We start from the raw sequence: 56,056 nt of genomic DNA on the forward strand, positions 1-56,056 counted from the left end.
GGCAGAGAGGTCACACCCGTTCCCATACCGAACACGGAAGTTAAGCTCTCTAGCGCCGATGGTAGTTGGGACCTTGTCCCTGTGAGAGTAGGACGTCGCCAAGCAACTAAACACGAGTCAAATGACTCGTGTTTTTTCGTGTTTTCTTTTATAATCCATAGTAATTAAAAAAATATGCTTAAATAATTACTATTTTGATTAAATGCAGGGGAATGTGGCTAGGATAGTGAATAAGCAAAAGAGTTGCAAATTTTATTAATACGTATATAATTAAAGTCAAAGATAGTCAAAGTCAATAAAGGTGGCGGATAAATGAGAAATATATCTGATATCATTGAGCAATATCTAAAGCAAGTTATTGACTTAAGTAATAATAATGTGATTGAAATCAAAAGAAATGAGATTGCGGATCGATTCGAGTGCGTACCATCTCAAATCAATTATGTAATCAATACCCGTTTTACATTAGAAAGAGGATTTGTAGTAGAAAGTAAACGTGGTGGAGGAGGTTACATTCGCATTATAAAAGTCAAACTGCATGATGATATAGACATTATTGATCAAATGCTTCATATGATTGATCATAGCGTTGCACAAGGGAATGCAGAGAGTATGATTATACGTTTATTAGAAGAGGGAATCATAACAGGCCGTGAAGCAAAATTAATGTTAAGTGTACTAGATCGTTCTGTATTATCAATGGATATTCCTTCTCGAGATGAACTTAGGGCTCGAATATTATGCGCAATGTTAAGAACACTGAAATATAAATAAATACAGCTTTTGTAAAAGAATGATAATTAAGATAGGGCAGTTAAATATTGTAGAAGTTTTGAAAAAGAGCATGTACTTTTATCTGAGTGGATTAAGGAAAGAGGACAATCTAGTAATGTATGAAAAGTATCATGAGGTAGATCGTTCCTGTTGTAAAGGTGGGGATATTGATGACTTGTCAAAACTGTAATATAAGACCAGCAACTTTACATTATACAAAAGTAATCAACGAGAAGAAGGCGGAAGTTCATCTTTGTGAGCAATGTGCGGAGCAAAGTGGCTATACGTCTTTCTTTCAATCATCACAGTCTAACTTTTCATTTCATGATGTATTTGCTGGTTTATTACACGGTGAATCAACAATGTTTGGAGAAGGAAAAAACGGGTTTTCAAATACAAATACAGTAAGATGTCCAGATTGTAAGATGACATATGAACATTTTACAAAAGTGGGACGCTTTGGTTGTGCTTCTTGTTACGATACATTTAAAGGACACTTAAACCCATTGTTAAAGCGACTTCATGGTGGACATACAGAACATTGTGGAAAAATTCCGGAACGAATGGAAGGAAATATCCACTTAAAGAAAGAATTAGATGAACTAAAACTTATTCTGAAACAATATGTACAGAATGAGGAGTTTGAGAAAGCTGCTGAGGTAAGAGATGAGATTCGAGGGCTTGAAACTCAGCTTAGTGAGCATAGAGAGGGGGAGTAGTTCTATGTCACTGGACAAAATTATGAATGAAGCGATTAGTCCATGGATGAAGGGGGATGGCCCTGATTCTGATATTGTTTTAAGTAGTCGAATTCGTTTGGCTCGTAATTTTAAGCAATATCAATTTTCTACTATGCAAAACGAAGAGGAAGCTCAAAAGGTTCAAGAATTATTTAAAAAGAAATTTATAAATAAAGCGGTAGAGCCCTTTGGGAAGTTTGGACTATTAAAAATGAATGAACTAACTCCTCTTCAAAGGCGAGTTTTAGTCGAAAAGCATTTAATTAGTCCAAATCTAGCAGGGACCGAATATGGAGCATGTCTGTTATCAGAAAGCGAACACATTAGTGTGATGCTTAATGAGGAAGACCACATTAGGATTCAGTGCCTATTTCCAGGACTACAGTTATCAAAGGCGCTTCAAAGCGCCAATCAAATAGATAATTGGATTGAGAAAGAGGTTGAATATGCTTTTGATGAATCACTTGGATATATTACGAGTTGTCCTACTAACGTTGGTACAGGATTAAGAGCTTCTGTAATGATTCATTTACCAGGGCTGGTTTTAACAAAAAGAATTAGCCGTATTATACAAGTAATTCAAAAATTAGGTTTAGTAGTAAGAGGAATATACGGTGAAGGTAGCGAAGCGTTAGGTAATATATTTCAAGTATCAAATCAAATGACGTTAGGGAAATCCGAAGAAGATATTATTGCAGATTTAAAGAGTGTCATGCAGCAAATTATACAACAAGAAAAATTGGCCAGAGAATTAATTGTACAAAATTCGAGCATTGAGCTTGAAGATAAGGTTTATCGTTCTTACGGTATACTAGCAAACAGTCGTTTAATTCAATCTGCAGAAGCGGCAACTTGCTTATCGGATGTACGACTCGGTATTGATCTAGGATATATAAAAGGTATATCGAGAAATATTTTGACTGAGCTAATGGTTCTTACGCAACCTGGTATTTTACAACAATATGCAGGAGGACCTTTAGGACCAGAAGAAAGAGATTATCGAAGAGCAACCTTAATCCGTGAGCGATTACGTATTGAAAAAAACTAAGCGCAAGTAGGAGGCGATTTCTATGATGTTTGGAAGATTTACAGAAAGAGCACAGAAAGTATTAGCTTTATCTCAAGAGGAAGCAATTCGCATTGGGCATAATAACATTGGAACAGAACATATTTTACTTGGGCTTGTACGCGAAGGTGAAGGAATTGCAGCAAAAGCGTTAATTGCTCTTGGATTGAGCCCGGAGAAAGTGCAAAAAGAGGTAGAAGCGTTAATTGGACGTGGAACAGAAGCTTCTCAAACTGTACATTATACACCTCGTGCTAAAAAAGTTATTGAATTGTCTATGGATGAAGCGCGTAAGCTAGGACATTCTTACGTTGGAACAGAACATATTTTACTTGGCTTAATCCGTGAAGGTGAAGGTGTAGCGGCACGTGTATTAAATAATTTAGGTGTAAGCCTCAACAAAGCAAGACAACAAGTGTTACAACTTCTTGGAAGTAACGAAGCAAGTTCAGGTCACCAAGGTGGTTCATCGACAAATGCAAATACACCGACACTAGACAGTTTAGCGCGCGACTTAACAGTTGTTGCACGTGAGAATCGTTTGGATCCTGTTATTGGACGTAGTAAAGAAATTCAACGTGTAATTGAAGTGTTAAGCCGTAGAACAAAAAACAATCCAGTGTTAATTGGAGAGCCTGGTGTAGGTAAAACAGCAATTGCTGAAGGGTTAGCACAGCAAATCGTAAATAATGAAGTTCCTGAAACGTTAAGAGATAAGCGTGTTATGACACTAGATATGGGAACAGTGGTAGCTGGGACGAAATATCGTGGTGAGTTTGAAGATCGTTTAAAGAAAGTAATGGATGAAATACGTCAAGCAGGGAATATTATTCTATTTATTGATGAACTTCATACATTAATCGGTGCAGGTGGAGCAGAAGGTGCAATCGATGCATCGAATATTTTAAAACCATCTTTAGCACGCGGAGAATTACAATGTATTGGTGCGACAACTTTAGATGAGTATCGTAAATATATTGAAAAGGATGCAGCTTTAGAGAGACGTTTCCAGCCAATTCATGTTGATGAGCCGAGTCTAGAAGAATCAACTCAAATCTTGAAAGGGTTACGCGATCGTTATGAGGCGCATCACCGTGTGTCTATTACAGATGATGCAATTGATGCAGCTGTAAAACTTTCAGATCGTTATATTACGGATCGTTTCTTACCAGATAAAGCAATTGATTTAATTGATGAAGCTGCTTCAAAAGTTCGCTTGCGTTCTTATACAACACCACCAAACTTAAAAGAGCTTGAAGTGAAGCTTGAGGAAATTCGAAAAGAAAAAGATGCGGCTGTACAAAGTCAAGAGTTTGAAAAGGCTGCTTCCTTACGTGATATGGAACAACGCTTACGTGAGAAATTGGAAGATACAAAACGTCAGTGGAAAGAACAACAAGGAAAAGAAAATTCAGAGGTTACGGTAGAAGATATTGCAAATGTCGTTTCTACATGGACACGTATCCCTGTTTCTAAACTTGCACAAACAGAGACTGATAAATTATTAAACTTAGAATCCATTCTTCATGATCGTGTCATCGGTCAGGATGAAGCTGTAGTGGCTGTAGCGAAAGCTGTTCGTCGTGCAAGAGCAGGATTGAAAGATCCGAAACGTCCAATTGGTTCATTTATTTTCTTAGGGCCAACAGGTGTAGGTAAAACAGAATTAGCAAGAGCATTGGCAGAATCTATGTTCGGTGATGAGGATGCAATGATTCGCATTGATATGTCTGAGTATATGGAGAAACATTCAACTTCTCGCTTAGTTGGTTCTCCTCCAGGATATGTTGGGTATGAAGAAGGCGGACAATTAACAGAGAAGGTTCGTCGTAAGCCTTATTCAGTTGTCCTATTAGATGAAGTAGAGAAGGCACATCCTGATGTATTTAATATTCTACTACAGGTATTGGAAGATGGTCGTTTAACTGATTCTAAAGGACGTACAGTTGATTTCCGTAATACGATTGTTATTATGACGTCTAACGTTGGTGCTGAGGCGTTAAAACGTAACAAACATCTCGGATTTAACGTACAAGATGAAAGCCGTGATTATTCGGATATGAAAGGTAAAGTAATGGATGAGCTGAAAAAGGCATTTCGTCCAGAATTCTTAAACCGTATTGATGAAATTATCGTATTCCATATGCTTGAGAAAAAACATATTCAAGAAATTGTGACTCTTATGGTAAATCAGTTAGTGAATCGCTTAAAAGAACAAGAAATTGAATTGCACTTAACAGAAGGAGCGATTGCAGCTATTGCTGATAAAGGGTTTGATCGTGAATATGGTGCTCGTCCACTACGTAGAGCAATTCAGAAGCATGTAGAAGATAGACTATCGGAAGAACTTTTAAAAGGTGCTATTGAGAAAGGTCAAAAAGTTATCTTTGATGTAGAAGGGGAAACATTTGTCATTCATAGTGCTGAAAAGGTAAAATAAGTATAGACAAACTAAGAGGGCTACGAGATAGCCCTCTTTCTTGTACGAGAAGGTCAAATGTTTATAGATGAAAGCGAAGTGAAATATAAAAAGATATGGCTAAAAAGAAAACAAAATTCACATGTCAAGAGTGTGGTTATCAATCACCAAAATATATGGGTAAATGTCCAGGGTGTGGTCAATGGAATTCGCTTGTTGAAGAGATGGAACCCGTTGTATCATCCAGACGCCTAAATTATGCAAATGCAATTCAAACAGAAGTAACAAAACCAAGACGTCTTACAGAAGTAGAAACAAAGTCTGAGGCACGTATTGAAACAAAATTTCAAGAGTTTAACCGTGTACTAGGTGGCGGAATTGTAGATGGATCTTTAGTACTTATTGGTGGGGACCCTGGGATTGGAAAATCAACGTTATTATTACAGATTTCCTCGCAATTAGCAGATGCTTCATATGATGTATTGTATATATCAGGTGAGGAGTCAGCAAAGCAGATTAAACTTCGTGCAGATCGTTTACATGTAAATGGTAGTAATCTATTTGTTGTATCAGAGACAGATTTACAGCGTATTGCAGCACATATTGAAGAGATGAATCCTGCTTTTGTTGTTATTGATTCTATTCAAACGATACATTTACCTGAGGTGACATCAGCTCCTGGTAGTGTGGCGCAAGTACGTGAATGTACAGCAGAATTAATGAAACTTGCAAAAACAAAGGGGATCCCAATTTTCATCGTAGGACATGTGACAAAAGAAGGTGCAATTGCGGGACCGCGTATGCTAGAACATATGGTCGATGCAGTTCTTTACTTTGAAGGAGATCGACACCATACATATCGTATTTTACGAGCTGTAAAGAATCGTTTTGGTTCTACGAATGAAATGGGTATCTTTGAAATGAAAGAACTTGGCCTTGCAGAAGTCTTAAATCCTTCTGAAATTTTCCTTGAGGAAAGACCAGTTGGAGTTGCAGGTTCAACAGTAGTTGCCTCAATGGAAGGAACAAGACCAGTTTTAGTAGAAATACAGGCATTAATTTCCCCTACTAGTTTTGGAAATCCTCGAAGAATGGCGACAGGAATTGATCATAATCGTGTCTCGCTTATTATGGCGGTACTAGAGAAAAGAACAGGTTTACTATTACAAAATCAAGATGCGTATTTAAAAGTAGCTGGTGGTTTGAAATTAGACGAACCGGCAATTGATTTAGCTGTCGCCTTAAGTATAGCTTCAAGTTTTAGAGATAAATCTACGGCACCAACTGATGCGGTAATAGGAGAAGTTGGATTAACTGGAGAAATAAGAAGAGTATCAAGAATTGAACAACGTGTACAAGAAGCAGCTAAATTAGGATTTCAACGTGCTATCATTCCTAGAAAAAATTTAGGGGGATGGACAATTCCAGAGGGGATTGAGGTTGTAGGTGTTTCTAATTTGGGAGAAGCGCTTCGTTTGACATTAGGAGGCTAGGCTATGGAAGAAAATAAGCAACGTGTCAAAAGTATGATTAACATTTTACAGCTCGTGGCCCCAGGAACACCACTGCGCGAAGGGATAGATAATGTACTTCGCGCACAAACGGGGGGACTAATTGTTCTTGGGTATAATGAGCAGATTAAAAGCATTGTTGATGGTGGTTTTCATATTAATTGCGCATTCTCTCCTGCTAGTTTATATGAATTAGCAAAAATGGATGGAGCACTTATTTTAAATGAAACTGGAAGTAAAATTTTAATTGCAAACGCACAGTTAGTTCCAGATTCATCTATTGATTCTATTGAAACAGGTATGCGTCACCGAACAGCAGAGCGTGTAGCAAAGCAGACGGGCAGCCTTGTTGTGGCCATTTCACAAAGACGTAATGTAATTACGCTATATCAAGGGAACTTACGTTATACATTAAAAGATATAGGTGTCATTTTAACGAAGGCAAATCAAGCAATTCAAACGCTAGAAAAATATAAGGCTGTATGGAATGACGGCATTACGAATTTGGGTATTCTAGAATTTGAAGAGGTCGTTACAATGTCCGAGGTGGTTCACGTTTTACATAGTGTTGAAATGGTGCTGCGTATTAAAAATGAAATATTGAGCTATATTCATGAGTTAGGAACAGAAGGTAGGTTAATTCGTTTACAGCTTACAGAATTACTAGCTGATTTAGAGGCAGAGGCAGCATTGTTAATTAAAGATTATCACCAGGAGAAAACACAAGACCATCATCAAATCTTGAAAAAGTTACAAGATCTTGCAAATACACAACTTTTAGAGGATAGTGATTTAGTTAAATTGCTTGGCTATCCAGGACAAACAAGTTTAGAAGAAAGTGTGACACCTAGAGGGTACCGAATCACAAGCAAGATTTCTCGTGTTCCGCCACTTATTATCGAGAATTTAATTAATCGATTTAAAACATTGCAAGGTGTTTGCCGAGCAACTATTAATGAATTGGATGATGTGGAAGGAATTGGAGAAGTGAGAGCGAAGAAAATACGAGAAGGTCTAAAAAGAATTCAAGAGCATCTCTATATGAGTAGACACAATTAAGAATATTACATTGATTCTATAATATAACGACACTAGAACATTTTTGGTATATGATATGATATATTGGTAAATAAAACTATTTACAAAAAAACACGTCCGCTTTTGCATTCGGCGTTTTGATTAGCGAAACAATGGTTAATAATGAGTAGGAGGTGGTTGGATGTTAAAACGGATTGTACAGCTCTTCTTTTTAGTGATCGGGGGAGCGTTAGGGATTTACTTAATCCCAAAAATTATTAATGTATTAGATATCGGTGCGGTTCCTTTGTTGGAAGGATCGTATGTTCGTGCAATTATTGGTGCAATTATTTTATTTTTAACAACATTTTGGCTTGTAGATTATATTGTTCAACTTATTAAGCATATTGAAGAGGCTCTTGTAAAGGCGCCTGTAGCAGATGTTTTATTTGGTACATTAGGATTAATCTCTGGTCTTATTGTTGCATATTTAATTTTGATACCAATTCGTGAATTTACAATTCCAGTTATTAGTACGGTGTTGCAAGTGTTCTTCACCCTTTTACTTGGATATTTAGGATTCCAAGTAGGATTTAAAAAGAGGAATGAATTGCTAGGATTATTTACATTACCCCAACGCGGAGGTAAGAAGAAAAACAATAGTGAGAATGAAGAGGTAGAGGTCGAAGCAGAAAAATCTACGACTCATTGGAAAATTCTCGATACGAGTGTAATTATTGACGGACGTATTGCAGATATTTGCCAAACAAAGTTTTTAGAAGGAACAATTGTCATTCCGCAATTCGTATTAGAAGAGCTTCAGCATATTGCCGATTCTTCAGATGCTTTAAAGCGTAATCGTGGCCGCAGAGGGCTAGACATTTTAAATCGTATTCAAAAGGAGATGCCAATTCCGGTAGAAATTTATGAAGGCGATTTCGATGATATCCAAGAAGTAGATAGCAAGCTTGTAAAGTTGGCAAAAATCACTGGTGGAACTGTAGTAACAAACGATTTCAATTTAAACAAAGTTTCTGAATTACAAGGGGTTACGGTGTTAAACATTAATGATTTAGCTAATGCGATTAAACCAGTCGTACTCCCTGGTGAAGAATTAAGTGTTTATGTTGTGAAAGATGGTAAAGAACAAAATCAAGGTGTTGCATACTTAGATGATGGTACGATGATTGTAGTAGAAGATGGTAGAGAGTATGTGGGTTCACAACTTGACGTACTTGTTACTAGCGTATTACAAACATCGGCTGGTCGTATGATTTTCGCAAAACGTAAATTGCTAGAAAAAGCATTATAAGTAGAGGATTATTAATATGTATACATTAATTATTCCGGCAGCGGGCCAAGGAAAACGAATGGGTGCTGGTAAAAATAAGTTATTTTTACTTATAGATGAAGTACCAATTATTGTGCACACATTGCGTGCTTTTGAAAAAGATAAAGCGTGCAAAAGTATTATTATGGCAATTAACGAAGAAGAACGCCCGTATTTTGAAGAGTTAATGCAGAAGTACCAGATTGAAAAGCACGTACAATTCATTCAGGGTGGAGCCGAAAGACAAGATAGCGTCTATAACGCACTTCAGTATGCGAGTGGTGTCGAATATGTTCTTGTGCATGACGGGGCGCGCCCGTTCGTAACGAATAAAGTGATTCGCGATGTATTAACTGCAGCAGAAAAATATGGAGCTTCCATTTGTGCAGTGCCAGTAAAAGATACTGTTAAGAAAGTAGAGCAGGGTGTTGTTGTAGAAACGGTAGAGCGATCTCAACTTAACGCTGTACAAACACCACAAGGATTCTCTGTTTCTCTTTTGCTAGAAGCTCATAGAAGCGCAAAGCAAAGTTGTTTTCTTGGCACAGATGATGCAAGTCTTGTAGAACGTGTTGGGAAGCAAGTAGGTGTAGTAGAGGGGAGTTACTATAATATTAAAGTGACGACTCCGGAAGATCTATTAATTGCTGAAAGTTTCCTACGTGTTCAAAAGAAATAACATTGATGACGTGTTAATAAAGAAAAGCTCGGCAACAGCCGGGCTTTTCTTTATAAGGATAGCGATATAATATAGAGTCATAAAGCTCAGTAGTTTAGCTTAAGGAGGAAGTAAGGATGTTTCGAATTGGACAAGGTTTTGATGTACATGAATTTGCGGAAGGGCGCCCGTTGATTATCGGTGGAATTACAATTCCACACGAGAAAGGATTAATCGGCCATTCAGATGCAGATGTATTGTTACATACGATTGCTGATGCATGTTTAGGTGCGATTGCAGCAGGAGATATCGGAAAGCATTTTCCTGATACAGACCCAGCTTTTAAAGATGCAGATTCAGCTGTATTGTTACAAAAAGTTTGGGAATTTGTGCGTGAACAAGGTTACGAGTTAGGAAATTTAGATTGTACAATTATTGCTCAAAAACCAAAAATGGCACCACATATTGAGAGTATGCGTAAGCGCATTAGTGAACTGTTAGAAACGTCTATCGATAACATTAATGTAAAGGCAACAACAACAGAAAAATTAGGATTTACAGGTAGAGAAGAAGGGATTGCTTCTCAAGCGGTTGTTTTATTACAGAAAAAATAATGGTTTTTAATTCGTAAGATGGATAATCACATTTTTTTGGTGTACAATTATAGAATGTGTTGACATTAAGAATGGAAGGTGTACCAATTATGGAAAAGCAAGTGAGAGTGCGCTACGCGCCAAGTCCAACAGGACACTTACATATCGGAAATGCGCGTACGGCATTATTTAATTATTTATTTGCTCGTCATTTAGATGGCAAATTTATTATTCGTATTGAAGATACTGATGTAAAACGTAACGTGGCTGGTGGAGAAGAAAGCCAATTAAAATACTTGAAATGGCTCGGTATGGACTGGGATGAAGGTGTTGATGTTGGTGGTGAATTTGGACCATATCGCCAAACAGAGCGTTTGGATATTTATAAAAAATTATATAAAGATTTATTAGAGCGTGGTCTAGCTTATAAATGTTATATGACAGAAGAAGAGCTAGAAGCAGAGCGTGAAGGACAAATCGCTCGCGGTGAAACACCTCGTTACGCAGGTAACCACCGTGAATTAACTGAAGAACAAGTGAAAGAATTTGAAGCTGAGGGACGTATTCCAAGTATTCGTTTCCGTGTACCAGCTGATCGTGACTACACATTCAAAGATATTGTAAAAGATGAAGTTGCGTTCCATTCAAATGATTTCGGTGATTTTGTTATTGTGAAAAAGGATGGAATTCCAACTTATAACTTTGCAGTAGCAGTAGATGATCATCTAATGGAAATTACACATGTACTTCGTGGTGATGATCATATTTCAAATACACCGAAACAAATGATGATTTATGAAGCTTTCGGCTGGGATATTCCACAATTCGGTCATATGACTCTAATTGTTAATGAAAGTCGTAAAAAGTTAAGTAAGCGTGATGAATCTATTATTCAATTTATTGAGCAATATAAAGAGCTTGGGTATCTTCCAGAAGCAATCTTTAACTTTATTGCACTACTAGGTTGGTCTCCGGTAGGAGAAGAAGAAATCTTCTCTAAAGATGAGTTTATCAAAATGTTCGATGCAGCTCGTTTATCAAAATCACCTGCATTATTTGATTCTCAAAAACTAAAATGGATGAACAACCAGTATATGAAAAAGCAAGATTTAGATACGGTTGTAGAGTTAAGCTTACCGCATTTAGTGAAAGCTGGACGTGTGGGAGAAACTTTAAGCGAACAAGACCAAGCTTGGATTCGTGATGTAATTGCTTTATACCATGAACAAATGAGTTTTGGAGCTGAAATTGTAGAGCTTTCTGAAATGTTCTTTAAAGATCATGTTGATTATGAAGAAGAAGGACAAGAAGTATTAAATGGTGAACAAGTACCTGAAGTACTTCGTGCATTTGCTGGTCAAATAGAAGCTCTAGAAGCAATGGAGCCAGCAGCAATTAAGGCAGCGATTAAAGCAGTTCAAAAGGAAACAGGACATAAAGGTAAAAATTTATTTATGCCAATCCGTGTTGCAACTACAGGACAAACGCATGGTCCAGAGCTTCCGAATGCTATTGCACTTCTTGGAAAAGAAAAAGTTTTAAATCGTCTTCAAAAAGTAATTGGTTAACATTTTCTAGGTTTAGAAATATAATAAGTATACCTAAAACCTAATAAGGAAAAGCGACGAGAAGGAGAAGTAGAAAATCAGGCTTTTTACAGAGAGAACCACCTTTAGGCTGGGAGTGGTTTATAAGCGGATTTTTGAAATGCCCCTTCGAGTCTTCTGCTGAACAGCGAATTGCTTCGTGGGATGTCTTAGGCCGCAAAGTAAGCAGAAGCGGTTTACACCGTTATCATGAATGAGTTTGAGGCTTTTTTAAGCCTAAACAGAGTGGAACCGCGCTTAAAAGGCGTCTCTGTCAATATGACAGAGACGCCTTTTTTTTATACCGTGTAAATAGGTATGAATATAGAATTTATCTCCTTATATAAAGAATTAGGGGAGAAGTGATGAGTTAGGGGAGTTAGTTCGCTCGACAAAAAAGCAGCCCATAAAGGGGAGGGAACACCGATGTTTAAGAGGCTTCGGGAAGATATTGAAGTCGTTTTTGAACAGGATCCAGCGGCAAGAGGTTATTTCGAAGTCATTTTAACTTACTCTGGATTACATGCAGTTTGGGCCCATCGAATTGCACATGCTTTTTATAAAAGAAATTTTTTCTTTCTTGCACGTTTTGTTTCACAAGTGAGCCGCTTTTTTACTGGCATTGAGATCCATCCAGGAGCAACAATTGGTCGACGTTTTTTCATAGATCATGGAATGGGAGTTGTAATCGGAGAAACTTGTGAAATTGGTGATAATGTAACGATTTATCAAGGGGTTACATTAGGTGGTACAGGAAAAGAAAAAGGAAAGAGGCATCCAACAATTCAGGATAATGTATTAATTGCGACGGGTGCTAAAGTTCTTGGTTCTATTACTGTGGGAGAGAATTCTAAAATCGGAGCAGGGTCTGTCGTATTAAAAGAAGTTCCTGCACATTCTACAGTTGTAGGTATACCTGGCCGTGTCGTTATTCAAAATGGAGTAAAGATTGGTCAAGAATTAAATCACTCTGACCTTCCGGATCCGATTTTTGATAAATTAAAGGCTATGGAAGTAGAACTTGATAAATTGAAGAAACAATTGGAATTAAAGGTAGAAAGGAAGGATAAAAATGACTATTCACATTTATAATACGTTAACACGTCAAAAAGAAGAGTTTGTTCCATTAGAAGAAAATAAGGTAAAGATGTATGTATGCGGACCTACAGTTTATAACTACATTCATATTGGGAATGCAAGGCCTCCTATGGTATTCGATACAGTGCGTCGTTATTTAGAATACAAAGGATACGATGTGCAATATGTATCTAACTTTACGGATGTAGATGATAAATTAATTAAAGCGGCAAATGAATTAGGTGAAGATGTACCGACAATTGCTGATCGTTTTGTTGAAGCGTACTTTGAAGATGTAACAGCACTAGGTTGCAAACACGCAACAGTTCATCCTCGTGTAACAGAAAATATGGATATCATTATTGAATTTATTCAAGAACTTGTGAATAAAGGGTATGCATATGAATCAGAGGGTGATGTGTACTTTAAGACGAAGGAATTCGAAGGTTACGGTAAATTATCACATCAACCAATCGCAGATTTACGTCACGGTGCTCGTATTGAGGTAGGGGAAAAGAAACAAGACCCTCTTGATTTTGCTTTATGGAAAGCTGCGAAAGAAGGAGAAATCTTCTGGGAAAGCCCTTGGGGGCAAGGACGTCCAGGATGGCATATTGAATGCTCAGCAATGGCGCGTAAGTACTTAGGGGATACAATTGACATTCATGCTGGTGGTCAAGACTTGGCTTTCCCACATCATGAAAATGAAATTGCGCAGTCAGAGGCATTGACTGGAAAAACGTTTGCACGTTACTGGATGCATAATGGATATATTAATATTAACAATGAGAAGATGTCTAAATCGCTTGGTAACTTTATTTTAGTTCACGATATTATTAAGCAATACGACCCGCAGTTAATTAGATTCTTTATGTTATCAGTACACTATCGTCACCCGATTAACTATAGTGAAGAGTTATTACAAAGTACGAATAATGGACTGGAAAGAATTAAAACAGCTTATGGAAACTTAAAGCATCGTATGGAGAGTAGTACGGATTTAACGGACCATAATGAGAAATGGTTAGCTGAAATAGAGAAATTCCAGACTGCATTTGAAGAGGCAATGAATGATGACTTTAACACTGCAAATGCAATTACCGAATTATACAACGTAGCAAATCATGCAAATCAATATTTACTTGAAGAGCATACATCTAAAGTTGTGATTGAAGCATACGTAAAACAACTGGAAACGTTATTTGATATTTTGGGATTAGAATTATCAAAAGAAGAATTACTGGATGAAGAAATTGAAGAGCTTATCCAAAAGCGCATTGAAGCTCGTAAAAATCGTGATTTTGCATTGTCTGATCAAATTCGTGACGATTTAAAAGAACGTAATATTATTTTAGAAGATACTGCTCAAGGTACAAGATGGAAAAGAGGATAAGGATGATCGATGCAAAGCAATTAAACAGCTTGGCGTTAGCGTATATGGGTGATGCGGTATATGAACAATATATCCGCTATCACCTCCTTCAAAAAGGAAAAGTTCGCCCTAATCAATTACACCGCTTAGGGACGAGCTTTGTTTCAGCAAAAGCACAGGCGAAAGTTGTTTATCATTTATTAGAGACGGCATTTTTGACAGAGGAAGAAGAGGCGGTATTAAGAAGAGGGCGTAATGCAAATTCAGGTACAGTTCCGAAAAATACGGATGTACAAACATATCGACATAGTACAGCCTTTGAAGCGCTAATTGGTTATCATCATTTATTAAATAATCGTGAAAGATTAGACGAAATTGTATATAAGGCAATTGCAGTTTTAGAAGAAAAGGAAGGGGGCACATCATCATGACTAGTGAATATATTATCGGACGTAACCCTGTAATTGAAGCGTTAAGATCAGGGAGAGATATTAATAAAATTTGGATCGCAGAAGGTGCTGCCAAAGGACAAGTACAAATTGTACTAGCGTTAGCGAAAGAAAATAAGATTATTTTACAACATGCACCAAAGAAAAAGTTAGATCAATTAGTTGAGGGTAATCATCAAGGTGTAATTGCTCAAGTAGCTGCATATCAGTATGCAGAGTTAGAAGATTTATTCAAAGTGGCAGAAAAACGTAATGAAGATCCATTCTTCTTGATTTTAGATGAGATTGAAGATCCGCATAACCTAGGTTCTATTATGCGTACTGCTGATGCAACAGGAGCTCATGGAATTATTATTCCGAAGAGAAGAGCTGTGGGACTTACAGCATCAGTTGCGAAAGCATCAACAGGAGCGATTGAATACATTCCTGTTGCGCGCGTAACAAACTTATCTCGTACAATTGATGAATTAAAAGAGCGTGGACTTTGGATTGCTGGTACAGATGCCAAAGGGAAAACGGATTACCGTAATTTAGATGGTACAATGCCGATTGGGTTAGTAATTGGTAGTGAAGGAAAAGGTATGAGTCGTATTATTGGTGAAAAGTGTGATTTCTTAATCACTTTACCGATGGTTGGTAAAGTTACATCCTTAAATGCTTCAGTAGCCGCAAGTTTGTTAATGTATGAGGTATATCGTAAACGTCACGAAATTGGTAAATAAAAAATGAACGATATTTTAATCGTTGACGGTTACAACATTATCGGAGCTTGGGGAGATTTGAAGAAACTGCGGGATGTAGATTTACAATCATCAAGAGATGCGCTTATTGATAAGATGGCGGATTATCAAGGTTATACAGGTACAAAAGTGATGATAGTCTTTGATGCCTATACAGTCCATGGTATTGAAAAAAAGATGAAACAATCTCGTGTAGAAGTAATATTCACACGAAAGAATCAAACTGCAGACGAAAAGATAGAGCAACTTGCGATAGAGCTTAGAAATATAAATACACAAATATATGTTGCGACTTCTGATTATACAGAACAATGGGTTATATTTGGGCAAGGTGCCCTTCGAAAATCTGCGCGTGAATTAGAGTTGGAAGTACAAGCGATGGAACAACAAGTAAGAAGGCGCACAAAAGACACGAAAGAACAGCAGCCCGCCATGCGAAAGATATTTAGTAAAGATATTACAGAAAAATTAGAAAAATTAAGAAGAGGAGAGCGTTGAAGCATTGACGCTCTTTATCTTTTTACTGTATAATATTGCTAAATAAATAGCGGTCGGAGGGATCAAGGTGGAAGCAGGCTTCGTAAGTATAGGCGACGTTACATTTCGTGATTTAGAGGATGAGGCAATCGTTGAGTTAGTTCGAAAAGGTAATACTGACGCTCTAGAATATTTAATTCACAAGTATAAGAACTTTGTTCGTGCGAAATCAAGATCTTACTTTTTAGTGGGTGCCGATCGAGAAGACATTGTTCAAGAAGGTATGATAGGGTTGTTTAAAGCAATTCGTGATTATAAAGAGGACAAGCTGTCTTCATTCAAAGCATTTGCTGAACTATGTATCACTCGACAAATTATTACCGCTATTAAAACGGCAACAAGACAAAAACATATTCCTTTAAATTCGTATGTGTCTTTAGATAAGCCGATTTACGATGAGGAATCTGATCGAACGTTATTGGATGTTATTTCTGAAGCGAAGGTGACTGATCCTGAAGAGATGATCATTAGCCAGGAAGAATATACAGACATAGAATCAAAAATATCTGAATTATTAAGCGATTTAGAAAGGAAAGTGCTTTCTTTATATTTAGATGGTCGTTCTTATCAAGAGATTTCAGAACAGTTAAACAGGCATGTGAAATCTATTGATAACGCTTTACAAAGAGTAAAGAGAAAATTGGAACGATATATGGAAATGAGAGAAAGTACAACTTTAAATTCATAAGAAGTAACAAGTGCTACAGGTGTAAAATAAATCACCTGTTTTCTTTTGTAGAGAGTACAAAATGCATGTCATTGACATTGTCTTTTATTGTATGATACATTTTTAGGGACATAATGTTACAAGGTTGGTGTAACTAATGAGGAAAAAAGTTGTACTCTCATGTGAAGAGTGTAAAAATCGAAACTACTCTACTATGAAAGATACGAGCTCAATAGAGCGACTTGAAATAAAAAAGTTTTGTAAAACATGCAATCAGCATACAGTTCACAAGGAAACAAAATAAATAATTGAAATAATACACTGGAGGTCCCGCAGATGCGTTTAACGAACTTTTTCGGCGATGTAGGTCGCGAAATGAAAAAAGTAAGTTGGCCTAAAAAAGATGAATTACTCCGCTCAACAGCGACTGTTGTTGCTACAGTTGTGTTCTTTGCGATTTTCTTCGCAGTAGTTGATATGGGCATTTCTTCTTTAATTCGGTTAATTCTTGGTTAATTCTTGAATAAGAAGCACTTATCCATGATATAATGTTATTTATAAGAACTGTGTAAAAGCCCGGTGAACGGGTTTTTTCATTTGCGCAAAAAAATGTACGTCAGGGAGGGAAGGACGCTCGTCCTAAATGAATGGAAAAAAGTTGGTATGTTGTCCATACTTATTCTGGATATGAAAATAAAGTAAAAGCAAACCTAGAGAAACGTGTAGAATCAATGGGTATGCAAGATAAAATTTTCCGTGTTGTTGTCCCGGAAGAAGTAGAAGTAGAAATGAAAAACGGAAAAGAAAAATTAATGAAAAGAAAAGTGTTCCCAGGTTATGTATTAGTAGAATTAATCATGACTGATGACTCTTGGTATGTTGTACGTAACACGCCGGGTGTAACTGGGTTCGTTGGTTCTTCTGGTTCTGGATCTAAACCATCACCTCTATTAGAAGAGGAAGTTGTTACCATTATGAAACATATGGGAATGGATAACGAAGTGGTTGATTTCGACTTTGAACTTCATGAGACAGTACGTGTAAATGAGGGGCCATTCGCAGATTATACAGGTGCTATTGAAGAAATTGATGTGGAGAAGAAAAAGGTTAGCGTGCTTGTGGACATGTTTGGTCGCGAGACTCCAGTTGAACTTGACTTCCATCAAATTGAAAAATTATAAAATGAAACTTGAAATGAATTGTAAAAAGTGATAATATCTTTTAAGTCAGTACGTCTTCGTTATCGGAGACGTTTTTTGAAAGATTTTATCCTTACAGATAAAATATGACGTGGGAGGGCAAATCACTGTCCAATTGACCACATCACGGACTTAAGGAGGTGTGTCTCGTGGCTAAAAAGGTAATTAAAATGGTAAAGCTTCAAATTCCTGCAGGTAAAGCTAACCCAGCTCCACCAGTTGGTCCAGCATTAGGACAAGCAGGTGTTAACATCATGGGCTTCTGTAAAGAGTTTAACGCTCGTACAGCAGATCAAGCTGGTCTTATCATCCCTGTTGAAATTACGGTATTTGAGGACCGTTCATTCACTTTCATTACTAAAACTCCTCCTGCTGCTGTTCTTCTTAAGAAAGTAGCTGGTATTGAGTCTGGTTCTGGTGAACCAAACCGTAATAAAGTGGCAACTGTTAAGCGTGATAAAGTACGCGAAATCGCTGAAACTAAAATGCCTGACCTAAACGCTGCTAGCGTAGAAGCTGCAATGCGTATGGTTGAAGGTACTGCACGCAGTATGGGCATCGTTATCGAAGACTAATTCGATTTGTTTTTAAAAAAGGTTGCGGGTCTGGAATTCCAATTCGCAACCTTTATTATCGTAAATGATTATCGTTTTTAAATAAATGGATGGCGCTCATCCTCAGGTTATACCTGAAAACAGGCGTAAACGTGGGAGGTTATTCCGCTAAAACCACATTCGAGGAGGAAATAAAAATGGCTAAAAGAGGTAAAAAGTACGTAGAAGCTGCAAAGCTTGTTGATCGTGCAGCTGCTTACTCTGCGACAGAAGCAGTAGAATTAGTAAAGAAAACAAACACAGCTAAATTTGATGCAACTGTAGAAGCTGCATTCCGTTTAGGTGTTGACCCTAAGAAAGCTGACCAACAAATCCGTGGTGCAGTTGTTCTTCCACACGGTACTGGTAAAGTACAACGTGTATTAGTATTTGCTAAAGGTGAAAAAGCTAAAGAAGCTGAAGCTGCTGGAGCTGACTTCGTAGGCGATACTGATTACATCGGTAAAATCCAACAAGGTTGGTTCGATTTCGATGTAGTAGTAGCAACTCCTGACATGATGGGTGAAGTTGGTAAACTTGGTCGCGTATTAGGACCTAAAGGTTTAATGCCAAACCCTAAAACTGGAACAGTTACTTTCGATGTAACTAAAGCTGTTAACGAAATCAAAGCTGGTAAAGTTGAATACCGCGTTGATAAAGCTGGTAACATCCACGTTCCAATCGGTAAAGTATCTTTCGAAGATGCTAAATTAGTAGAAAACTTCAAAACAATTGCTGACACTTTACAAAAAGTTAAGCCAGCTGCTGCAAAAGGTACTTACATGAAGAACGTAACAGTTGCTTCTACAATGGGACCTGGCGTACGTGTAGACGTTTCTACATTAGCGTAAATTTTGGAAGTTGACTTCATAAAGAAGTTTTAATATAATCATTTATGTTGTGAATTTAATTAGTGTACCGTAGACAGTAGGTGTCAATAGACTTAATTTCCTACCTAGGTGTTAATATACGAAGCGGAATCTTTTTTCTGTGACTATATGCCTCCATGTCTACAAGTTGGGCATGGAGGTTTTTAGTGCACTTTCGGTACATCTTCTATATAATCTACAGGAGGTGTAATAACATGAGCAAAGTAATCGAAACTAAACAACAAGTTGTAACTGAAATCGCGGACAAACTTCGCGCTAGTAAATCTACAATCGTTGTTGACTACCGTGGTTTAACAGTTTCTGAAGCAACAGAATTACGTAAGCAATTACGTGAAGCTGGCGTTGAGTTCAAAGTTTACAAAAACTCTCTAACTCGTCGTGCTGCAGAATCTGCTGAAATGGCTGAGTTAAATGAATTCTTAACAGGACCAAACGCAATCGCGTTCAGTAACGAGGATGTAGTTGCTCCTGCGAAAGTATTAAACGACTTCGCTAAAGATCATGAAGCTTTAGAAATTAAAGCGGGCGTAATCGAAGGTAAACTTGTAACACTTGATGAGGTTAAAGCAATCGCTACTCTTCCATCACGTGAAGGCTTACTTTCTATGCTTCTTAGCGTTCTTCAAGCTCCAATCCGTAACCTTGCACTTGCTACTAAAGCAGTTGCAGACCAAAAGGAAGAGCAAGGCGCTTAATTTTTTAAAAGATAATTACGTATTATCGATAAAACAATACAAACCTATTTAAGGGAGGATATTTACAATGACTAAAGAACAAATCATTGAAGCAGTTAAATCTATGACTGTATTAGAACTTAACGACTTAGTAAAAGCTATCGAGGAAGAATTCGGCGTAACTGCTGCTGCTCCTGTAGCTGTTGCTGGTGGCGCTGGAGAAGCTGCTGCTGAGAAAACTGAATTTGATGTGGAACTAACTAGCGCTGGTGCACAAAAAATCAAAGTTATCAAAGTTGTTCGTGAAATCACTGGTCTTGGCTTAAAAGAAGCTAAAGAATTAGTTGACAACACTCCAAAAGTAATCAAAGAAGCTGCTGCTAAAGAAGAAGCTGAAGAAATCAAAGCTAAACTTGAAGAAGTTGGCGCTGCTGTAGAAGTTAAGTAATTAACTTTTGATGCTTTAAAAAAAGCTCGCTCTCATGCGAGCTTTTTTTTTAACTGTAAAGAAAAGAGGTGGCCATATGGCAGACCATTATTTTTCTAACGACCCTTCTAGTAAAAGTGATCGTAAGCGATGGGAGTTTGTCCTTCGTGGATCTCGATTTACTTTCTTATCTGACCATGGGGTGTTCTCGAAAAACGAAGTGGACTTTGGTTCCCGTCTTTTAATTGAAGCGTTTCAAATGCCAGATATTAAAGGTAATATATTAGACGTAGGTTGCGGATACGGTCCTATTGGTTTGTCGTTAGCGAAAGAGTTTCAAGGTCGTGAAGTTCACATGGTGGATGTGAATGAGAGGGCACTTGGGCTTGCGAAAGAAAACGCCGCTAATAACAAAATCGAGAATATACGTATTTTTCAAAGTAGCGTCTATGAAAATGTAGATGGTAAGTATGCTGCTATTCTATCTAACCCTCCAATTCGTGCGGGTAAAGATATCGTACATGAGATTTTAGAAAAAGCTGTGGAGTATTTAGTTCCAGGTGGAGAACTTTGGATTGTTATTCAAAAGAAACAAGGTGCACCGTCTGCGCTAAAAAAACTAGAAGAAGTATTTTCTGAGGTTGAGGTTGTAGAAAAGAAAAAAGGATATTATATCATAAAATCAAAAAAACGTTGACGGTTATTTTTGGCTATGTTAACATTATACAATGCCAATATATGATTTTCTGCGTTGAGAAAGATGTATATTTTTGTTTCTCTTGGAAAAGATAGTAAAATCAGCAGATTATGAAACAGAATGATGGTTTTCTTATAGAAGCCATTTTTCTTTTTTGAGCAGGTAGAAAGACTCAACGTATTTATCTTTAAGAGAAAGAGACTACGCTAATAGCAGTAGTTGTATTTGTTTGTGATTTTGCACAAATTTTTTTGTGCATTTATAATACTCATGATTTGAGGGGTGAAGCAGTTGACAGGTCAACTAGTTCAATACGGACGCCACCGCCAACGAAGAAGTTATGCCCGTATTAGTGAAGTATTAGAGTTACCAAATCTTATCGAAATTCAAACCTCTTCTTATCAGTGGTTTCTTGATGAGGGTTTGCGAGAAATGTTCCAAGACATTTCTCCGATTGAAGACTTTACGGGAAATCTATCGCTTGAATTTATCGACTACAGCTTAGGTGAACCTAAATACTCTGTAGACGAATGCAAAGAGCGTGATGTGACGTATGCAGCACCACTTCGTGTAAAAGTGCGTCTAATCAACAAGGAAACTGGTGAAGTAAAAGAACAAGATGTGTTCATGGGAGATTTCCCACTCATGACAGAGACTGGAACATTCGTAATTAACGGTGCAGAACGTGTTATCGTTTCCCAGTTAGTTCGCTCTCCAAGCGTATACTATAGTGGCAAAGTGGATAAAAACGGAAAACGTGGTTTTACTGCTACTGTAATTCCAAACCGCGGAGCTTGGTTAGAGTATGAGACAGATGCTAAGGATGTTGTATATGTGCGTATTGACCGTACGCGTAAACTTCCTGTAACTGTTTTGTTACGCGCATTAGGGTTTGGCTCTGATCAAGAAATCACCGAGCTTTTAGGTGATAACGAATACTTAAGCAACACATTAGAAAAAGACAACACAGATAGCACAGAAAAAGCATTGCTTGAAATTTATGAGCGTCTACGTCCTGGTGAACCACCAACGGTAGAAAATGCTAAGAGCTTACTTGTGTCTCGTTTCTTTGATCCAAAGCGCTACGATTTAGCAAATGTAGGTCGCTATAAGATCAACAAGAAGTTACACATTAAAAACAGATTGTTTAATCAACGTTTAGCTGAAACATTAGTGGATCCAGAAACTGGTGAAATTTTAGCGGCAGAAGGAACAATCTTAGATCGTCGTACACTTGATCGCATTTTACCTTACTTAGAGAAAAACATTGGATTCAAAACAGCGAAACCAATGGGTGGAGTGGTAGAAGGCGATGTTGAGCTGCAATCTATTAAGATTTATGCTCCTGAGTCGGAAGGCGAACGCATAATTAATGTAATTGGTAATGCAAACATTACTCGTGATGTGAAACACATCACACCAGGTGATATCCTTGCTTCTATCAGTTACTTCTTCAACCTACTATACAAAGTAGGGGATACAGATGATATTGACCATTTAGGAAACCGTCGTCTGCGTTCTGTTGGAGAACTGTTACAAAATCAATTCCGTATCGGTCTTTCTCGTATGGAACGTGTTGTTCGTGAGAGAATGTCGATCCAAGATACAAATGCAATTACACCACAGGCACTAATTAATATTCGTCCTGTTATTGCATCTATTAAAGAGTTCTTCGGAAGTTCTCAGTTATCTCAGTTTATGGACCAAACAAACCCATTAGCAGAGTTAACTCACAAACGAAGACTATCTGCATTAGGACCTGGTGGTTTAACGCGTGAGCGCGCAGGCTTTGAAGTGCGTGACGTTCATTACTCTCACTACGGTCGTATGTGTCCGATTGAAACACCAGAGGGACCAAACATCGGTTTGATTAACTCATTATCTTCGTTCGCGAAAGTAAATGAGTTTGGTTTCATTGAAACGCCATACCGTCGTGTTGACCCAGAAACTGGTCTTGTAACAGGGCATGTTGATTACTTAACAGCAGATGAAGAAGATAACTATGTTGTAGCCCAAGCGAATATGAAATTATCTGACGAAGGTGAATTCCTAAGTGAAGATATCGTAGCTCGTTTCCGTGGTGAAAACATTGTCACAAATAGAGAACGCATCGACTACATGGATGTATCTCCAAAACAAGTAGTGTCGGCAGCGACAGCTTGTATTCCGTTCTTAGAAAACGATGACTCTAACCGCGCACTTATGGGAGCGAACATGCAACGTCAGGCGGTTCCGTTAATGAATCCGGAATCTCCGATTGTAGGTACAGGTATGGAGTACGTATCAGCAAAAGACTCAGGTGCTGCAGTAATCTGTAAACATCCTGGTGTTGTTGAGCGCGTAGAAGCACGTGAAGTTTGGGTACGTCGCTATGTAGAAGTTGACGGTCAAACAGTAAAAGGCGACTTAGATCGCTACAAAATGCAAAAATTCATTCGTTCTAACCAAGGAACTTGTTACAACCAACGTCCAATCGTAAGTGTTGGAAATGAAGTTGTAAAAGGTGAAATCCTTGCGGATGGTCCTTCTATGGAATTAGGTGAACTAGCACTTGGACGTAACGTGCTTGTTGGCTTCATGACTTGGGACGGTTATAACTACGAGGATGCGATCATCATGAGTGAGCGCCTTGTAAAAGATGATGTGTACACTTCTATTCATATTGAAGAATATGAATCAGAAGCTCGTGATACGAAGCTTGGACCAGAAGAAATTACACGCGACATTCCAAACGTTGGGGAAGACGCATTACGTAACCTTGACGAGCGCGGTATCATTCGCGTTGGTGCTGAAGTAAAAGATGGAGATTTACTTGTTGGTAAAGTAACACCTAAAGGTGTAACAGAATTAACAGCTGAAGAACGTCTATTACATGCTATCTTTGGAGAAAAAGCGCGTGAAGTACGTGATACATCACTACGTGTACCACACGGTGGTGGCGGTATTATCTTAGACGTAAAAGTATTCAACCGTGAAGATGGCGATGAATTGCCACCGGGCGTGAATCAACTTGTACGTGCATATATCGTTCAAAAACGTAAAATTTCTGAAGGTGACAAGATGGCCGGACGTCACGGTAACAAAGGTGTTATTTCTCGTATTTTACCAGAAGAAGATATGCCTTACCTACCAGACGGTACGCCAATCGATATCATGTTAAACCCATTAGGGGTACCATCTCGTATGAATATCGGTCAGGTATTAGAGCTTCATCTTGGTATGGCAGCAAGATACCTTGGCATTCACATTGCAACACCAGTATTCGATGGTGCTCGTGAGGAAGATGTTTGGGGCACAATTGAAGAAGCTGGTATGGCAAATGACGCGAAAACAATCCTGTATGACGGACGTACTGGTGAACCATTCGATAACCGCGTATCTGTTGGTGTCATGTATATGATCAAACTTGCGCACATGGTTGACGATAAACTTCATGCTCGTTCTACTGGACCATACTCACTTGTAACGCAGCAACCTCTTGGAGGTAAAGCTCAGTTCGGTGGACAGCGTTTCGGTGAGATGGAGGTTTGGGCACTTGAAGCTTACGGTGCTGCTTATACTCTTCAAGAAATCTTAACAGTGAAGTCTGATGATGTTGTTGGACGTGTTAAGACTTATGAAGCAATTGTTAAAGGCGAAAATGTTCCAGAACCAGGCGTTCCTGAATCATTCAAAGTATTGATTAAAGAGCTGCAAAGTTTAGGTATGGACGTTAAAATGATGTCTAGCGACGATACAGAAATTGAAATGCGTGATACAGAAGATGACGATGATCATCAATCAGCAGATAAATTGAATGTCGAAGTTGAGACAACTAAGGAATAATTGGGATAACCTGTAGACTAAAAGGGAGGTAGGCCCCTTGATAGATGTAAATAACTTTGAATATATGAAGATTGGACTTGCTTCACCTGACAAGATTCGTTCTTGGTCATACGGTGAAGTTAAGAAACCAGAAACTATTAACTATCGTACGTTAAAGCCTGAAAAAGATGGCTTGTTCTGTGAGCGTATTTTCGGACCACAAAAGGACTGGGAATGTCATTGCGGAAAATACAAACGTGTACGTTATAAAGGTGTAGTTTGTGATCGATGTGGTGTTGAAGTAACGCGTGCAAAAGTACGTCGTGAACGTATGGGTCATATCGAATTAGCTGCTCCTGTATCTCATATTTGGTATTTCAAAGGTATCCCGAGCCGCATGGGACTTGTCTTAGACATGTCCCCTCGCGCGCTTGAAGAAGTAATTTATTTCGCTTCTTATGTTGTAACAGAAAGTGGAGATACACCACTTGATAAGAAGCAATTACTTTCTGAAAAAGAATACCGTGCATATCGTGATCGATATGGTAGCACATTCCAAGCTGCTATGGGTGCAGAAGCAATTAAAAAGCTACTACAAGACATCGATTTAGATAAAGAAGTAGACTTCTTAAAAGAAGAATTAAAAACAGCACAAGGACAACGCCGTACTCGTGCTATTAAACGTCTAGAAGTATTAGAAGCATTCCGTAACTCTGGAAATGAACCGTCTTGGATGATCTTAGATGTTCTACCAGTAATCCCACCAGAACTACGCCCAATGGTACAGTTAGACGGTGGACGTTTTGCTACTTCTGACTTAAACGACTTATACCGTCGTGTAATTAACCGTAACAACCGTTTAAAACGTCTATTGGACTTAGGTGCACCAAGCATCATCGTTCAAAACGAAAAACGTATGTTACAAGAAGCTGTAGACGCATTAATCGATAATGGTCGTCGTGGCCGTCCAGTTACTGGGCCAGGTAACCGTCCATTAAAATCACTATCTCACATGCTTAAAGGTAAACAAGGACGTTTCCGTCAAAACTTATTAGGTAAACGTGTTGACTACTCTGGTCGTTCTGTAATCGTTGTAGGACCGAACTTAAAGATGTATCAATGTGGATTGCCAAAAGAAATGGCGCTTGAACTGTTCAAACCTTTCGTAATGAAAGAGTTAGTTGAAAAAGGATTAGCACATAACATTAAGAGTGCGAAACGTAAAATCGAGCGTGTACAACCTGAAGTTTGGGACGTTTTAGAGTCTGTGATTAAAGAACATCCAGTACTTCTAAACCGCGCACCAACACTTCACCGTCTTGGTATCCAGGCGTTTGAACCTACATTAGTAGAAGGTCGCGCAATCCGTCTTCACCCACTTGTATGTACTGCATACAACGCGGACTTTGACGGTGACCAAATGGCCGTTCACGTACCTTTATCATCAGAAGCTCAAGCTGAAGCTCGTCTTCTTATGTTAGCGGCACAAAACATCTTGAACCCGAAAGACGGTAAACCAGTTGTTACTCCATCTCAGGATATGGTATTAGGTAACTATTACTTAACACTTGAGCGTGAAGGTGCAATCGGTGAAGGTATGGTCTTCAAAGATGCAAACGAAGCATTGCTTGCATATCAAAATGGATATGTTCATCTTCATACACGTGTTGCAGTAGCTGCAAGTGCAGTAAACAACGCAACATTTACTGAAGAGCAAAAGAGTATGCTTCTATTAACAACAGTTGGTAAATTAATATTTAACGAAATCTTACCAGAGTCGTTCCCTTATATTAATGAACCAACAAATTCAAACCTTGAAAAAGAAACACCAGCGAAATATTTCGTTGAAAAAGGTGCGAACATTAAAGAAATTATTGCTAGTCGCGAAGAAGTGGCGCCATTTAGCAAGAAGATCCTTGGTAACATCATTGCGGAAGTGTTCAAACGTTTCCAAATTACAGAAACGTCTCGCATGCTTGACCGTATGAAAAACTTAGGATTCAAGTACTCTACAAAAGCTGGTATTACAGTTGGGGTATCTGACATTCTTGTATTAGGCGAAAAAGATGAAATTCTCCACGAAGCACAAGCAAAAGTAGATAATGTAATTAAACAATTCCGTCGCGGTTTAATCACGGAAGAAGAACGTTACGATCGCGTTATCTCTATTTGGAGTAATGCAAAAGATGTTATCCAAGGAAAACTGATGAAATCCTTGAATAAACGCAACCCAATCTTCATGATGAGTGACTCAGGTGCCCGTGGTAACGCATCTAACTTTACTCAGCTTGCTGGTATGCGTGGTCTTATGGCCAATCCATCTGGTCGTATCATCGAACTTCCAATCAAATCGAGTTTCCGTGAAGGTTTAACAGTACTTGAGTACTTCATCTCTACGCATGGTGCGCGTAAAGGTCTTGCCGATACAGCACTTAAAACTGCCGATTCTGGTTACTTAACACGTCGTCTTGTTGACGTTGCACAAGATGTAATCGTTCGTGAAGATGATTGTGGAACAGATCGCGGTTTATTAATTGGTGCGATTAAAGAGGGTAATGAAGTTATCGAGTCATTATATGATCGTCTTGTTGGACGTTTTGCAAGAAAAACTGTAAAACATCCTGAAACAGGTGAAGTATTAGTTGCTGAAAATCAATTAATTACTGAAGATATCGCTCATATCGTTGAAAATTCGGGTGTTGAAACTGTAAACATTCGTTCAGCGTTTACGTGTAACACTCGCCACGGTGTATGTAAGAAGTGTTACGGTCGTAACTTAGCAACTGGAACAGACGTAGAAGTAGGAGAAGCGGTAGGTATTATCGCAGCTCAATCTATCGGTGAGCCAGGTACACAGTTAACGATGCGTACATTCCATACAGGTGGGGTTGCCGGAGATGATATTACTCAAGGTTTACCTCGTATCCAAGAGATCTTCGAAGCTCGTAATCCGAAAGGTCAGGCAGTTATCAGTGAAATCGACGGTGTTATCGCAGCGATCAACGACGTTAAAGATCGCCAAGAAGTAGTTGTACAGGGTGAAGTTGAAGCTCGTACGTATGCTATTCCTTACGGTGCTCGTCTGAAAGTAACTCCAGGACAGCCAATTAGCCACGGTAAAGAGTTAACAGAAGGTTCTATTGATCCGAAAGAATTACTAAAAGTAACGGACATTACGGCGGTTCAAGAGTACTTATTACGTGAAGTTCAAAAAGTATACCGTATGCAAGGGGTAGAAATTGGTGACAAACACGTAGAGGTAATGGTACGTCAAATGTTACGTAAAGTTCGTGTAAGTGATGCAGGTGAAACAGATGTATTACCAGGAACATTACTAGATATCCATCAGTTTACTGATGCGAATGCTAAGGTCTTACTGCAAGGTAAGCAACCAGCAACAGCTAGACCTGTTCTACTTGGTATTACAAAAGCTTCACTTGAAACAGATTCATTCTTATCTGCAGCATCGTTCCAAGAAACAACTCGTGTCTTAACTGATGCAGCAATTAAGGGTAAACGCGATGAACTTCTAGGATTAAAAGAAAATGTTATTATCGGTAAACTTGTTCCTGCTGGAACAGGTATGAATCGTTATCGCAAAGTGGATCTTGTAAAAACAACACAAGATGACATGAACGTAGAAAACGATGAGGTTTATGTGGAACAGTAAAATTTTCCGTCATAAATTTTGTATAAAAACAATTAATCTTAGTTGACATTGTATGAGTCAAAATGTTACTATAATCAAGGTTGCTCCTGAACGATGCTTTGGAGGATATTTATATGTCTTATCAAAAAGTATCAACTGCTGAAAATGTAGTCGTTGGTCATAAACGCACATTGGAAGCAATCAAAAATGGTACAGTTAAAGAAGTTGTCATCGCAGAGGATGCTGACATGCGGTTAACCCATGCTATCATTCGTATTGCAATGCAATATAACGTGCCCATAACAAAAGTTGAATCAGTTCGTAAGCTTGGTAAAGCTTCGGGGATTCAAGTGGGAGCTTCAGCAATAGGAATAATAAGTTAAAACTGTTTTTGTGAGGAGAGAGCATTTGCTCTTCCTTGCAAAAACTTTGTTTTCAACTAATAATGAACCACCTGGATATGTGGTCATACAAACATGCGAAGGGAGGATAATCAAATGCCTACTATTAACCAATTAGTGAGAAATGGTCGTACTGATAAAGTATGGAAATCTAAATCACCTGCGTTAAACAAAGGTTTTAACTCTTTAAAGAAAAAATCAACTGATATCTCTGCACCTCAAAAACGTGGTGTATGTACTCGTGTTGGTACAATGACTCCAAAGAAACCTAACTCAGCGTTACGTAAATACGCTCGTGTACGTTTAACAAACGGTATCGAGGTTACAGCTTACATCCCAGGTATCGGTCATAACCTACAAGAGCATAGCGTAGTATTAATTCGCGGTGGTCGTGTAAAGGATTTACCGGGGGTACGTTACCACATCGTTCGTGGTGCGCTTGACACAGCTGGTGTTGACAAACGTATGCAAGGACGTTCTAAATATGGTACTAAGAGACCAAAACCTGCTAAAAAATAATAACTTTAAAATGAAAGGAGGAACTCAATATGCCTCGTAAAGGACCTGTTGCGAAACGTGACGTGTTACCAGATCCAATGTACAATTCGAAGCTAGTAACACGCCTTATCAACAAAATGATGGTTGACGGTAAAAAAGGTAAATCTCAAACAATTCTTTATAATGCGTTCGATATCGTAAACGAACGTACTGGTAAAGAGCCAATGGAAGTATTCGAGCAAGCTCTTAAGAACATCATGCCTGTTCTTGAAGTACGCGCTCGTCGTGTTGGTGGTGCTAACTACCAAGTTCCAGTTGAGGTTCGTCCAGAACGCCGTACAACTTTAGGTCTTCGTTGGTTAGTAAACTACGCTCGTCTTCGTGGTGAAAAAACTATGGAAGAGCGTCTTGCTAACGAAATCTTAGATGCAGCTAACAACGCTGGTGCATCTGTTAAGAAACGTGAAGACACTCATAAAATGGCAGAAGCTAACAAAGCATTTGCTCATTACCGTTGGTAGGATTCAACGTAAAATAAATGTAAGCATAAACCGCTTTATTTGTCGCTTATGGAAGTGTGGAGAGGGAGAATGCCTCTCCCTTTCATCGGGCGCTCGTTTTACATAATGAGAGTACTGGACATACTGACATGTGTAACAATATAAAGTGGCTTTTTTGCTACTTAAAATAAAAAAATCCAATCCATATATGGAAGGAGCAAGACACCAAATGGCAAGAGAGTTCTCTTTAGAAAACACTCGTAATATTGGTATCATGGCTCACATCGATGCTGGTAAAACAACAGCAACTGAGCGTATTCTGTACTACACAGGACGTATTCATAAAATCGGTGAAACTCACGAAGGTGCATCTCAGATGGACTGGATGGAGCAAGAGCAAGAGCGTGGTATCACAATTACTTCTGCTGCAACTACAGCACAATGGAAAGGTCATCGTGTAAACATCATTGATACTCCAGGACACGTAGATTTCACAGTAGAAGTAGAACGTTCTTTACGCGTACTTGATGGCGCTGTAGCAGTACTTGATGCGCAATCTGGTGTAGAACCACAAACAGAAACTGTTTGGCGTCAGGCTACTACTTACGGCGTACCTCGTATCGTATTCGTTAACAAAATGGATAAGATCGGTGCAGATTTCTTATACTCTGTAGGAACAATCCACGATCGTTTACAAGCAAACGCACATCCAATTCAGTTACCAATCGGTGCTGAAGATGAGTTCAATGGTATCATTGACCTTGTTGAAGAGTGTGCTTACATGTACGGTAACGATTTAGGAACAGACATTCAACGTGTTGAAATTCCTGAAGAGCACAAAGAATTAGCTGAAGAATACCGTGGAAAACTTATTGAAGCGGTAGCTGAGCTTGATGAAGAAATGATGATGAAGTACCTAGAAGGTGAAGAAATCACTGTAGAAGAGCTTAAAGCTGGTATCCGTAAGGCTACAACTTCTGTAGAATTCTTCCCAGTAATCTGTGGTTCTGCATTCAAAAACAAAGGTGTTCAAATTCTGTTAGACGCAGTTATCGACTACCTTCCATCTCCACTAGATGTACCTGCTATTAAAGGTACTCTACCGGATACAGATGAAGAAGTAGAACGTAAGTCTAGCGATGAAGAACCATTCGCAGCTTTAGCATTCAAAATCATGACTGACCCTTATGTTGGTAAGTTAACGTTCTTCCGTGTGTACTCTGGTGTGTTAAACTCTGGATCATACGTGAAAAACTCAACTAAAGGTAAGCGTGAGCGTGTAGGTCGTATCCTACAAATGCACGCTAACAGCCGTGAAGAGATTTCAACAGTTTACGCTGGTGATATCGCTGCTGCTGTAGGTTTAAAAGATACTACTACTGGTGATACTCTTTGTGACGAGAAGAGCCTTGTTATCCTTGAGTCTATGGAATTCCCAGAGCCAGTTATCTCTGTAGCTATCGAACCAAAATCTAAAGCTGACCAAGATAAAATGGGTACAGCATTATCTAAGCTTTCTGAAGAAGATCCAACATTCCGTGCTCACACTGACCAAGAAACTGGCCAAACTATCATCGCTGGTATGGGTGAACTTCACCTTGATATCATCGTTGACCGTATGCGCCGTGAATTCAAAGTGGAAGCAAACGTTGGTGCTCCTCAGGTAGCATACCGTGAGACTTTCCGCGCTGCTGCGAAAGTTGAAGGTAAGTTCGCTCGTCAATCTGGTGGTCGTGGACAATTCGGTCACGTTTGGATTGAGTTTGAACCTAACGAAGAAGGTAAAGGATTCGAATTCGAAAACAAGATCGTCGGTGGTGTAGTTCCTCGTGAATACATCCCAGCTGTTGGAGCAGGTCTTGAAGATGCACTTAAAAATGGTGTACTAGCTGGTTATCCACTAGTTGACATTAAAGCTGCATTAGTTGACGGATCTTACCATGATGTCGATTCATCTGAGATGGCGTTCAAAATCGCTGCATCTATGGCACTTAAAGCTGCGGTTTCTAAATGTAGCCCAGTAATTCTTGAGCCAATGATGAAAGTTGAAGTTGTAATTCCTGAAGAGTACATGGGTGACATTATGGGTGACGTAACATCTCGTCGTGGACGTGTAGAAGGTATGGAAGCTCGCGGTAACGCACAAGTTGTTCGCGCTATGGTTCCACTTTCTGAAATGTTCGGTTATGCAACGTCATTACGTTCTAACACTCAAGGACGCGGAACATTCTCTATGGTGTTTGACCACTATGAAGAAGTACCAAAGTCTGTTTCTGAAGAAATTATCAAAAAAAATAAAGGTGAATAATTGATTTTTATCGATTGTTCAAGTATAACTACTTATGTAAGCTTAGAAAGTGGGACGTAAGTTTCACTTTCTAGTCTAAATATAAAATAACCTATATAAACTAAGGAGGAATTTAGAATGGCTAAAGCTAAATTCGAACGTTCTAAACCCCATGTTAACATCGGTACAATCGGCCACGTTGACCATGGTAAAACTACATTAACTGCTGCGATCACTACAGTTCTTGCAAAAGCTGGTGGTGCTGAAGCACGCGGATACGATCAAATCGATGCTGCTCCAGAAGAAAGAGAGCGCGGTATCACAATCTCAACTGCACACGTTGAGTACGAAACTGAAACTCGTCACTATGCACACGTTGACTGCCCAGGTCACGCTGACTATGTTAAAAACATGATCACTGGTGCTGCTCAAATGGACGGCGGTATCTTAGTAGTATCTGCTGCTGATGGCCCAATGCCTCAAACACGTGAGCACATCCTTCTTTCTCGTCAAGTAGGTGTTCCTTACATCGTTGTATTCTTAAACAAATGCGACATGGTAGATGACGAAGAATTATTAGAATTAGTAGAAATGGAAGTTCGCGACCTATTATCTGAATACGGATTCCCAGGCGACGACATTCCTGTAATCAAAGGTTCTGCTCTTAAAGCTCTTCAAGGAGAAGCTGATTGGGAAGCAAAAATCATTGAATTAATGGCTGAAGTTGATGCTTACATCCCAACTCCAGAACGTGAAACTGACAAACCATTCTTAATGCCTGTAGAGGACGTATTCTCTATCACAGGTCGTGGTACAGTTGCTACTGGTCGTGTTGAGCGCGGTATCGTTAAAGTTGGTGACGTAGTAGAAATCATCGGTCTTGCTGAAGAAAATGCTTCTACAACTGTAACTGGTGTAGAGATGTTCCGTAAACTTCTTGACCAAGCTCAAGCTGGAGACAACATCGGTGCTTTACTTCGTGGGGTTGCTCGTGAAGACATCCAACGTGGACAAGTACTTGCAAAAAGCGGTTCTGTAAAAGCTCACGCTAAATTCAAAGCTGAAGTTTTCGTATTATCTAAAGAAGAAGGTGGACGTCACACTCCATTCTTCGCTAACTACCGTCCTCAGTTCTACTTCCGTACAACTGACGTAACTGGTATCATCCAATTACCAGAAGGTACTGAAATGGTAATGCCTGGTGACAACATCGAAATGACTATCGAACTTATCGCTCCAATCGCTATCGAAGAGGGAACTAAATTCTCTATTCGTGAAGGTGGACGTACAGTAGGTTACGGTGTAGTTGCTACTATCGTTGAGTAATCTTAACTGATATAAAAAAACCTAAGGGATTTTCCCTTAGGTTTTTTGTTTGCGTTTATATAAGGAAGAAGAGGGTGTTTTTTGTTTTGACGAGTTTCTTCTATAGTATTATAAAAACGACAAAAGATAATCCAGAAACTGTAAAATGAATTCTGTTAGATGAAAACTTGAAATTCTTTAAAGTGCCATGTATAATAGCAAAAGTAGAGAAAAGCAGATGCAAACAAAAAGATGCTTGCATCTAGACGAATAACATTGTATAATAGACAATGTTGGTCTTTGACTGCGATGAAGTGGAAGGTTGCTGACACACCCGGCCGCTTTGCCATGGCATGGTGTGGGGAAATTTCCATGGAGAAGGTCTATTTTAGAAATAGGCGAACGAAGGAGGGAAAATAATGGCAAAAGAAAAAATTCGTATCCGTTTAAAAGCTTACGATCACCGTATTCTTGATCAGTCAGCTGAGAAAATTGTAGAAACAGCTAAGCGTTCTGGGGCAACAGTTTCTGGTCCGATCCCATTACCAACTGAAAAAACTGTTTACACAATTCTTCGTGCTGTTCATAAGTACAAAGATTCTCGTGAGCAATTCGAAATGCGCACGCACAAACGTCTAATCGACATCGTGAGTCCTACTCCACAAACAGTAGATTCATTAATGCGTTTAGACTTACCATCTGGTGTAGATATCGAAATCAAACTATAATTTATATAACTTAAAAATGTAGGAGGTGTAACTCATGACCAAAGGAATCTTAGGAAGAAAGATCGGTATGACTCAAGTATTTGCTGAGAACGGTGAGTTAATCCCAGTAACAGTTATCGCTGCTAATCCAAACGTTGTTCTTCAAAAGAAAACAACTGAAACTGATGGCTACAATGCAATCCAGTTAGGATTTGAAGATAAACGTGAAAAGTTAACTAACAAACCTGAACAAGGCCACACTGCTAAAGCATCTACAACTCCTAAGCGCTTCATTCGCGAAATCCGCGATGCAGACGTGGACGGATTAGAGGTTGGTCAAGAGGTAAAAGTTGACGTATTCGCTACAGGTGAAATCGTTGATGTAACAGGAATTTCTAAAGGTAAAGGTTTCCAAGGTGTTATCAAACGCCACGGACAATCTCGCGGACCTATGTCTCATGGTTCTCGCTATCACCGTCGTCCAGGTTCAATGGGCCCAGTTGCTCCGAACCGTGTATTCAAAGGCAAAAAACTTGCTGGACGTATGGGTGGAGACCAAGTTACTATCCAAAACTTAGAAATCGTTCAAGTTGACACTGAGCGCAACTTATTACTAGTAAAAGGTAACGTTCCAGGTGCTAAGAAATCTCTTGTAGTTGTTCAAGGCGCTGTGAAGGTTAGCAAATAATTCACAATAGGAAGGAGGAATTCCAATGCCAAAAGTTACTGTATATAACCAAACTGGTTCACAGGTTGGTGAAATCGAATTAGCTGAAGCTATTTTCGGTATCGAACCAAATGAAGCTGTACTTTTCGAAGCTGTAATGATGCAACGTGCATCTTTACGTCAAGGTACACACAAAGTAAAAACTCGCTCTGAAGTTCGCGGTGGTGGTCGTAAACCATGGCGTCAAAAAGGAACTGGACGTGCTCGTCAAGGGTCTATCCGCTCTCCTCAATGGCGTGGTGGTGGTACGGTATTCGGACCTACACCAAGAAGCTATGCGTACAAACTTCCTAAGAAAGTTCGTCGTTTAGCAATCAAATCTGCATTAGCTACTAAAGTAGTTGAGAACAACATTGTAGTTCTTGAAGACCTAGTGTTAAATGCACCAAAAACAAAAGACATGCTAGCAGTACTTAAAGGATTAACTGTTGAGAAGAAAGCTCTTATCGTAACTGCTGATGCAAACGAATCTGTAGAGTTATCTGCTCGCAATATCCCTGGAGTAACAGTAATCACTGCTGATGGCGTAAACGTTTTAGACGTGCTTCATCATGATAAGCTAATCATGACAAAAGCGGCAGTGGAAAAAGTAGAGGAGGTGCTTGCATAATGAGAGATCCTCGTGATATCATTAAGCGCCCAGTTATCACTGAACGTTCTATGGAAATGATGGCTGAAAAAAAATACACGTTCGATGTGGACGTTAAATCTAATAAAACAGAAGTTAAAGATGCTCTTGAAGCGATCTTTGGTGTTAAAGTAGAAAAAGTGAACATCATGAACTACAAGCCGAAAGCAAAACGCGTTGGTCGTCACGCTGGTTTTACTAGCCGTCGTCGTAAAGCAATCGTTAAGCTAACTGCTGACAGCAAAGAAATCGAAATCTTCCAAGGCGTTTAATTCTTACTAAAGAAGGAGGGAAATTGAGATGGGAATCAAAAAGTATAATCCAACTACTAACGGTCGTCGTAATATGACTACGAATGATTTCGCTGAAATCACGACTGATAGACCCGAAAAGTCATTACTTGCTCCTTTAAGCAAGAAGGCTGGTCGTAATAACCAAGGTAAAATCACTGTACGTCATCAAGGTGGCGGACATAAGCGTCAATACCGTATCATCGACTTTAAGCGTAACAAAGATGGAATTCCAGGACGCGTTGCTACGATCGAATACGATCCAAACCGCTCTGCGAATATCGCATTAATTAACTACGTTGACGGTGAAAAACGTTACATTCTTGCTCCTAAATCTTTAGAAGTAGGTATGGAAGTTATGTCTGGCCCAGAAGCTGACATTAAAATCGGTAACGCATTACCATTAATCAACATTCCAGTAGGTACTGTTGTTCATAACATCGAGCTTAAGCCTGGTCGTGGCGGACAATTAGTTCGTTCTGCTGGTACATCTGCTCAAGTACTTGGTAAAGAAGGTAAATACGTACTTGTACGTTTAACTTCTGGTGAAGTACGTCTTGTATTATCTGCTTGTCGCGCTTCAATCGGTCAAGTAGGTAACGAACAACACGAACTTATCAAAATCGGTAAAGCAGGTCGCTCTCGCTGGTTAGGTAAACGCCCAACAGTTCGTGGTTCTGTAATGAACCCTGTTGATCACCCACACGGTGGTGGTGAAGGACGTTCTCCAATCGGACGTAAGTCTCCAATGTCTCCATGGGGTAAACCAACTCTTGGATTCAAGACTCGTAAGAAAAACAAAGCGTCTGACAAATTTATCGTTCGTCGTCGTAAAAAATAATGGGATTGTAGTACGGTTCATTTCTAGAACCGTACGCCAATCACGAAGGGAGGCACCAAAATGGCTCGTAGCTTAAAAAAAGGACCATTTGTCGATGATCACTTAATGAGCAAAATGGAAAAATTAGTTGCATCTGAGCAAAAACAAGTTGTTAAAACTTGGTCTCGCCGTTCAACAATCTTCCCTCAGTTCATCGGACACACAATCGCTGTATATGATGGTCGTAAACACGTACCTGTGTACATCACTGAGGATATGGTTGGCCATAAGTTAGGTGAATTCGCACCAACTCGTACGTACAAAGGTCACCTTGCTGACGATAAGAAAACTAGAAGATAATGAGAGGAGGCACTTCAATGCAAGCTAAAGCAGTAGCGAGAACAGTTCGTATTGCTCCTCGTAAAGTTCGTTTAGTAGTAGACTTAATCCGAGGTAAGCAAGTGGGTGAAGCGATTGCTATCCTTAACCACACACCAAAAACTGCTTCTCCAGTTGTAGAAAAAGTTTTAAAATCTGCAATCGCAAATGCAGAGCACAATTATGAGATGGACATTAACAACCTAGTTGTAGAAAAAGTTTTCGTTGACGAAGGTCCAACGTTAAAACGTTTCCGTCCACGTGCAATGGGTCGTGCAAGCCAAATTAACAAACGCACAAGCCACATCACAGTTGTGGTATCAGAAAAGAAGGAGGGATAATCGATGGGTCAAAAGGTTAATCCAATTGGTCTTCGTGTCGGCGTTATCCGTGACTGGGAATCTCGTTGGTTCGCTGAGAAAGATTACGCTACATTATTACATGAAGACATCAAAATCCGTGAGTACATTAATGTACGCTTAAAAGATTCTGCTGTTGCTAAAGTAGAAATCGAACGTGCAGCAAATCGTGTAAATGTTACAATTCACACTGCAAAACCTGGTATGGTAATTGGTAAAGGTGGTACTGAAGTTGAAGCACTTCGTAAAGCTCTTAACCAATTAACAGGCAAGCGTGTACACATCAACATTTTAGAAGTTAAGAGAGCTGATCTTAACGCTAAATTAGTAGGCGAAAACATCGCTCGTCAATTAGAAAACCGTGTATCATTCCGTCGTGCACAAAAGCAAGTTATTCAACGTGCTATGCGTGCAGGTGCTAAAGGTATTAAAACACAGGTTTCTGGTCGTCTTGGCGGAGCTGATATCGCTCGTGCAGAATCTTACAGTGAAGGAACTGTTCCACTTCATACACTTCGCGCTGATATTGACTATGCAGCAGTTGAAGCTGATACAACATACGGTAAATTAGGCGTAAAAGTATGGATCTACCGTGGAGAAGTCCTTCCTACAAAAAAGAAAGCTTCTGAGGAAGGAGGAAAATAATATGTTAATGCCAAAACGCGTAAAATATCGTAGAGAGCATCGTGGTAAAATGCGTGGCCGTGCTAAAGGTGGAACTGAAATTGCTTTCGGTGAATTCGGTTTACAAGCACAAGCTGCTTCATGGATTACAAACCGTCAAATCGAAGCTGCTCGTCGTGCAATGACTCGTTACATGAAACGTGGCGGTAAAGTATGGATTAAAATTTTCCCTTCTAAACCTTACACTGCAAAACCTCTAGAAGTACGTATGGGTTCCGGTAAAGGGGCACCAGAAGGCTGGGTAGCAGTAGTAAAACCTGGGAAAATTATGTTCGAAATCGCGGGTGTATCTGAAGAGGTAGCACGCGAAGCATTACGTCTTGCAGCTCACAAGTTACCTGTGAAATGTAAATTCGTAAAACGTGAAGAAAATGGTGGTGAATCTAATGAAAACTAATGATATTCGTGAATTAACCACTGCCGAAATCGAAACAAAAGTTAAAGCTTTAAAGGAAGAGTTGTTTAATCTTCGCTTCCAACTTGCTACAGGACAATTAGAGAATCCAACTCGCATTCGTGAAGTGCGTAAAGCAATTGCTCGTATGAAAACTGTAGTTCGTGAAAGAGAGATCGGAATTAATCGATAAATTGAGGGGAGGTTTGCATAGTGAGCGAACGTAACCAACGCAAAGTTTATACTGGTCGTGTAGTGTCTGACAAAATGGACAAAACGATTACAGTTTTAGTTGAAACTTACAAAACTCATTCCTTGTACGGAAAACGTGTTAAGTATTCTAAGAAGTACAAAGCCCATGATGAGCAAAACCAAGCGAAACTTGGCGATATCGTTAAAATCATGGAAACTCGCCCGCTTTCTGCTACTAAGCGTTTCCGTTTAGTTGAAATCGTTGAAGAAGCGGTTATTATCTAAATAGACGAATCGGAATTTTTAGTCCGAAGGGAGGTTTCATAACATGATCCAACAAGAATCTCGTTTGAAAGTTGCTGACAACTCTGGTGCACGTGAACTTTTAACAATTAAAGTATTAGGCGGCTCTGGTCGTAAATATGCTAACATTGGTGACATTATCGTTGCTACGGTAAAACAAGCAACACCAGGTGGCGTTGTTAAAAAAGGTGACGTTGTTAAAGCAGTAGTAGTACGTACGAAGAGCGGAGCTCGTCGTCCGGACGGTTCTTACATCAAATTTGATGAAAACGCAGCGGTTATCATTAAAGACGATAAGAGCCCACGTGGTACTCGTATCTTCGGACCAGTAGCTCGTGAATTACGTGATAGCAACTTCATGAAGATCGTTTCTTTAGCTCCAGAAGTTCTATAATTTAAGGTATTGCCTTGCTAAGGAGGTGCAGAATTAAGATGCATGTAAAAAAAGGTGATAAAGTACAGGTAATCACTGGTAAAGACAAAGGAAAACAAGGCGTTATCCTTGTGGCTTTCCCAAAGCAAAACCGTGTTATCGTTGAGGGTGTCAATATCGTTAAGAAGCACTCTAAGCCATCTCAATTAAATCCACAAGGTGGAATTATTACTAAAGAAGCACCTATTCACGTTTCTAACGTTATGATTTTAGATCCGAAAACAGGTGAACCTACTCGCGTAGGCTTCAAAGTAGAAGATGGTAAAAAAGTTCGTATTGCAAAAAAATCTGGTGAATTATTAGATAAATAATTTTCTTAAGAAAGGAGGTCACTTCATTGAATCGCCTTAAAGAGAAGTTCCAAAAGGAAATTACTCCTGCTCTAGTGAGCAAGTTTAACTATAAATCTGTAATGCAGGTACCAAAAATCGAAAAGATCGTAATCAACACTGGTGTTGGTGACGCGGTATCTAACTCAAAAGCGTTAGACAACGCAGTAGAAGAATTAACACAAATCACAGGTCAAAAACCTGTTGTAACTCGTGCTAAAAAATCAATCGCTGGTTTCCGTCTTCGTGAAGGTATGCCAATCGGTGCGAAAGTAACTTTACGCGGCGAGCAAATGTATGAGTTCTTCGACAAATTAGTATCAGTTTCTTTACCACGTGTACGTGATTTCCGTGGTGTTTCTAAGAAATCATTCGATGGTCGTGGAAACTATACATTAGGTGTTAAAGAGCAACTTATTTTCCCTGAGATTGATTATGATAAAGTAAGCAAAGTCCGCGGTATGGACATCGTAATCGTTACTACAGCGAAAACTGATGAAGAAGCTCGTGAACTTTTAACACAATTCGGTATGCCATTCCAAAAATAATGGAAGCCAACGCTAAGTAGAGGAGGCGAAAACGTGGCTAAAAAATCTATGATAGCGAAACAAAAGCGTACTCCTAAGTTTAAAGTACAAGAGTATACACGTTGCGAACGCTGCGGTCGTCCGCATTCTGTATACCGCAAATTTAAACTTTGCCGTATTTGTTTCCGTGAACTTGCATATAAAGGTCAAATTCCTGGTGTTAAAAAAGCTAGTTGGTAAAACCCACAAATGGGAAGGAGGTAAAACACATGGTGATGACAGATCCAATTGCAGACATGCTTACTCGCATCCGTAATGCGAACATGGTACGTCATGAGAAATTAGAGGTTCCTGCTTCTAAAATCAAAAAAGAGATCGCTGAACTTTTAAAACGTGAAGGTTTCATTCGTGATGTAGAATACATCGAGGATAACAAACAAGGTATCCTTCGTATTTTCCTGAAATATGGTGCAAACAATGAACGTGTAATCACTGGATTAAAACGTATCAGTAAACCTGGCTTACGCGTTTACGCTAAAGCTGACGAAGTACCACGTGTACTTAACGGATTAGGTATCGCTCTTGTTTCTACATCTAAGGGAGTAATGACAGACAAAGACGCTCGTCAATTACAAACTGGTGGAGAAGTAGTAGCATACGTTTGGTAATATATATTTAAAACGAACGGAGGTGTGACCACATGTCTCGTATTGGTAAAAAGATTCTTGAAATCCCTGCAGGTGTTACTATTACAGTTGCAGAAGACAATACTGTAACAGTAAAAGGCCCTAAAGGTGAATTAACTCGTACTTTCAATGCTGATATGCTTATCAAAATTGAAGAGAATACATTAACAGTTGAGCGTCCATCTGAACAGAAGGAACACCGTGCATTACACGGTACAACTCGTGCTTTAATCGGAAACATGGTTGAAGGTGTAACTGAAGGTTTCGCACGCGGACTTGAATTAGTCGGTGTTGGTTACCGTGCTCAAAAACAAGGTGATAAACTTGTATTAAGCGTAGGTTATTCTCATCCAGTAGAAATGACTCCGGAAGCAGGTCTTGAAGTTGAAGTACCTGCACCAACTAAGATCGTAATTAAAGGTATCGACAAGCAACGTGTTGGCGAATTCGCTGCTAACATCCGTGCTGTACGTGCTCCTGAGCCTTACAAAGGTAAAGGTATTCGTTACGAAGGCGAAGTTGTTCGTCGTAAAGAAGGTAAAACTGCTAAGTAAACCCGTTAGGTGAGAGAAAGGAGTGACAAGAATGATCACTAAAGCTGATAAAAATGCGACTCGTAAGAAAAGACATGCACGTGTACGTGCTAAACTTACTGGTACTGCAGAGCGTCCACGTTTAAACGTGTTCCGTTCTAACCAACATATTTACGCTCAAGTTATTGATGATGTGAATGGTGTAACGTTAGTAAGTGCATCTACTCTTGATAAAGACCTTGCTCTTAACGGTACTAGCAATATTGAAGCTGCTACGAAAGTTGGAGAATCAGTTGCTAAGCGTGCTGTAGAGAAAGGCGTTAAAGAAGTAGTATTTGATCGCGGTGGTTACTTATACCATGGCCGTGTTAAAGCTCTAGCTGAAGCTGCTCGTGAGGCTGGATTACAATTTTAATGGTCAAAGGAGGGAAAATTGATGCATCGCATTGACCCAAGTAAATTAGAACTTGAAGAACGTGTAGTTACGATAAATCGTGTCGCGAAAGTTGTTAAGGGTGGTCGTCGTTTCCGCTTTGCTGCACTAGTTGTAGTTGGCGATAAAAACGGTCATGTTGGATTCGGTACTGGTAAAGCACAAGAGGTACCAGACGCAATCCGTAAAGCTATCGAAGACGCTAAGAAAAACTTAATCGCTGTACCATTAGTTGGTACAACAATTCCACACACAATCAACGGTCATTTTGGCGCTGGTGAAGTATTCTTAAAACCTGCTGCTGAGGGTACTGGTGTTATTGCTGGTGGACCTGTTCGTGCGGTCCTTGAATTAGCTGGTGTACAAGATATTCTTTCGAAATCTCTTGGTTCTAACACACCAATCAACATGATTCGCGCTACTGTGAACGGATTAAGCGAACTTAAGCGCGCTGAAGATGTTGCAAAATTACGCGGTAAATCTGTAGAAGAGCTACTAGGTTAAGGAGGGAAAACAAATGGCGAAAAAGTTAGAAATTACCCTCACTCGTAGTGTAATTGGTCGTCCACAAGATCAACGTGCGACGGTAGAAGCTTTAGGTCTTAAAAAGTTGAATTCAACTGTAGTTAAGGAAGAAACTCCTGCTATTCTTGGTATGATCAACAAAGTTTCTCACCTTGTAACTGTAAAAGAAGCTTAAGGATAACTCATTAATATAAGGAGGTGCCTGGGAATGAAACTTCATGAATTAAAACCTGCAGAAGGTTCTCGTAAAGTACGTAACCGTGTCGGTCGTGGTATCGGTTCTGGTAACGGTAAAACTGCTGGTAAAGGTCATAAAGGACAAAACGCACGTTCTGGCGGCGGTGTTCGTCTTGGCTTCGAAGGTGGTCAAACTCCATTATTCCGTCGTTTACCAAAACGCGGCTTCACAAACATTAACCGTAAAGAGTTTGCTATTGTAAACTTATCAACGTTAAATCGTTTTGAAGATGGTACAGAAGTAACACCTGAATTATTGCTGGAAACTGGCGTTATCAGCAAGTTAAACGACGGTGTTAAAGTTCTTGCAAGCGGAGCAGTAGAGAAAAAACTAACTGTTAAAGCGCACAAGTTCTCTTCAAGTGCTAAAGAAGCAATTGAAGCAGCTGGCGGATCAGTTGAGGTGATCTAATGTTTCGTACAATCTCCAACTTTATGCGCGTTGCTGAGATAAGACGTAAAATATTATTCACTTTAGCGATGTTAATCGTATTCAGGATTGGCACGTTTATCCCCGTGCCATTTACAAATGGAGACGTACTGAAGGCACAAGATCAATTAAATGCTTTAGGTATTCTAAATACATTTGGCGGTGGAGCCTTGAAAAACTTCTCCATCTTTGCGATGGGAATCATGCCGTATATTACAGCATCCATCATCGTGCAATTATTGCAGATGGATGTTGTTCCTAAATTTTCGGAATGGTCGAAGCAAGGTGAAATGGGCCGTCGTAAATTAACGCAATTCACGCGTTACTTTACAATTGTTCTTGCGTTTATTCAGGGGTTTGGTATGTCAATCGGTTTTAACGGTATGGTAGGTGGACAATTAATTTTGAATCCAGGTTGGAGCACTTATTTATACATTGCTACGGTACTGACTGCTGGTACTGCATTTTTAATGTGGTTAGGTGAACAGATTACAGCTAAAGGTGTAGGTAATGGTATTTCCATCCTTATCTTTGGCGGTATTGCCGCAGCGATCCCAAGTGTTATATCTCAAGTGTATCAGCAACAGTTTCAAAATATCGGAGATCAATTGTTCATGAGTATCGTTAAAGTTGCATTGATTTTACTAGCTGTGCTAGCAGTTATTGTGGGTGTTATTTTCATTCAACAGGCTGTTAGAAAGATCCCAATTCAATATGCGAAGCGTGTAACAGGAGGAAATGGTGGTTATGCTGGAGCACAAAACACACATTTACCGCTTAAGGTAAATAGTGCTGGTGTTATTCCAGTAATTTTTGCTGTTTCATTCTTAATTACGCCTCCGACTATTGCACAGTTCTTCCCGAAACATGATGTATCGCAGTGGATTATTGCAAACTTTAACTATTCTCACCCAGTGGGAATGATCATATATGTTGCGCTCATTGTAGCCTTCACATATTTCTATGCATTTGTTCAGGTTAATCCAGAGCAAATGTCAGAGAATCTAAACAAGCAAGGTGGATATGTTCCAGGTATTCGTCCGGGTAAGAATACGGAACAATATCTAACAAAAATCTTGTATCGTTTGACCTTTGTAGGATCAATTTTCCTAGCAGCGATTGCAATCTTACCAGTTATCTTTACGAAATTGGGAAATCTTCCTCCATCTGCACAGATCGGTGGAACGAGTATGTTAATCGTTGTCGGCGTTGCTTTAGAAACAATGAAGCAGCTAGAAAGCCAACTGGTAAAACGCCATTACAAAGGGTTTATCAAGCAGTGAGTAAGTGGGAAGAATTGTCTTCCCTACATGCTCATGTACTCTGAGGGGGAACAAGGATGAACTTAATTTTAATGGGGCTTCCTGGTGCTGGTAAAGGTACACAAGCCGAACAGATTGTTGCCAAGTATAACATCCCTCACATTTCAACAGGAGACATGTTCCGTGCAGCTATGAAGGCTGAAACTGAAATGGGTCTACAAGCAAAATCTTTTATTGATAAAGGTGCACTTGTTCCAGATGAAGTTACAATCGGAATCGTTCGTGAACGTTTAAGTCAAGACGACTGCGTAAGAGGTTTCTTACTAGACGGTTTCCCACGAACTGTTGCACAAGCATCAGCTCTTGAAGAAATTATGAAAGATCTTGGCAAAAAAATCGACTATGTTTTAAACATTAATGTGGATTCAGGGTTGTTATTAAAACGCCTTACAGGCCGTCGCATTTGTAAAGAGTGCGGTGCGACTTACCACTTAGAATTCAATCCACCAGCAAAAGCTGATGTGTGCGATAAATGTGGTGGCGAATTATATCAACGCTCTGATGACAATGAAGAAACTGTAGCAAATCGTTTAGATGTAAATATTAAGCAAACAAAACCTTTGCTTGATTTCTACGAAGAGCTTGGTTACTTACAAAGCATTAATGGTGAGCAAGATATCAATAAAGTATTTGCTGATATCGATGTTCTCATCGGAGGCTTAGCGTAATGATAATCTGCAAAACTCCTCGCGAGATAGAAATCATGCGAGAAGCTGGCAGGATCGTTGCTTTGACTCATCAAGAGTTGAAACAGCACATTACTCCAGGAATTACAACGAAAGAGCTCGATCAAATAGCGGAAAAGACGATTCAAAAATATGGTGCTACGCCATCTTTTAAAGGATACAACGGATTTCCGGGGAGCATATGTGCTTCTGTAAATGAAGAGCTTGTACACGGAATTCCAGGGAAGCGCAAGCTCAAAGAGGGCGATATCATCAGTATCGATATTGGTGCGAAATACAATGGGTACCATGGAGATTCTGCATGGACGTATCCAGTTGGAAACATTTCTGAATCTGTTCAAAAGCTACTTGATGTCACAGAAAAATCGTTGTATCTTGGTCTAGAACAAGTAAAACCAGGCGAGAGATTATCAAATATCTCACATGCGGTTCAAACCCATGCTGAAGAGAATGGATTCTCGATCGTTAGGGAGTATGTTGGTCACGGAATCGGGCAAGACTTACATGAGGACCCTCAAATCCCGCACTATGGTCCACCAAATAGAGGCCCTAGATTAAAGCCGGGAATGGTCATCTGTGTTGAGCCGATGGTGAATCAAGGAAGACGATATGTAAAAACACTATCTGATGACTGGACAGTGGTAACGGTAGATGGTAAATGGTGTGCCCATTTTGAGCACACGATTGCTCTTACAGAAGCAGGATACGAAATCCTTACCACTTTATAAGTAGCTGGCTCTCCGGGATTTCAGAGCAGTGTAAAATGTTACTGATTTGAAGAAGGGAGAACTATTGAATGGCTAAAGATGATGTAATTGAAGTCGAAGGTACCGTTCTTGAAACGTTGCCAAATGCTATGTTCAAAGTAGAATTAGAGAATGGGCATGTCGTATTGGCTCACGTTTCTGGTAAAATCCGTATGAACTTCATTCGTATTTTACCAGGAGACAAAGTTACGGTAGAATTATCTCCGTACGATTTAAATCGTGGTCGTATTACGTACCGTTTTAAATAATATAGCACTCCGTAATCTTTAAGGAGGTTCGAGACATGAAAGTAAGACCGTCAGTTAAACCAATCTGCGAAAAATGTAAAGTTATTCGTAGACGTGGAAAAGTAATGGTTATTTGTGAAAACCCTAAACATAAACAAAAACAAGGTTAATCAGAAGGAGGTGCATTCGTAATGGCACGTATCGCAGGTGTAGATATTCCTCGAGACAAACGCGTTGTTATTTCTTTAACTTACGTATTCGGCATTGGTCGCACAACTGCTGAAAAAATTCTTGCTGAAGCAGGTATTTCTGAAGAAACACGAGTTCGTGATTTAACGGAAGACGAATTAGGACGTATCCGTGATATCATCGATCGTATTAAAGTTGAGGGAGACCTTCGTCGTGAAGTATCTCTTAACATCAAACGTCTAATGGAGATCGGTTCTTACCGTGGTCTTCGTCACCGTCGTGGTTTACCAGTTCGTGGTCAAAACTCTAAAAACAATGCTCGTACACGTAAAGGTCCACGTCGTACAGTAGCAAATAAAAAGAAATAATAAGTAAAGGAGGTTGAACTAACAATGGCACGTAAAACAAACACTCGTAAAAAACGTGTGAAAAAGAATATTGAAGCTGGTATAGCTCATATTCGTTCTACTTTCAACAACACAATCGTAACACTTACAGATACTCACGGTAACGCACTTTCTTGGTCTAGTGCTGGTGCACTTGGTTTCCGTGGATCTCGTAAATCTACTCCATTCGCTGCGCAAATGGCTGCTGAAACTGCTGCTAAAGCTGCAATGGAACACGGTTTAAAAACTTTAGAGGTTACTGTTAAAGGTCCTGGTGCTGGTCGTGAAGCTGCAATTCGTGCTCTTCAAGCTGCAGGTCTAGAAGTAACAGCAATTAGAGATGTTACTCCAGTTCCTCATAATGGATGTCGTCCACCAAAACGTCGTCGTGTGTAATTTTTCTGTATAGAATTTTCCCTTTTGTCTATAATGGATATGATGCATTATCGAGAAATTTCGTACAGAAACATCGCTTGTTGTGCACAATCGGGAACTGCCTAAGGGGGACTTTCGGTTAGACAGGGGTTATACCTTTGTTTAACCGGGGTTTCGACGTTTTGAAGGAGGGTTTAGTTAATGATTGAAATCGAAAAGCCGAAAATCGAAACGGTTGAACTTAACGAAGATGCTAAATATGGTAAATTCGTAATTGAACCGCTTGAGCGTGGATATGGTACTACTTTGGGTAACTCCTTACGTCGTATTCTTTTATCCTCACTCCCTGGTGCCGCTGTTACTGCTATCCAAATCGATGGCGTATTACATGAATTTTCAACAGTTGAGGGCGTAGTAGAAGACGTTACGACGATCATCTTAAACTTGAAAAAGTTAGCTCTTAAAATCTACTCTGAAGAAGAGAAGACGTTGGAAATTGATGTACAGGGCGAAGGTATTGTCACAGCTGCTGATATTACTCACGATAGTGATGTAGAAATCTTAAATCCAGATTTACACATTGCAACGTTAGCAAAAGATGCGCATTTCCGCGTGCGTTTAACTGCAAAGCGTGGCCGTGGGTATACGCCAGCTGATGCAAATAAAAGCGAAGATCAACCAATAGGAGTAATTCCTATTGATTCTATTTATACTCCAGTATCACGTGTGACTTACCAAGTGGAAAAGACACGTGTCGGACAAGTGGCTAATTATGATAAGCTTACGCTTGATGTATGGACGGATGGAAGCATCGGGCCAAAAGAAGCTATCTCTTTAGGTGCCAAAATCTTAACTGAGCATTTAAATATCTTTGTTGGTTTAACTGATGAAGCACAAAATGCTGAGATTATGGTCGAGAAGGAAGAAGATCAAAAAGAGAAAGTTCTTGAGATGACTATCGAAGAACTAGACCTTTCTGTTCGTTCTTATAATTGCCTAAAACGTGCAGGAATTAATACTGTACAAGAGCTTGCGAACAAAACAGAAGAAGATATGATGAAAGTTCGTAACTTAGGACGTAAATCCTTAGAAGAAGTTAAACATAAACTTGAGGAATTAGGTTTAGGTTTACGTAAAGACGACTGAGGATTTAAACCCATCAACAAAGGAGGGAACTACGAATGGCATACAGAAAATTAGGCCGTACAAGTGCGCAACGTAAAGCTATGTTACGTGATTTAGCTACTGATTTAATTATCAACGAGCGCATCCAAACGACAGAAACTCGTGCAAAAGAACTTCGTTCTGTAGTGGAAAAAATGATCACTTTAGGTAAACGCGGAGATCTTCATGCTCGTCGTCAAGCAGCAGCTTTCATTCGCAATGAAGTAGCTAACGCTGAGACTGGTCAAGATGCACTTCAAAAACTATTCGCTGATGTAGCTCCACGCTATGCTGAGCGCCAAGGCGGATACACTCGTATTGCAAAAATTGGTCCACGTCGCGGAGACGCAGCACCAATGGTAATTATCGAGTTAGTATAATGATAATTAAAAGGGCAGGACAGTTCTTTTCAAGAAACTGGTCATGGCCCTTTTTTTTAAATATAAAAATAGGCTAACTTGGCGAAGGAAAGGGTGCCTTCTATTGAAAAAAGAGAAACTTCGGATAGAAAATATATCATTTCAATATCCTGGGGCAGCCACTTATGCATTAAAAGATGTTTCATTTTCCTTATATGAGGGAGAATGGGTATCTATTATTGGACAAAACGGTTCAGGAAAGTCTACACTTGCAAAATTATTGAATGGTTTGTTTTTGCCAGAAGCAGGGACTATTACAGTAAATGATACAATGGTTTTATCAGAGGAAACGGTATGGGATGTTCGAAAACAAATTGGAATGGTATTTCAAAATCCAGATAATCAATTTGTTGGAACGACAGTGCAAGATGATGTTGTATTTGGCTTGGAGAATATCGGAATGCCAAGAGAACAAATGATTGAAAGATTAGAACAGGCCTTGCAACTTGTCCGTATGGAAGATTTTCTTAATGATGAGCCTCATTCCTTATCTGGTGGGCAAAAGCAGCGAGTGGCAATAGCAGGCGTTTTAGCACTTCAACCATCTATTTTAATATTAGATGAAGCAACGTCAATGTTAGACCCTCAAGGGAGACGTGAAGTAGTAGAAACGGTTAGACAACTTGTTACTCAAAAAGGTATTACCGTGTTATCAATTACGCACGATTTAGAAGAAGCGGCACAGTCAGATCGTGTCATTATTTTAAATAAGGGAGAAATATTAGAGGAAGGGACTCCAGAAAAAATTTTCAAATCCTCTCATATGCTCCAAGAAATTGGCTTAGATGTACCGTTTTCGGTGAAAATAGCAGAATTATTAAAAAGAAATGAAATTCTCTTGCAAAATACGCATCTTACAATGGAAAGCTTGGTGAACGAACTTTGGAGATTACATTCCAAAAAGTAGAACATCGTTATCAATATAAAACTCCATTTGAAAGACGCGCACTTTATGATGTAGACGTGTCGTTTCCAAGTGGGGGCTATTATGCCATTATCGGTCATACTGGTTCAGGAAAGTCGACGATGATTCAACATTTAAATGGTTTATTGCAGCCGACAAATGGTACAGTTCAAATTGGTGAACATTTGATTTCGGCAGGAAAGAAAGAAAAAAAGCTAAAGCCACTACGTAAAAAAGTAGGGGTTGTCTTTCAATTTCCAGAACATCAGTTGTTTGAAGAGACTGTGGAGAAAGATATTTGTTTCGGCCCTACTAATTTTGGAGTATCTGTAGACGAAGCAAGGCAAAAGGCTAGAAAGGCAATTGAACTTGTAGGGCTAGAACCAGAACTGTTAACACGTTCTCCGTTCGAATTAAGTGGTGGACAAATGAGACGTGTTGCTATAGCGGGTGTACTGGCAATGGAACCTGAAGTGCTTGTATTAGATGAACCTACAGCAGGACTAGATCCAAAAGGGCAGAACGAACTTATGGAGATGTTTTATAAGCTGCACAAGGAGAAGGGTCTTACAGTCATCCTTGTAACGCATAATATGGAGGATGCTGCTCAGTATGCGGAGCAGATTGTAGTTATGCATAAAGGAACGGTCTTTTTGCAAGGAAGTGCAGAGGAAGTATTTTCACATGCTGATGAACTAGAGAAAATTGGTGTGGATCTTCCTATGTCATTAAAGTATAAACGTGCAATTGAAGAGAAGTTTGGTATTTCAATTCCAAAGGCTACCTTATCTTTAGAGGATCTTACTCATGAAGTTGTGCAGGTGTTACGAAAAGGTGGTCATGAATCATGCAGCAGTTGATTATTGGGAGATATATCCCGGGGAATTCACTTATTCATCAACTTGATCCACGTACGAAGCTGCTGATTGTCTTTTTATATGTATTTGTTGTTTTCTTAGCAAATAATGCGATTTCATATGGATTTTTATTTTTATATGCACTCATTGCTTTATTTTTTGCAAAAGTGCCGATTCGTTATGTACTTTCGGGCTTAAAACCAATTTTATGGATTTTTCTTTTTACATTTTTCCTGCATATTTTTACAAATAAAGAGGGGGATGTACTATTCCAGCTTGGTTGGTTTTCGATATATGAAAAAGGATTAGAGCAAGGGATATACATTTCTGTACGATTCTTCGTTATTATTTTAATGACGACATTATTAACGTTAACGACGACACCTATTGAAATTACAGATGGTTTGGAGACGTTATTAAAGCCGTTGAAGCGTATAAAGGTTCCTGTTCATGAAATCGCATTAATGATGTCAATTTCTCTTCGTTTTATCCCGACATTAATGGATGAAACGAGTAAAATAATGAAAGCACAAGCGTCACGTGGTATTGATTTTGCCGGGGGACCGATAAAAGATAGAATGAAAGCTATTATTTCACTGCTCGTTCCTCTGTTTATCAGTGCTTTTAAGCGTGCAGAGGACTTAGCCATTGCGATGGAAGCTCGTGGATATCAAAGTGGTGAAGGACGTACTAAATTTAGGCAACTACGCTGGAAAACAAGCGATACAGTAACGATTGTCAGCTTATTTTGTTTAGCTTGTATTTTGGCATGGGTGCGATCGTAATGGAGAATAGAGAAATGGATAGAATAAAATGTACGGTTGCATATGATGGCATGCATTTTTGTGGTTATCAAATTCAGCCGAACCATCGTACTGTTCAACAGGAGATAGAAAAAGCATTGCAGAAATTGCATAAGGGAGAACTTGTTCGTGTTCAGGCATCTGGTAGAACAGATTCTACAGTTCATGCAAAAGGACAAGTAATACACTTTGATACTCCTTTGTCTCTTGAAGAGTGGCAATGGAGTAATGCTTTAAACACAATGTTGCCAGATGATATTGTTATTAGGCAAGTAGAGAAAAAAACAGAAGAATTTCATGCACGTTACGGTGTTGAGAAAAAAGAATATCGTTATCGTGTATTATTATCAAAGACTGCGGATGTATTCCGTAGAAATTACGTATATCAATATCCATACCCGCTCGAAATCAACTCTATAAGAAAAGCAATTCCTTATTTTATTGGAACGCATGATTTTACTTCTTTTTGTTCGGCAAAAACTGACAAAAAAGATAAAGTGCGAACAATTTATGAAATCGAGTTAATTGAACAAGATGATGAAATAATTTTTCGTTTTGTAGGTAATGGATTTTTATATAATATGGTCAGAATTATTGTTGGTACGTTACTTAGCGTAGGGCAAGGAAAGCTTGATCCTGATAGCATTCCAGAGATTTTAGCGAAACAAAATCGTCAGTTTGCTGGAAAGATGGCTCCAGGTCATGGGCTTTACTTATGGGAGGTAAACTATAACAACTAATCCTGGTGTAACATTTGCTTGACATTAGAAACTCAAAAGTATATCATAACATATGGTATTGTTTCTAAAACCACGATTAGCCCCGGAAGGAAATCGTGTTTAAGATAAACAATAGATTTTTTCTATGGAAAAGATAACGAGGAGGGAAACACATGCGTACGACTTTTATGGCAAAAGCTAACGAAGTTGAGCGTAAATGGTATGTGGTTGATGCTGAAGGTCAAACTTTAGGTCGCCTTGCTAGTGAAGTAGCATCCATTTTACGTGGTAAAAACAAACCTACATTTACACCACACGTTGACACGGGTGATCATGTAATTATTATTAACGCTGAGAAAATTCATTTAACAGGTAATAAATTAAACGATAAAATTTACTACCGTCACACTAACCACCCAGGTGGACTTAAGCAAAGAACAGCTCTTGAAATGCGTACAAACTACCCTGTACAAATGTTAGAGCTTGCAATTAAAGGCATGCTTCCAAAAGGACGCTTAGGCCGTCAAGTTTCTAAGAAACTTAACGTGTATGCTGGAGCAGAGCATCCACACCAAGCACAAAAACCAGAAGTTTACGAACTTCGCGGATAATTAATTAAAGGAGGGCTTACTTTGGCACAGGTTCAATACTATGGCACTGGACGTCGTAAGAGTTCAGTAGCGCGCGTACGCCTAGTTCCAGGCGAAGGACGCGTTATCATTAACGGTCGTGATTTTGAAAACTATATCCCATTTGCTGCATTACGTGAAGTAGTGAAACAACCTCTAGTTGCAACAGAAACTTTAGGTAACTACGATGTACTTGTAAACGTAAATGGTGGTGGATACACTGGTCAAGCTGGTGCTATTCGTCACGGTATTTCTCGCGCTTTATTAAAAGCTGATCCAGAATACCGTCTAACACTAAAACGTGCAGGTCTATTAACTCGTGACGCACGTATGAAAGAGCGTAAAAAATACGGTCTTAAAGGCGCACGTCGTGCACCTCAGTTCTCAAAACGTTAATTTTTGCGAACTACAAACCCCAACCATTTTGGTTGGGGTTTTTTTATGTTTCATTCCTCTTTTGCAATTTTTATAGCTTGGAATATTTTAGTGCTACCGCCGCGCGTATGCTTCTTCTTTAGAAGTTTAGACTAATACGTATTAGGGAGGTTTATAAGTACTATGAATGTCATTGTCAGCTTACAAGAAAAACAAAAAGAAAAGCAGTTAAAATACGAGCGGAAGATGTTGCGGGAATTATCATTAAAAACATTGCGTTCAAATATTCGTGATGCCTTTCAAATGCAAGAGCTTCATCGTCAGTATGAAGATTACTGTATTGAATTAGGGATAGAATCTTATTTATTAGGAGCGAGATACAGTAAATTTGGTTATTATGGTGAATCGTTTTTTGATGTGAAATATAGAGCTTTAGAAGAAGAACAACAATTAACTGAAACGCTATTTCAATTTTTAACGAGTATGACTATGCGAGAAATAAAGTTGAAAGATGAGGAATTACTTTTTGAATCTTGTCAGCAGTTTATAGGATTGTGGTGGCAAGAAGGGTATGAAAAAGGTGAAAGAAGATATCGATTAAAGCTTCATTAAGACAAGCATAAACTTTCCTCTTGTCCCATATAAGTAATTAGAGGGACTAGCTGGAGGAGGAAAGGTATGAAGAGAATTCGAATTATCTCTTTTGCACTCGCTGCGGTTGTATTGTTTTTTTTAGTCAAGCAAGAATTTCAAATTACAAAATCGTGGCGAGCTTGGAATTTACCCTTATCAGGGAAAGTAATTGTATTAGATGCTGGGCATGGTGGACCAGATGGAGGGGCTGTTGGTGGAAAGGATATTATAGAAAAGGATATTACGCTTGAAATTACAAAAAAGGTACAAGACTATTTACAAGAACAAGGTGCACTAGTTATTTTAACGCGTGAGGGAGATTATGATTTAGCTAACAAAGATACAAAGTCATATAGTAGACGTAAAGCAGAGGATTTAAAAAAACGTGTAGAAATCATCAATAAACCTGATGTAGACTTTTTTGCAAGTATTCATTTAAATGCTTTAACTAGTAGTGGATCGAAAGGCGCACAAACGTTCTATTACCGCTCTTCGATTGAAAATGAACGTGCTGCAAAATTTATACAGGCTGAATTGAGAACAAGTTTAGAGAACACGAATCGTTCTGCTAAGACAATTTCGCATGTGTATTTATTAAAGTATTCTAAAACACCAGGTGCTTTAATTGAAGCCGGCTTTTTATCGAATGTGAACGAAAGGTATATGTTAAATTCGGAGAAATATCAGCAAAAGGTAGCAGCTGCAATATACCGTGGTATATTACGTTATTTCACGGAAAAAGGAAATCCTCCAGAATAAGGAGGATTTTTTTGAGCTTCTCTCGTTAACGAAGTTTTCGGAAAATATGTTATACTGGAAATGTAAACGCATTTATTTCAAGAATACGCAGAGATAAATTCAATTAACATTACGTTATTTTTCATACAGGGGGCTGGGCTAATTATGGTAACGAAAGAGCAAGTGGTTGAAGCGTTAGAAGGGATTGTAGATCCGTTTTTACATAAAACATTAAAAGAAACAAGTGCAATTAAAGAGGTAACAGTCAAGCCAGAGAAGGAACATGTGAGTGTTAAAATTGCAATCGTAAAAACCGGTACAGCGGAACAAATGCAGTTGCAGTCTGGAATTGTAAAGTTAGTAAAAGAACTTGGGGCAGCAACAGTTGGACTTCGTTTTGCAGAATTTACAGAAGAGGAATTGGCTCAGTTTGCACCGGAACAAGAAGAAGAGCAAAGTGAATCTTTATTGTCACCTAATTCAAAAACAACATTCTTAGCAGTAGCGAGTGGAAAAGGTGGCGTGGGAAAATCAACTGTTTCCGTTAACCTTGCAGTTGCTTTAGCTCGTTTAGGAAAAAAAGTTGGTATTATTGATGCGGACATTTACGGTTTTAGTGTGCCAGACATGATGGGGATAGAAAAACGTCCTATCGTAAGAGGTGACAAGATAATTCCGGTGGAACGTTTAGGTGTAAAGGTAATCTCAATGGGCTTCTTTGTAGAGGATAATGCACCAGTTATTTGGAGAGGACCTATGCTTGGGAAAATGTTAAACCACTTCTTCACAGAAGTAGAATGGGGCGATTTAGATTATTTAGTACTAGATTTGCCACCAGGCACAGGTGATGTTGCGTTAGATGTGCACTCAATGTTGCCATCTTGCAAAGAGATTATTGTAACGACGCCTCATCCAACAGCTGCGTTTGTAGCAGCGCGTGCTGGAGCGATGGCATTGCGCACTGAACATAGTATTCTTGGTGTTGTTGAGAATATGGCATATTTTGAAAGTAAGGTAACTGGTGAGAAAGAATATGTATTTGGAAAAGGCGGGGGAGATAAGTTAGCTACCGAATTACAAACGAATGTTCTTGGTCGTATTCCACTGCAACAACCCGATTGGAATAAAGAAGACTTTGCTCCTTCAGTATATGAAGATACACATACAACGGGCATTATTTATAGTAAAATAGCTGAAACAGTAATTGATAAAACAGCTGTTACACAAAAATAAAGTGAAACTTTAATCAGTGGGGTTCACCTGTTACTGACAACAATAAGGCTTTTGTTGCTAGTAAACCTTTCGTTTAATTAGAGGGGTCCATTTTGTCTGTTAATAGCAAGATAAAGTAATAACGAGTGGACAATATATAAATTGTCCACTCGTTATTATAGTTATTATTTTTTACTGTTCTTCCTTCTTCTCGCCTTGAGAACCACCGTCACCGCCTGCTTCTTTCTTACCAGATCCGCCTTTTTCAGCTTTTTGCACACCTTTACTAATGATATCAATCATCTTGGCTTGGAAGAGTGGACTTTCAGCAGTTTCTGTTAGTACTTGTTGTAGATATTGACGGTATTCTTTACTCTTCATTGTTTGTAACATCATTTTTTCTACTTCAGGATTTTTCATAATTTCTATAACGCCTGCTTGGTATTCAGGGTCTTTTAATAAGGTTTTCATTAATTGAGTTTGTTCTTTCCCCATACTTTTAGCAAATTTTGATGAGAACTCAGGATCTTTAAAGAGCTTTTCCCAGAATTGTTGCCCTTTATCGGATACCATGGC

71 protein-coding genes, 1 rRNA gene and 2 other annotated features (1 of these 74 cut by a window edge) are annotated in these 56,056 nt (G+C 39.1%); of the genes, 71 read left to right on the forward strand and 1 reads right to left on the reverse strand.

Annotated features, from left to right (window positions below):
- The 71 genes from rrf to ACTFR3_RS27385 all read left to right on the forward strand — a co-directional run.
- Positions 1 to 104: ribosomal RNA gene (gene rrf, locus ACTFR3_RS27035) — 5S ribosomal RNA — on the forward strand; the annotation flags it as partial.
- A gap of 208 nt (positions 105 to 312) precedes the next feature.
- Positions 313 to 774: a transcriptional regulator CtsR gene (gene ctsR / locus ACTFR3_RS27040; protein WP_001244565.1), complete on the forward strand. Its 462-nt coding sequence runs from the start codon at positions 313 to 315 to the stop codon at positions 772 to 774.
- 170 nt (positions 775 to 944) lie between these two features.
- Positions 945 to 1,493, forward strand: a complete 549-nt coding sequence (locus ACTFR3_RS27045) for a UvrB/UvrC motif-containing protein (protein ID WP_000128399.1) — start codon at positions 945 to 947, stop codon at positions 1,491 to 1,493.
- 4 nt (positions 1,494 to 1,497) lie between these two features.
- Entirely contained in the window at positions 1,498 to 2,562 is a 1,065-nt protein-coding gene (locus tag ACTFR3_RS27050) for a protein arginine kinase (protein WP_000050842.1), read from the forward strand.
- Positions 2,563 to 2,584: 22 nt separating this feature from the next.
- Complete coding sequence (clpC, locus tag ACTFR3_RS27055) at positions 2,585 to 5,020, forward strand: ATP-dependent protease ATP-binding subunit ClpC (RefSeq protein ID WP_000971183.1); 2,436 nt, start codon at positions 2,585 to 2,587, stop codon at positions 5,018 to 5,020.
- Positions 5,021 to 5,115: 95 nt separating this feature from the next.
- Complete coding sequence (gene radA / locus ACTFR3_RS27060) at positions 5,116 to 6,492, forward strand: DNA repair protein RadA (protein ID WP_001085202.1); 1,377 nt, start codon at positions 5,116 to 5,118, stop codon at positions 6,490 to 6,492.
- A 3-nt stretch (positions 6,493 to 6,495) separates the two neighbouring features.
- On the forward strand, positions 6,496 to 7,569 hold the full coding sequence (gene disA / locus ACTFR3_RS27065) for a DNA integrity scanning diadenylate cyclase DisA (RefSeq protein WP_000392163.1): 1,074 nt from the start codon (positions 6,496 to 6,498) through the stop codon (positions 7,567 to 7,569).
- Between the two features lie 160 nt (positions 7,570 to 7,729).
- A complete protein-coding gene (locus tag ACTFR3_RS27070) occupies positions 7,730 to 8,839 on the forward strand; it encodes a PIN/TRAM domain-containing protein (RefSeq protein ID WP_000919677.1) in 1,110 nt (369 codons plus the stop codon).
- A gap of 16 nt (positions 8,840 to 8,855) precedes the next feature.
- Positions 8,856 to 9,536 (forward strand): 2-C-methyl-D-erythritol 4-phosphate cytidylyltransferase, encoded by a 681-nt coding sequence (gene ispD, locus ACTFR3_RS27075; RefSeq protein ID WP_000288284.1) that lies wholly within the window; start codon positions 8,856 to 8,858, stop codon positions 9,534 to 9,536.
- A gap of 116 nt (positions 9,537 to 9,652) precedes the next feature.
- Positions 9,653 to 10,129, forward strand: coding sequence for a 2-C-methyl-D-erythritol 2,4-cyclodiphosphate synthase (gene ispF, locus ACTFR3_RS27080; protein ID WP_000488386.1), 477 nt, complete (start codon positions 9,653 to 9,655; stop codon positions 10,127 to 10,129).
- 89 nt (positions 10,130 to 10,218) lie between these two features.
- Positions 10,219 to 11,676 (forward strand): glutamate--tRNA ligase, encoded by a 1,458-nt coding sequence (gene gltX, locus ACTFR3_RS27085; RefSeq protein WP_440045000.1) that lies wholly within the window; start codon positions 10,219 to 10,221, stop codon positions 11,674 to 11,676.
- A 47-nt stretch (positions 11,677 to 11,723) separates the two neighbouring features.
- Positions 11,724 to 11,970 (forward strand) — a binding site (T-box leader).
- 150 nt (positions 11,971 to 12,120) lie between these two features.
- The gene (cysE, locus tag ACTFR3_RS27090; RefSeq protein ID WP_000476497.1) at positions 12,121 to 12,786 is read left to right on the forward strand and encodes a serine O-acetyltransferase; all 666 of its coding nucleotides are present in this window, start codon (positions 12,121 to 12,123) and stop codon (positions 12,784 to 12,786) included.
- Positions 12,767 to 14,164, forward strand: coding sequence for a cysteine--tRNA ligase (gene cysS / locus ACTFR3_RS27095; protein WP_440045001.1), 1,398 nt, complete (start codon positions 12,767 to 12,769; stop codon positions 14,162 to 14,164). The genes cysE and cysS overlap by 20 nt, the downstream gene beginning before the upstream one ends.
- A gap of 2 nt (positions 14,165 to 14,166) precedes the next feature.
- Positions 14,167 to 14,574 (forward strand): Mini-ribonuclease 3, encoded by a 408-nt coding sequence (locus ACTFR3_RS27100; protein WP_000564261.1) that lies wholly within the window; start codon positions 14,167 to 14,169, stop codon positions 14,572 to 14,574.
- Positions 14,571 to 15,314 (forward strand): 23S rRNA (guanosine(2251)-2'-O)-methyltransferase RlmB, encoded by a 744-nt coding sequence (gene rlmB / locus ACTFR3_RS27105; protein WP_000200237.1) that lies wholly within the window; start codon positions 14,571 to 14,573, stop codon positions 15,312 to 15,314. Before ACTFR3_RS27100 ends, rlmB begins: the two co-directional genes overlap by 4 nt.
- Positions 15,315 to 15,317: 3 nt before the next feature.
- Complete coding sequence (locus ACTFR3_RS27110) at positions 15,318 to 15,830, forward strand: NYN domain-containing protein (RefSeq protein WP_000997886.1); 513 nt, start codon at positions 15,318 to 15,320, stop codon at positions 15,828 to 15,830.
- 67 nt (positions 15,831 to 15,897) lie between these two features.
- Positions 15,898 to 16,557: an RNA polymerase sporulation sigma factor SigH gene (locus ACTFR3_RS27115; protein ID WP_000387193.1), complete on the forward strand. Its 660-nt coding sequence runs from the start codon at positions 15,898 to 15,900 to the stop codon at positions 16,555 to 16,557.
- A 136-nt stretch (positions 16,558 to 16,693) separates the two neighbouring features.
- Positions 16,694 to 16,840 (forward strand): 50S ribosomal protein L33, encoded by a 147-nt coding sequence (gene rpmG, locus ACTFR3_RS27120; protein ID WP_014481927.1) that lies wholly within the window; start codon positions 16,694 to 16,696, stop codon positions 16,838 to 16,840.
- A 32-nt stretch (positions 16,841 to 16,872) separates the two neighbouring features.
- Positions 16,873 to 17,052: a preprotein translocase subunit SecE gene (gene secE, locus ACTFR3_RS27125; protein WP_001241323.1), complete on the forward strand. Its 180-nt coding sequence runs from the start codon at positions 16,873 to 16,875 to the stop codon at positions 17,050 to 17,052.
- A gap of 131 nt (positions 17,053 to 17,183) precedes the next feature.
- Positions 17,184 to 17,717 (forward strand): transcription termination/antitermination protein NusG, encoded by a 534-nt coding sequence (gene nusG / locus ACTFR3_RS27130; protein ID WP_000415794.1) that lies wholly within the window; start codon positions 17,184 to 17,186, stop codon positions 17,715 to 17,717.
- A 167-nt stretch (positions 17,718 to 17,884) separates the two neighbouring features.
- Positions 17,885 to 18,310 (forward strand): 50S ribosomal protein L11, encoded by a 426-nt coding sequence (rplK, locus tag ACTFR3_RS27135; RefSeq protein ID WP_001085872.1) that lies wholly within the window; start codon positions 17,885 to 17,887, stop codon positions 18,308 to 18,310.
- Between the two features lie 176 nt (positions 18,311 to 18,486).
- Complete coding sequence (rplA, locus tag ACTFR3_RS27140) at positions 18,487 to 19,179, forward strand: 50S ribosomal protein L1 (protein ID WP_001987630.1); 693 nt, start codon at positions 18,487 to 18,489, stop codon at positions 19,177 to 19,179.
- A gap of 49 nt (positions 19,180 to 19,228) precedes the next feature.
- Positions 19,229 to 19,373 (forward strand) — a sequence feature (ribosomal protein L10 leader region).
- A gap of 39 nt (positions 19,374 to 19,412) precedes the next feature.
- A complete protein-coding gene (gene rplJ, locus ACTFR3_RS27145) occupies positions 19,413 to 19,913 on the forward strand; it encodes a 50S ribosomal protein L10 (protein ID WP_000048716.1) in 501 nt (166 codons plus the stop codon).
- Between the two features lie 67 nt (positions 19,914 to 19,980).
- Complete coding sequence (gene rplL, locus ACTFR3_RS27150) at positions 19,981 to 20,340, forward strand: 50S ribosomal protein L7/L12 (protein WP_000159736.1); 360 nt, start codon at positions 19,981 to 19,983, stop codon at positions 20,338 to 20,340.
- Between the two features lie 76 nt (positions 20,341 to 20,416).
- Positions 20,417 to 21,016 (forward strand): class I SAM-dependent methyltransferase, encoded by a 600-nt coding sequence (locus tag ACTFR3_RS27155; RefSeq protein ID WP_000763289.1) that lies wholly within the window; start codon positions 20,417 to 20,419, stop codon positions 21,014 to 21,016.
- Between the two features lie 291 nt (positions 21,017 to 21,307).
- Positions 21,308 to 24,841: a DNA-directed RNA polymerase subunit beta gene (rpoB, locus tag ACTFR3_RS27160; protein WP_226368332.1), complete on the forward strand. Its 3,534-nt coding sequence runs from the start codon at positions 21,308 to 21,310 to the stop codon at positions 24,839 to 24,841.
- A 37-nt stretch (positions 24,842 to 24,878) separates the two neighbouring features.
- On the forward strand, positions 24,879 to 28,490 hold the full coding sequence (gene rpoC / locus ACTFR3_RS27165) for a DNA-directed RNA polymerase subunit beta' (protein WP_000567939.1): 3,612 nt from the start codon (positions 24,879 to 24,881) through the stop codon (positions 28,488 to 28,490).
- Positions 28,491 to 28,603: 113 nt separating this feature from the next.
- Complete coding sequence (locus ACTFR3_RS27170; RefSeq protein WP_000121836.1) at positions 28,604 to 28,852, forward strand: 50S ribosomal protein L7ae-like protein; 249 nt, start codon at positions 28,604 to 28,606, stop codon at positions 28,850 to 28,852.
- Positions 28,853 to 28,966: 114 nt separating this feature from the next.
- Complete coding sequence (rpsL, locus tag ACTFR3_RS27175) at positions 28,967 to 29,389, forward strand: 30S ribosomal protein S12 (protein WP_001142341.1); 423 nt, start codon at positions 28,967 to 28,969, stop codon at positions 29,387 to 29,389.
- A gap of 29 nt (positions 29,390 to 29,418) precedes the next feature.
- Positions 29,419 to 29,889: a 30S ribosomal protein S7 gene (gene rpsG / locus ACTFR3_RS27180; protein WP_001137491.1), complete on the forward strand. Its 471-nt coding sequence runs from the start codon at positions 29,419 to 29,421 to the stop codon at positions 29,887 to 29,889.
- 208 nt (positions 29,890 to 30,097) lie between these two features.
- Positions 30,098 to 32,176 carry an elongation factor G gene (gene fusA, locus ACTFR3_RS27185; protein WP_000090370.1) on the forward strand — a complete coding sequence of 693 codons (2,079 nt, stop codon included), beginning with the start codon at positions 30,098 to 30,100 and terminating at the stop codon, positions 32,174 to 32,176.
- Between the two features lie 117 nt (positions 32,177 to 32,293).
- A complete protein-coding gene (tuf, locus tag ACTFR3_RS27190) occupies positions 32,294 to 33,481 on the forward strand; it encodes an elongation factor Tu (protein WP_001029614.1) in 1,188 nt (395 codons plus the stop codon).
- A gap of 398 nt (positions 33,482 to 33,879) precedes the next feature.
- Positions 33,880 to 34,188, forward strand: coding sequence for a 30S ribosomal protein S10 (gene rpsJ / locus ACTFR3_RS27195; RefSeq protein WP_001040596.1), 309 nt, complete (start codon positions 33,880 to 33,882; stop codon positions 34,186 to 34,188).
- 34 nt (positions 34,189 to 34,222) lie between these two features.
- Entirely contained in the window at positions 34,223 to 34,855 is a 633-nt protein-coding gene (gene rplC, locus ACTFR3_RS27200; protein ID WP_000160207.1) for a 50S ribosomal protein L3, read from the forward strand.
- Between the two features lie 25 nt (positions 34,856 to 34,880).
- Entirely contained in the window at positions 34,881 to 35,504 is a 624-nt protein-coding gene (gene rplD, locus ACTFR3_RS27205) for a 50S ribosomal protein L4 (RefSeq protein WP_001127258.1), read from the forward strand.
- The gene (gene rplW / locus ACTFR3_RS27210) at positions 35,504 to 35,794 is read left to right on the forward strand and encodes a 50S ribosomal protein L23 (RefSeq protein ID WP_001205558.1); all 291 of its coding nucleotides are present in this window, start codon (positions 35,504 to 35,506) and stop codon (positions 35,792 to 35,794) included. The genes rplD and rplW overlap by 1 nt, the downstream gene beginning before the upstream one ends.
- Before the next feature lie 28 nt (positions 35,795 to 35,822).
- On the forward strand, positions 35,823 to 36,653 hold the full coding sequence (gene rplB, locus ACTFR3_RS27215) for a 50S ribosomal protein L2 (protein ID WP_000511583.1): 831 nt from the start codon (positions 35,823 to 35,825) through the stop codon (positions 36,651 to 36,653).
- Positions 36,654 to 36,713: 60 nt separating this feature from the next.
- On the forward strand, positions 36,714 to 36,992 hold the full coding sequence (gene rpsS / locus ACTFR3_RS27220; protein WP_000124454.1) for a 30S ribosomal protein S19: 279 nt from the start codon (positions 36,714 to 36,716) through the stop codon (positions 36,990 to 36,992).
- Positions 36,993 to 37,009: 17 nt separating this feature from the next.
- Positions 37,010 to 37,351 (forward strand): 50S ribosomal protein L22, encoded by a 342-nt coding sequence (rplV, locus tag ACTFR3_RS27225; protein ID WP_001148024.1) that lies wholly within the window; start codon positions 37,010 to 37,012, stop codon positions 37,349 to 37,351.
- 3 nt (positions 37,352 to 37,354) lie between these two features.
- Positions 37,355 to 38,014, forward strand: coding sequence for a 30S ribosomal protein S3 (gene rpsC, locus ACTFR3_RS27230; RefSeq protein WP_000529956.1), 660 nt, complete (start codon positions 37,355 to 37,357; stop codon positions 38,012 to 38,014).
- A gap of 1 nt (position 38,015) precedes the next feature.
- Positions 38,016 to 38,450, forward strand: coding sequence for a 50S ribosomal protein L16 (gene rplP / locus ACTFR3_RS27235; protein WP_000928969.1), 435 nt, complete (start codon positions 38,016 to 38,018; stop codon positions 38,448 to 38,450).
- The gene (rpmC, locus tag ACTFR3_RS27240) at positions 38,440 to 38,640 is read left to right on the forward strand and encodes a 50S ribosomal protein L29 (protein ID WP_000855718.1); all 201 of its coding nucleotides are present in this window, start codon (positions 38,440 to 38,442) and stop codon (positions 38,638 to 38,640) included. The genes rplP and rpmC overlap by 11 nt, the downstream gene beginning before the upstream one ends.
- 20 nt (positions 38,641 to 38,660) lie before the next feature.
- Entirely contained in the window at positions 38,661 to 38,924 is a 264-nt protein-coding gene (gene rpsQ / locus ACTFR3_RS27245; RefSeq protein ID WP_000004106.1) for a 30S ribosomal protein S17, read from the forward strand.
- A gap of 43 nt (positions 38,925 to 38,967) precedes the next feature.
- Positions 38,968 to 39,336: a 50S ribosomal protein L14 gene (gene rplN / locus ACTFR3_RS27250; RefSeq protein WP_000615912.1), complete on the forward strand. Its 369-nt coding sequence runs from the start codon at positions 38,968 to 38,970 to the stop codon at positions 39,334 to 39,336.
- Between the two features lie 38 nt (positions 39,337 to 39,374).
- Positions 39,375 to 39,686 carry a 50S ribosomal protein L24 gene (rplX, locus tag ACTFR3_RS27255; RefSeq protein WP_000558200.1) on the forward strand — a complete coding sequence of 104 codons (312 nt, stop codon included), beginning with the start codon at positions 39,375 to 39,377 and terminating at the stop codon, positions 39,684 to 39,686.
- 26 nt (positions 39,687 to 39,712) lie between these two features.
- On the forward strand, positions 39,713 to 40,252 hold the full coding sequence (gene rplE / locus ACTFR3_RS27260; protein WP_001080831.1) for a 50S ribosomal protein L5: 540 nt from the start codon (positions 39,713 to 39,715) through the stop codon (positions 40,250 to 40,252).
- A gap of 33 nt (positions 40,253 to 40,285) precedes the next feature.
- Positions 40,286 to 40,471, forward strand: a complete 186-nt coding sequence (gene rpsN / locus ACTFR3_RS27265; RefSeq protein WP_001085700.1) for a 30S ribosomal protein S14 — start codon at positions 40,286 to 40,288, stop codon at positions 40,469 to 40,471.
- A gap of 29 nt (positions 40,472 to 40,500) precedes the next feature.
- The gene (gene rpsH / locus ACTFR3_RS27270; protein WP_000245511.1) at positions 40,501 to 40,899 is read left to right on the forward strand and encodes a 30S ribosomal protein S8; all 399 of its coding nucleotides are present in this window, start codon (positions 40,501 to 40,503) and stop codon (positions 40,897 to 40,899) included.
- 32 nt (positions 40,900 to 40,931) lie between these two features.
- Positions 40,932 to 41,471, forward strand: coding sequence for a 50S ribosomal protein L6 (gene rplF / locus ACTFR3_RS27275; RefSeq protein WP_000086558.1), 540 nt, complete (start codon positions 40,932 to 40,934; stop codon positions 41,469 to 41,471).
- Positions 41,472 to 41,502: 31 nt separating this feature from the next.
- Entirely contained in the window at positions 41,503 to 41,865 is a 363-nt protein-coding gene (rplR, locus tag ACTFR3_RS27280; RefSeq protein ID WP_000628816.1) for a 50S ribosomal protein L18, read from the forward strand.
- Between the two features lie 21 nt (positions 41,866 to 41,886).
- On the forward strand, positions 41,887 to 42,387 hold the full coding sequence (gene rpsE / locus ACTFR3_RS27285; protein WP_000554646.1) for a 30S ribosomal protein S5: 501 nt from the start codon (positions 41,887 to 41,889) through the stop codon (positions 42,385 to 42,387).
- Positions 42,388 to 42,400: 13 nt separating this feature from the next.
- Positions 42,401 to 42,583, forward strand: a complete 183-nt coding sequence (gene rpmD, locus ACTFR3_RS27290) for a 50S ribosomal protein L30 (RefSeq protein ID WP_001085234.1) — start codon at positions 42,401 to 42,403, stop codon at positions 42,581 to 42,583.
- A 33-nt stretch (positions 42,584 to 42,616) separates the two neighbouring features.
- Entirely contained in the window at positions 42,617 to 43,057 is a 441-nt protein-coding gene (gene rplO, locus ACTFR3_RS27295; RefSeq protein ID WP_000766081.1) for a 50S ribosomal protein L15, read from the forward strand.
- Positions 43,057 to 44,358, forward strand: a complete 1,302-nt coding sequence (secY, locus tag ACTFR3_RS27300; protein WP_000490117.1) for a preprotein translocase subunit SecY — start codon at positions 43,057 to 43,059, stop codon at positions 44,356 to 44,358. The genes rplO and secY overlap by 1 nt, the downstream gene beginning before the upstream one ends.
- Before the next feature lie 56 nt (positions 44,359 to 44,414).
- Entirely contained in the window at positions 44,415 to 45,065 is a 651-nt protein-coding gene (locus ACTFR3_RS27305; protein WP_001048989.1) for an adenylate kinase, read from the forward strand.
- Complete coding sequence (gene map, locus ACTFR3_RS27310) at positions 45,065 to 45,811, forward strand: type I methionyl aminopeptidase (protein WP_000582539.1); 747 nt, start codon at positions 45,065 to 45,067, stop codon at positions 45,809 to 45,811. The genes ACTFR3_RS27305 and map overlap by 1 nt, the downstream gene beginning before the upstream one ends.
- A gap of 68 nt (positions 45,812 to 45,879) precedes the next feature.
- A complete protein-coding gene (gene infA / locus ACTFR3_RS27315; RefSeq protein ID WP_001029884.1) occupies positions 45,880 to 46,098 on the forward strand; it encodes a translation initiation factor IF-1 in 219 nt (72 codons plus the stop codon).
- Positions 46,099 to 46,133: 35 nt separating this feature from the next.
- Positions 46,134 to 46,247, forward strand: a complete 114-nt coding sequence (gene rpmJ, locus ACTFR3_RS27320) for a 50S ribosomal protein L36 (RefSeq protein WP_000868344.1) — start codon at positions 46,134 to 46,136, stop codon at positions 46,245 to 46,247.
- 21 nt (positions 46,248 to 46,268) lie between these two features.
- Positions 46,269 to 46,634, forward strand: a complete 366-nt coding sequence (gene rpsM, locus ACTFR3_RS27325) for a 30S ribosomal protein S13 (RefSeq protein WP_000090788.1) — start codon at positions 46,269 to 46,271, stop codon at positions 46,632 to 46,634.
- A gap of 24 nt (positions 46,635 to 46,658) precedes the next feature.
- Positions 46,659 to 47,048: a 30S ribosomal protein S11 gene (rpsK, locus tag ACTFR3_RS27330; RefSeq protein ID WP_000101798.1), complete on the forward strand. Its 390-nt coding sequence runs from the start codon at positions 46,659 to 46,661 to the stop codon at positions 47,046 to 47,048.
- A gap of 180 nt (positions 47,049 to 47,228) precedes the next feature.
- On the forward strand, positions 47,229 to 48,173 hold the full coding sequence (locus tag ACTFR3_RS27335; RefSeq protein ID WP_000569643.1) for a DNA-directed RNA polymerase subunit alpha: 945 nt from the start codon (positions 47,229 to 47,231) through the stop codon (positions 48,171 to 48,173).
- 35 nt (positions 48,174 to 48,208) lie between these two features.
- A complete protein-coding gene (rplQ, locus tag ACTFR3_RS27340; RefSeq protein ID WP_000331490.1) occupies positions 48,209 to 48,571 on the forward strand; it encodes a 50S ribosomal protein L17 in 363 nt (120 codons plus the stop codon).
- Positions 48,572 to 48,674: 103 nt separating this feature from the next.
- Entirely contained in the window at positions 48,675 to 49,517 is an 843-nt protein-coding gene (locus ACTFR3_RS27345) for an energy-coupling factor ABC transporter ATP-binding protein (RefSeq protein WP_000711757.1), read from the forward strand.
- A complete protein-coding gene (locus ACTFR3_RS27350) occupies positions 49,493 to 50,374 on the forward strand; it encodes an energy-coupling factor ABC transporter ATP-binding protein (protein ID WP_000406535.1) in 882 nt (293 codons plus the stop codon). Before ACTFR3_RS27345 ends, ACTFR3_RS27350 begins: the two co-directional genes overlap by 25 nt.
- On the forward strand, positions 50,362 to 51,156 hold the full coding sequence (locus ACTFR3_RS27355) for an energy-coupling factor transporter transmembrane component T family protein (protein WP_001186526.1): 795 nt from the start codon (positions 50,362 to 50,364) through the stop codon (positions 51,154 to 51,156). Before ACTFR3_RS27350 ends, ACTFR3_RS27355 begins: the two co-directional genes overlap by 13 nt.
- Positions 51,157 to 51,170: 14 nt before the next feature.
- A complete protein-coding gene (gene truA, locus ACTFR3_RS27360; protein ID WP_002164804.1) occupies positions 51,171 to 51,914 on the forward strand; it encodes a tRNA pseudouridine(38-40) synthase TruA in 744 nt (247 codons plus the stop codon).
- Positions 51,915 to 52,066: 152 nt separating this feature from the next.
- Positions 52,067 to 52,504, forward strand: a complete 438-nt coding sequence (gene rplM / locus ACTFR3_RS27365; RefSeq protein ID WP_001260793.1) for a 50S ribosomal protein L13 — start codon at positions 52,067 to 52,069, stop codon at positions 52,502 to 52,504.
- Between the two features lie 21 nt (positions 52,505 to 52,525).
- Positions 52,526 to 52,918, forward strand: coding sequence for a 30S ribosomal protein S9 (gene rpsI / locus ACTFR3_RS27370; protein ID WP_000079986.1), 393 nt, complete (start codon positions 52,526 to 52,528; stop codon positions 52,916 to 52,918).
- 162 nt (positions 52,919 to 53,080) lie between these two features.
- Positions 53,081 to 53,509 (forward strand): DUF2521 family protein, encoded by a 429-nt coding sequence (locus ACTFR3_RS27375; RefSeq protein ID WP_001101005.1) that lies wholly within the window; start codon positions 53,081 to 53,083, stop codon positions 53,507 to 53,509.
- Positions 53,510 to 53,575: 66 nt separating this feature from the next.
- The gene (gene cwlD / locus ACTFR3_RS27380) at positions 53,576 to 54,289 is read left to right on the forward strand and encodes an N-acetylmuramoyl-L-alanine amidase CwlD (RefSeq protein WP_000822439.1); all 714 of its coding nucleotides are present in this window, start codon (positions 53,576 to 53,578) and stop codon (positions 54,287 to 54,289) included.
- Between the two features lie 144 nt (positions 54,290 to 54,433).
- Positions 54,434 to 55,501: an Mrp/NBP35 family ATP-binding protein gene (locus ACTFR3_RS27385; protein WP_000256628.1), complete on the forward strand. Its 1,068-nt coding sequence runs from the start codon at positions 54,434 to 54,436 to the stop codon at positions 55,499 to 55,501.
- Positions 55,502 to 55,672: 171 nt separating this feature from the next.
- On the opposite strand, the gene gerD is transcribed toward ACTFR3_RS27385, so the two are convergent.
- A protein-coding gene (gene gerD, locus ACTFR3_RS27390; RefSeq protein ID WP_000827295.1) for a spore germination lipoprotein GerD crosses the window boundary here: on the reverse strand, positions 55,673 to 56,056 show its 3' portion. It continues 234 nt past the right edge of the window; 384 of the gene's 618 nt are visible here — the last part of the coding sequence; its start codon lies beyond the right edge, outside the window; its stop codon occupies positions 55,673 to 55,675.

Origin of the sequence: Bacillus cereus group sp. MYBK14-1 (assembly GCF_051916885.1) — a bacterium.
Classification (GTDB): domain Bacteria; phylum Bacillota; class Bacilli; order Bacillales; family Bacillaceae_G; genus Bacillus_A; species Bacillus_A cereus.

Coding starts and splice junctions, on each gene's coding strand:
- ctsR (WP_001244565.1), top strand. CDS start 313: ATGAGAAATATATCTGATATCATTGAGCAATATCTAAAGCAAGTTATT.
- ACTFR3_RS27045 (WP_000128399.1), top strand. CDS start 945: ATGACTTGTCAAAACTGTAATATAAGACCAGCAACTTTACATTATACA.
- ACTFR3_RS27050 (WP_000050842.1), top strand. CDS start 1,498: ATGTCACTGGACAAAATTATGAATGAAGCGATTAGTCCATGGATGAAG.
- clpC (WP_000971183.1), top strand. CDS start 2,585: ATGATGTTTGGAAGATTTACAGAAAGAGCACAGAAAGTATTAGCTTTA.
- radA (WP_001085202.1), top strand. CDS start 5,116: ATGGCTAAAAAGAAAACAAAATTCACATGTCAAGAGTGTGGTTATCAA.
- disA (WP_000392163.1), top strand. CDS start 6,496: ATGGAAGAAAATAAGCAACGTGTCAAAAGTATGATTAACATTTTACAG.
- ACTFR3_RS27070 (WP_000919677.1), top strand. CDS start 7,730: ATGTTAAAACGGATTGTACAGCTCTTCTTTTTAGTGATCGGGGGAGCG.
- ispD (WP_000288284.1), top strand. CDS start 8,856: ATGTATACATTAATTATTCCGGCAGCGGGCCAAGGAAAACGAATGGGT.
- ispF (WP_000488386.1), top strand. CDS start 9,653: ATGTTTCGAATTGGACAAGGTTTTGATGTACATGAATTTGCGGAAGGG.
- gltX (WP_440045000.1), top strand. CDS start 10,219: ATGGAAAAGCAAGTGAGAGTGCGCTACGCGCCAAGTCCAACAGGACAC.
- cysE (WP_000476497.1), top strand. CDS start 12,121: ATGTTTAAGAGGCTTCGGGAAGATATTGAAGTCGTTTTTGAACAGGAT.
- cysS (WP_440045001.1), top strand. CDS start 12,767: ATGACTATTCACATTTATAATACGTTAACACGTCAAAAAGAAGAGTTT.
- ACTFR3_RS27100 (WP_000564261.1), top strand. CDS start 14,167: ATGATCGATGCAAAGCAATTAAACAGCTTGGCGTTAGCGTATATGGGT.
- rlmB (WP_000200237.1), top strand. CDS start 14,571: ATGACTAGTGAATATATTATCGGACGTAACCCTGTAATTGAAGCGTTA.
- ACTFR3_RS27110 (WP_000997886.1), top strand. CDS start 15,318: ATGAACGATATTTTAATCGTTGACGGTTACAACATTATCGGAGCTTGG.
- rpmG (WP_014481927.1), top strand. CDS start 16,694: ATGAGGAAAAAAGTTGTACTCTCATGTGAAGAGTGTAAAAATCGAAAC.
- secE (WP_001241323.1), top strand. CDS start 16,873: ATGCGTTTAACGAACTTTTTCGGCGATGTAGGTCGCGAAATGAAAAAA.
- nusG (WP_000415794.1), top strand. CDS start 17,184: ATGGAAAAAAGTTGGTATGTTGTCCATACTTATTCTGGATATGAAAAT.
- rplA (WP_001987630.1), top strand. CDS start 18,487: ATGGCTAAAAGAGGTAAAAAGTACGTAGAAGCTGCAAAGCTTGTTGAT.
- rplJ (WP_000048716.1), top strand. CDS start 19,413: ATGAGCAAAGTAATCGAAACTAAACAACAAGTTGTAACTGAAATCGCG.
- rplL (WP_000159736.1), top strand. CDS start 19,981: ATGACTAAAGAACAAATCATTGAAGCAGTTAAATCTATGACTGTATTA.
- ACTFR3_RS27155 (WP_000763289.1), top strand. CDS start 20,417: ATGGCAGACCATTATTTTTCTAACGACCCTTCTAGTAAAAGTGATCGT.
- ACTFR3_RS27170 (WP_000121836.1), top strand. CDS start 28,604: ATGTCTTATCAAAAAGTATCAACTGCTGAAAATGTAGTCGTTGGTCAT.
- rpsL (WP_001142341.1), top strand. CDS start 28,967: ATGCCTACTATTAACCAATTAGTGAGAAATGGTCGTACTGATAAAGTA.
- rpsG (WP_001137491.1), top strand. CDS start 29,419: ATGCCTCGTAAAGGACCTGTTGCGAAACGTGACGTGTTACCAGATCCA.
- fusA (WP_000090370.1), top strand. CDS start 30,098: ATGGCAAGAGAGTTCTCTTTAGAAAACACTCGTAATATTGGTATCATG.
- tuf (WP_001029614.1), top strand. CDS start 32,294: ATGGCTAAAGCTAAATTCGAACGTTCTAAACCCCATGTTAACATCGGT.
- rpsJ (WP_001040596.1), top strand. CDS start 33,880: ATGGCAAAAGAAAAAATTCGTATCCGTTTAAAAGCTTACGATCACCGT.
- rplC (WP_000160207.1), top strand. CDS start 34,223: ATGACCAAAGGAATCTTAGGAAGAAAGATCGGTATGACTCAAGTATTT.
- rplD (WP_001127258.1), top strand. CDS start 34,881: ATGCCAAAAGTTACTGTATATAACCAAACTGGTTCACAGGTTGGTGAA.
- rplW (WP_001205558.1), top strand. CDS start 35,504: ATGAGAGATCCTCGTGATATCATTAAGCGCCCAGTTATCACTGAACGT.
- rplB (WP_000511583.1), top strand. CDS start 35,823: ATGGGAATCAAAAAGTATAATCCAACTACTAACGGTCGTCGTAATATG.
- rpsS (WP_000124454.1), top strand. CDS start 36,714: ATGGCTCGTAGCTTAAAAAAAGGACCATTTGTCGATGATCACTTAATG.
- rplV (WP_001148024.1), top strand. CDS start 37,010: ATGCAAGCTAAAGCAGTAGCGAGAACAGTTCGTATTGCTCCTCGTAAA.
- rpsC (WP_000529956.1), top strand. CDS start 37,355: ATGGGTCAAAAGGTTAATCCAATTGGTCTTCGTGTCGGCGTTATCCGT.
- rplP (WP_000928969.1), top strand. CDS start 38,016: ATGTTAATGCCAAAACGCGTAAAATATCGTAGAGAGCATCGTGGTAAA.
- rpmC (WP_000855718.1), top strand. CDS start 38,440: ATGAAAACTAATGATATTCGTGAATTAACCACTGCCGAAATCGAAACA.
- rplN (WP_000615912.1), top strand. CDS start 38,968: ATGATCCAACAAGAATCTCGTTTGAAAGTTGCTGACAACTCTGGTGCA.
- rplX (WP_000558200.1), top strand. CDS start 39,375: ATGCATGTAAAAAAAGGTGATAAAGTACAGGTAATCACTGGTAAAGAC.
- rpsH (WP_000245511.1), top strand. CDS start 40,501: ATGGTGATGACAGATCCAATTGCAGACATGCTTACTCGCATCCGTAAT.
- rplF (WP_000086558.1), top strand. CDS start 40,932: ATGTCTCGTATTGGTAAAAAGATTCTTGAAATCCCTGCAGGTGTTACT.
- rplR (WP_000628816.1), top strand. CDS start 41,503: ATGATCACTAAAGCTGATAAAAATGCGACTCGTAAGAAAAGACATGCA.
- rpsE (WP_000554646.1), top strand. CDS start 41,887: ATGCATCGCATTGACCCAAGTAAATTAGAACTTGAAGAACGTGTAGTT.
- rpmD (WP_001085234.1), top strand. CDS start 42,401: ATGGCGAAAAAGTTAGAAATTACCCTCACTCGTAGTGTAATTGGTCGT.
- rplO (WP_000766081.1), top strand. CDS start 42,617: ATGAAACTTCATGAATTAAAACCTGCAGAAGGTTCTCGTAAAGTACGT.
- secY (WP_000490117.1), top strand. CDS start 43,057: ATGTTTCGTACAATCTCCAACTTTATGCGCGTTGCTGAGATAAGACGT.
- ACTFR3_RS27305 (WP_001048989.1), top strand. CDS start 44,415: ATGAACTTAATTTTAATGGGGCTTCCTGGTGCTGGTAAAGGTACACAA.
- map (WP_000582539.1), top strand. CDS start 45,065: ATGATAATCTGCAAAACTCCTCGCGAGATAGAAATCATGCGAGAAGCT.
- infA (WP_001029884.1), top strand. CDS start 45,880: ATGGCTAAAGATGATGTAATTGAAGTCGAAGGTACCGTTCTTGAAACG.
- rpmJ (WP_000868344.1), top strand. CDS start 46,134: ATGAAAGTAAGACCGTCAGTTAAACCAATCTGCGAAAAATGTAAAGTT.
- rpsM (WP_000090788.1), top strand. CDS start 46,269: ATGGCACGTATCGCAGGTGTAGATATTCCTCGAGACAAACGCGTTGTT.
- rpsK (WP_000101798.1), top strand. CDS start 46,659: ATGGCACGTAAAACAAACACTCGTAAAAAACGTGTGAAAAAGAATATT.
- ACTFR3_RS27335 (WP_000569643.1), top strand. CDS start 47,229: ATGATTGAAATCGAAAAGCCGAAAATCGAAACGGTTGAACTTAACGAA.
- rplQ (WP_000331490.1), top strand. CDS start 48,209: ATGGCATACAGAAAATTAGGCCGTACAAGTGCGCAACGTAAAGCTATG.
- ACTFR3_RS27355 (WP_001186526.1), top strand. CDS start 50,362: ATGCAGCAGTTGATTATTGGGAGATATATCCCGGGGAATTCACTTATT.
- truA (WP_002164804.1), top strand. CDS start 51,171: ATGGATAGAATAAAATGTACGGTTGCATATGATGGCATGCATTTTTGT.
- rplM (WP_001260793.1), top strand. CDS start 52,067: ATGCGTACGACTTTTATGGCAAAAGCTAACGAAGTTGAGCGTAAATGG.
- ACTFR3_RS27375 (WP_001101005.1), top strand. CDS start 53,081: ATGAATGTCATTGTCAGCTTACAAGAAAAACAAAAAGAAAAGCAGTTA.
- cwlD (WP_000822439.1), top strand. CDS start 53,576: ATGAAGAGAATTCGAATTATCTCTTTTGCACTCGCTGCGGTTGTATTG.
- ACTFR3_RS27385 (WP_000256628.1), top strand. CDS start 54,434: ATGGTAACGAAAGAGCAAGTGGTTGAAGCGTTAGAAGGGATTGTAGAT.